Origin of the sequence: Acidovorax sp. BoFeN1, assembly GCF_003345135.1 — a bacterium.
GTDB classification, from domain to species: Bacteria; Pseudomonadota; Gammaproteobacteria; order Burkholderiales; family Burkholderiaceae_C; genus Acidovorax; species Acidovorax defluvii.
Genome location: NZ_QOZT01000009.1, coordinates 1 through 57,393, shown reverse-complemented (window position 1 = coordinate 57,393; position 57,393 = coordinate 1). Strand labels below are relative to the sequence as shown.

Below are 57,393 nucleotides of genomic sequence, written 5' to 3'. Positions count from 1 at the left end.
ATGATGCAGCAGATGGGCGCTGGCATGCGGGGCATGGGTGGCATGCAAGGTAGTGTGGACATGCCCGCCAACATGGCCGAGCGTCAACAGATGATGGAAAAGCGCATGGAAATGATGGAGTCCATGATGCAGATGATGCTGGACCGTCTGCCTGCCTCGATGACCAGGTAACGCATCCACCGAATTGGAAGTCACCATGAACCATCAACACGACGGGCACGAGTCGCCCCCCAGCTTCTGGAGTTCTCGCTATGCCATCGGCCTCGTGGTGATAGGCGGCGTGGCGGCATATTTCCTGTTGACCGAACACCTCGCGCATGTCGTCGGGGCACTGCCTTTTCTCTTGCTCCTAGCCTGCCCGCTGATGCATATCTTCATGCACGGCGGACACGGCGGACACGGCGGACATGGCGGACATGGCCAGAGCAAGCCTGATGCCAAGAAAACTACCGAATCACGCAATGAAGGGGATTCACGATGAACCATACCGAATCCGCTTATGGCCTGTGGTCGCTGGTCATCATCAATTCAGCGATCTTCATCATGTTTGCGTTCAGCTTTTTCAAGCCTGCGACGGCACGTGACTGGAGGACGTTTGGCGCATTTGCAGCCTTCATCGTTGCTTTGTTCGTGGAGATGTATGGCTTCCCGTTGACGATTTATCTGCTGTCGGGCTGGCTGCAAACCAAGTTCCCTAATCTGGATCTGCTCTCTCACACATCGGGTCACCTGTGGTCTACCCTCTTGGGCGAAAAGGGCGACCCGCATTTTGGCGTGCTGCACATCGCCAGCTACGTTTTTCTGGGCTTTGGTTTCTACCTGCTGTCCACCGCGTGGAATGTGCTGTACCACGCTCAGCGTCACCAGTCGCTCGCTACGGCAGGCCCCTATGCACGCATTCGCCATCCGCAGTACGTGGCTTTCGTGATGATTCTGCTGGGCTTCCTGCTGCAGTGGCCCACGTTGCTGACCTTGGTCATGTTCCCTGTCTTGCTCTTGATGTACGGGCGTCTGGCCATCACCGAAGAGAACGAAATGCGCAGGCAATTCGGTGCTGCGTACGACACCTACGCCCAGCGAACACCCCGGTTTATCCCTCGCATTGGCAAGGCCCAGTCGACGACTGACTCGGTGTCAAAAAAATGATCTGGATTTTCCCGCCGGCGGTACACGTTTCATTTTTGGGAGTTTGAAATATGAAAACGATTGATCTGCAAGTTGAGGGCATGAGCTGTGGCTCATGCGTCAAGCACGTCACGCAGGCATTGCAGCCGCTGCCGGGGGTTCGCGGGGTAGAGGTCGATCTCCCGTCTGGCCGTGTCCGGGTGAGTGGGGAGCTGGCGCAGGGCAGCGCTCCTTTGCTGAGGGCCTTAACCGATGCGGGCTACCCCGCAAAGCTGGCCACAGATGCGGCCATTTCTACTGGAACCTCGCAGCCTAAAGCCTCGGGCTGCCACGGCGGCGGCACGGGAGGCTGTGGTTGCCGATAACGGCCACGGCATTTGATTTCGGATTGTCTGGCCGGGCGACTCCGAGCCCCGCACTTTTGTTGGCCACTCTGAAGGAGCAACGCCATGGATCAGCCTGACAACGACTCTCATTCGCCTTCGTTCTGGCGCCGTCCAGCCGGCATGGCGCTGGCTACGGCTGCCTTGATCGCCGGTTTTTACCTGCTGCGAGAGCACTGGGGTCATGTTTTGGGCTATTGGCCCTACCTGTTGCTCCTCGCCTGTCCGCTGATGCACCTGATGCACGGCCACGGCGGCCATGGTGGGCATGGCAACCATGCGCAGACACCCCGGCGCACCAATAACGACAAGGAATAAGCAATGGACATGCATGCACACCATCATCACGGCAGTCACCCTCCAGCCGAGCCAGCCCCGCCATCGGAGCTGAAGGATCCGGTGTGCGGCATGACCGTCACGGAGCAGTCTGAACACAAATTGACGCACGAAGGTCGGCCCTATTATTTCTGTAGCGCCAAGTGCCAAGGAAAGTTCGCGGCAAACCCACTGCAGTACCTTGTACCTACAGCACCCGCGGACACCGCGCCAGAGCCTGCCGGCACCATCTATACGTGCCCCATGCACCCCGAGGTGCGGCAGGATCATCCTGGCACCTGTCCCAAGTGCGGTATGACATTGGAGCCCATCATTCCGCTGGACGAGGAAGACAACCATGAGTTGAAGGATTTTCAGCGCCGCTTCTGGTGGACGCTGCCCTTTACGGTCATCGTCACCGTTCTTGCCATGTTCGGCCACCGCCTCGGGTGGTTTGACATGAAGGTGCAAACCTGGGTTGAGCTGGTGCTGTCCTTACCTGTCGTGTTGTGGACGGGTTGGCCCTTCTTCGTACGCGGTTGGCAGTCCGTTGTCCATCGCAGCCCCAACATGTGGACCTTGATCGCTCTGGGAACGGGCGCGGCCTTTCTCTACAGCCTCGTGGCCACCGTGGCGCCGGGCGTTTTCCCGGATTCGTTCATCTCCCTGGGGCGTGTGGCGGTCTACTACGAGGCGACAGTGGTCATCATCTCGCTGACCATGTTGGGTCAGATCATCGAGTTGAAGGCCCGTTCGCAAACTTCTGCAGCGATCAAGGCGCTGCTCGGTTTGGCACCCAAGACGGCACGTCGCGTCAATGCGGACGGCAGCGAAGAAGACGTACCGCTGAGCAATGTTCACGTCGGTGACCTGTTGCGCATCCGCCCCGGCGAGAAAGTGCCGGTCGATGGCGTTGTGACCGAAGGCAGCAGTGCGGTCGATGAATCCATGCTGACCGGTGAGCCTGTACCGGTGACCAAGCGCCTTGGTGACAAGGTGATTGGGGCCACGATGAACACCAGTGGTGCCTTGGTGATGCGCTCCGAGAAAGTCGGTGCGGCCACCATGCTGTCGCAGATTGTTCAGATGGTGGCCAATGCCCAGCGCTCGAAGGCTCCCATGCAGCGCATGGCGGATGTGGTCGCCGGCAAATTTGTGGTCGTGGTGGTGCTCATCGCCATTGCCACCTTCTTTGTCTGGGGGCTGTTCGGTCCGGAACCCAGCTGGGTGTTTGGCTTGATCAACGCAGTGGCCGTGCTGATCATCGCGTGCCCCTGTGCGCTGGGACTGGCCACGCCGATGTCGGTGATGGTGGCCACAGGGCGTGCCGCGACACAGGGAGTACTGTTCCGCGATGCTGGCGCCATCGAAAAAATGCGCGAGGTGAACACGCTGATTGTGGACAAGACAGGAACGCTGACCGAAGGTAAACCCGCCTTCGACACCGCAGTTGCCGCCCCCGGCTATACCGCGGACGAAGTGTTGCGCCTGGCCGCCAGCCTGGACCAAGGCAGCGAACATCCCCTGGCCGAGGCCATCGTTAGTGCAGCACGTGCCAAGGGCCTGGAACTGATCAAGCCGCTTGATTTCGAGTCCGGCAGCGGCATAGGCGTGCGCGGCATGATCGATGGCAAGCATCTGGTGTTGGGCAACACCGCATTGATGCAGCAGGAGGGCGTGGCCACTGATGCGCTCAAGATCGATGGCGAGCGTCTGCGCAGTGAAGGCGCCAGCGTGATGCATCTGGCCGTGGACAGACAACTGGCTGGAATCTTGGCCGTGACCGATCCCATCAAGGCCACCACGCTTGAAGCTATCAAAACATTGCACGCCAGCGGCTTGCGCATCGTGATGGCGACTGGCGATGGTCTGACCACCGCCAAGGCCGTGGGTGCCAAACTGGGAATCGATGAGGTGCATGGCGAAGTCAAGCCCGCCGACAAACTGGCGCTTGTGGAGCGGCTCCAGAAAGAGGGCCACATTGTCGCGATGGCCGGCGATGGTATCAACGATGCGCCTGCGTTGGCCAAGGCCGATGTCGGCGTGGCCATGGGTACGGGAACCGATGTGGCCATGAACAGCGGCCAGGTCACGCTGGTCAAAGGCGACTTGCGCGGCATCACCGCGGCGCGTGACATCTCTACTGACACTGTCCGAAACATGCGCCAGAACCTCCTGTTCGCCTTCCTCTACAACGGCCTCGGGGTGCCGATCGCGGCAGGCGTGCTGTACCCGTTCACTGGTTGGTTGTTGTCACCGCTGATCGCGGCACTGGCCATGAGCCTGAGCTCGGCCTCGGTGATATTCAATGCGCTGCGTTTGCGGCGCGGAAAAAGATGACCCCGTAGTTCGGAGGAATGATGAAAACCCCCACGTCACCACAAAAACCTCGGACCTCTCAACGCACCACGGCGGGGGGTAAGGAAGCAGCGGTGCAAGGGACGCACCGCCAGGCAGAGGATCTACCACCGACCGTCTTGGATCATTCCGAGGAGTTGTTGAAGCCTGCGCCACAGGATGCGTCCAGTGGCATGAAAAGAGCAGCTAAAGCACCTTCGGCGCAGGACTATTTCGATTACCAGCGTGATTTCTTCGAACGCACCATTCTGTTCTGGGACACGCTTCGCCAGCGCGCGAACAACATGCTGGAGCACGAGCGAGCCGGATTGCCGCCGCTTCTGGACTTCAAGTATGAAACGCTGTTGGACGCGCGCAGCTTCGAACGGTCCGTCAACTATGCACTGCTACGCATCACGGAAATCGACGGGCATTGCTGGGACGACTGCGTCGACTCTGACAAACCGCCGGTCATCATCGTAGATCCACGCGCCGGCCATGGCCCCGGCATTGGCGGCTTCAAGCGCGACTCCGAAGTCGGGATGGCCATGCGCGAAGGCCATCCGGTTTATTTCGTGATTTTCTTTCCAGAGCCGGCTCTGGGGCAAACCCTGGCAGACGTTTTGCATGTGCTGCGGCGTTTCGTCGAAGAGGTTGCAGTACGCCATCCTGGCAATCCTCCTGTGCTTTATGGCAACTGCCAGGCCGGGTGGGCGGTGGCGCTGCTGTCCGCAGACTGCGCCGGTCTGGTCGGACCGGTGGTGCTCAATGGCTCTCCTTTGTCGTATTGGGCGGGCGAGTCCGGTGTCAATCCGATGCGTCTTTCCGGAGGACTCCTTGGCGGCAGCTGGTTGGCGCATCTGACGGCCGACCTGGGCAATGGCCGCTTCGACGGGGCCTGGCTGGCGCAGAATTTTGAGAGCCTCAAGCCCGAAAAGGCGATTTGGGAGAAGTACGCCCAACTCTTCACCAACGTTGACAGTGAGCAGGGGCGCTTTCTGGAGTTCGAACGCTGGTGGACCGGGTTTTATTTCCTGAGCCGAGAAGAGATCCTCGCGATCGTTGAGAACCTGTTCATTGGTAACCAACTTGAGCAGGGCCTTTTCCAGATTTGCCAGGGTTGCACTGCTGACCTGAGGCGGATCAGGAATCCAATCGTCATCTTTGCCTCTTACGGCGACAACATCACGCCACCGCACCAGGCGCTTGGGTGGATCCCCGCTGTCTATAGTGACACCGATGATCTCAAGCGGGCAGGGCAGCGCATCGTTTACCTCACGAACCCGCATGTCGGCCATCTCGGCATTTTTGTCTCTGCTGGGGTGGCTCGTCTGGAGCACCGGGCGATCCTGGAGAGCCTGGCTGAGATTGAGGCGCTGGCACCGGGCCTCTATGAGATGAAGATCGACAACCCGTCCGGGAGCCTGGACTGCCATAAGCCCTCCTACAGCATTCGCTTTGAATCCCGTCAGGTTGAAGACTTGAAAACGGATTACCCGCAAGAAGCCTTTGAGCGGGTGAAACAGGTCTCGACATTCAATGAGGCGCTTTACCGGGCATTTGTCAGTCCCTGGGCACAAGCGTTCTCCACGCCCTGGACAGCCGAAGTGCTTAAGTGGCTCCATCCAATGCGCAGCAGTAGGTATTTGTTTTCAGAAGCATTTAGTCCGTGGATGAAAGGGGTCAGTCTGTTGGCCGAACCCCTCGCCAGGAGCCGACAGCCGCTTGTGCAGCATCACCCATTGATCGAGCGTGAGCGTGAAGCTGCAGAACAAGTAACTCATGCGCTGGGACGACTGCGTGAAGGCCGCGACGCTGCGGTTGAGCAAGCGTTTCGTCTGATTTTTCAACGCCCTGGCTAGTTTTTATGCGTCCTGGACATGATGGAAAAAACGGTGACGGCAATACTGGACACCCAAAGCAGACGTAACCCTGTTCTAGGTGCCATTTCTCAGCAAGGATTGATCATGATGATAAGAAAATGCAACTGGCTTTCGGCAGCGGTCCAGGTCGGTCTGCTGGCCTGGTCTGGAACCACGTTGGCTGCCGAACAGGTATATGTGGCCAATGAAGGCGCTGACACGGTCAGCGTCCTCGATGCGGCATCGTTGAAAACGCTGACGAACGTGCGCGTCGGCAAGATGCCTCACAACGTGCAAGTGTCGCCCGACGGCAAGCTCGCATGGTTGACCAACAACGGCGAGCCTGACCAGGCAGCCGACGTTTCTGCGCACAAGGGCATGGCCCAAGGCGACCACGATGCGATGGGAAAACCGGGCGCGATCTGGGCCATCGACACCGCGACCAACATGGTCGTCGCCAAGGTGCGGGTGGGTATGCACCCCGCCCATGTGGTGGTGTCACCAGACGGCCGCCTTGCCTATGTCACCAATGGCGGCGACAACACGGTCACCGTGATCGACACAGCGGCGCGGAGCCACGTGGCGACGATTCCGGTCGGCCAGTTTCCCCATGGTCTTCGGTTCAGCCCGGATGGCAAGGAGGTCTACGTCGCCAATCTCAAGGGTGGCACGGTATCTGTCATCGACACCGCCAGCCAGAAGGAGGTTGCGCAGGTGCCGGCTGGCAAGGGTCCGGCCCAGACTGGCTTCACGCCAGACGGCCGTTTGGCATTTGCCTCGTTGTCCGGCGAAAACGCTATAGCCGTGATCGACCCAGCAACACGCAAGGTGATTCGCAAGGTTGCGGTAGGAACGGTGCCGATCCAGTTGTACGCCACGCCTGACTCGCGCACGCTCCTGGTGGCCAACCAGGGTACGCGCAAGATGGCGGGCAAGACCGTCAGCATGATTGACCTGGAGACTTTCAAGGTCGTCAAGACAGTCGTAACTGGCGCTGGTGCTCATGGCGTGGTCGTTGATCGTGAAGGGCGGTACGCCTATGTGACGAACATCTACGCCAATTCGGTTTCCATGCTTGACGTGAAAGATCGCAGGGTAACGAAGACCGTTCCTGTCGGTAAGGCACCCAACGGCATCAGCGTGACGCCTTGAGTGGGGCCCGTCGCCTACACCGGTACGTACCGGTACACAAGAATGTAGAACCAGCCTGCGCCAGCCTTTTGTTGTCTTGACTGGTATTTATGCAACACCGCAGCGCCGGCCCATGAAGCCATCAAACGCGCCAACCTTCATCGGCGGCCGGTATGCCATGCCCCCAGGAAGCGCATGACAGAAATGTAATTTTTGAAACATCTTTCCGTCAGCCTTGGGCCCGCAAAATACATAACACGCATTCACACAAGGTAGGCGGATGCCAACGCAAAGTACAATAACCTGAAATTCAGTGACCGAGGGTCTGATGCAACGTGAGGAATTTATGCTGAACGTGGATTGGACCGAAGTGGTGGCGCTGTTCAATGTCGACTCGCGTTATGCCTGCAGTGTGGTCGTTGCGCCTGTCATACGCAAGATCGTGCCTGCGACTACGCAGGCCGCCAACGGAGCGCATCGATGAACGGCTACGAACTCCCCCCGGGCGCACCGGGCTTGGTTGCCGCGCTTGCTGTCGGTCTGGTGATTGGCCTGGAGCGCGGCTGGCACGATCGCGAATTGCCGGAGGGTGGACGTGTTGCAGGCCTGCGTACCTTTGCACTGACCGGACTGCTCGGTGGTGTGCTTGGACATCTGCAGCCAGATTTCGGCGCTTGGCCTTTGCTGGGTGCGCTGCTCGGACTCGCCCTGCTGCTGACGGTGTCCTACGCCCGTAACGCCAAACTGTCGGGTAACCTGAGTGCCACTACCCCGGTGGCGATGCTTCTCACTCTGGTCCTGGGTGCCTTTGCGGCACACGGCAACATCACCTTGGCGTTGTCGGCAGCAGTGGTTGGCGCTGTGTTGCTGGATCTCAAGCCGACCTTGCACGGTTGGTTGCGTTTGATCGATCACCGCGAATTGACTGCATCGCTGCAACTGCTGGTGTTGTCCATGGTCATCCTGCCTTACCTGCCCAATACGGGCCTCGGGCCCTATGCCGCGCTCAATCCGTACCAGCTGTGGTGGGCAGTCATCCTGATTGCGGGCCTGTCGCTGACGGGTCACTTTGCCATGCGGATCACCGGCGCGCAAAGGGGTGTGCTGTGGACCGGGATCCTGGGAGGACTGGCATCTTCCACCGCAACCACGTTGGCTTTGGCTCGCTACGCACGCGAGCAGCCTTCGCTGACAGGCGCGGCGGTAGCCGGCACGTTGGCATCCTGTGGCGTCATGTTTTTTCGCATGGTCGTTCTGCTGGGTGTCATCCAGCCGGCGCTGCTGTCCACCTTCGGCAGCGCCCTGGTGGTCACTGGCGTGGCACTGCTGTGTATTGCGCTATGGGGGTGGCGCAAGTTGGACCGCACTGTAGTGGGGGAGGGCGCTGTCGGCGCGATGGCGCCATTCGACCTTGGCACCGCGCTTGGCTTTGGTGTGCTGCTCGCTGTCATGAGCGTCCTGGTGCCCGCGGCAAAGCAGTGGCTGGACACCAGCGGCCTCTATGTGCTGTCGGCGGTTTCTGGCCTGGCGGACGTGGATGCGATCTTGATCTCGCTCGCTCGGCTGCATGGTGCCGGGGGATTGTCCACGGTCGCCACCGTCACGGCGCTCGGTCTCGCGACGCTGGCAAACATGGTGGCCAAGGTCGGCATCGCCTGGACGACGGGTGGAGCGCAGGTCGGTAAATCGGTTGTTTTCGGCTACCTGGGCGCGATGGCGTCGGGAGTGGTCGTATTGGTATTAAGCTTGACGTTTTCGTGAGCGTCCACCGGCCACGTCTTCAGAATTTTTGTATTTAAACAATAGGGACCACCGCTATGGAAAAGTCATTTCATCGCTTCTCTGAACTATTTGCCCAACTCGGCCTGCGCATGGACGCGGCAGGCATTAGGGAGTTCTTGGAGGAGCACGCTCCACTGCCGCCCGATGTGCTGCCGCCCGATGTGCTGCTGGCCGATGCCCCATTCTGGACGCCAGCTCAGGCGACTCTGTTGCGCGAAGAGCTTCTGGAAGATGCGGACTGGGTCGAAGTAATTGACCGGTTGAATGCCGCCTTGCGTGCACCCAAGGGGCGGTCATGATGCCTATGAGGAATCGTCTGTCGTTGGGGGTAGTCGTGGTGTCTCTGGCGCTGAGCTCGATGGTTCACGCGCAGGAGGCCAAGCTGGGATCGAGTGTCGAAGGGTTGCTGCAAGCGGCCAGGGAGCGAAACCCCGAAATCGCCAGCATGCGTTTTGATGCGGATGCGGCAGCAGAGCGCGTCGCGCCTGCGGGCGCCTTGCCGGACCCCAAACTCCGCACCGAATTGCGTGACATCACGCGCATGGGAGAACAAAACCCCACGCTATTGCCAGGGCGCGTCGGAAGCACCCGCTACGTGCTGATGCAGGATTTTCCCTGGATGGGCAAACGCGGTCTGAAGCGTGAGGTGGCTGAGTCACAAGCACAAGCTGCGAGAAGCCGTGCAGCAGGCGCCTGGGTTGAACTGGCTGGCAAGATCAAGACGACTTATGCCGAGCTCTATTACCTGGACCAGAACGATCGCTTGTCGCGGGAAATTCTCGACCTGATGGCGCAATTGGAAAAAGTCGCGCAGGTCCGCTATGCGGGCGGGCTTGCTGCGCAACAGGATGTGATCCGTGCGCAGGTGGAGCAGACCACAATGCGCAACGAACTGATTGCACTGGACGCTGAGCGTCTCCAACTCCAGTCCAAGTTGAATGCGCTCGTGGGGCGTCCGACCTCGGAGATTTTGGCTGCACCCGAGCAGATCCGCGCCTTGCCGTCGCCGGAGCAAGTCAGCTTCGCAGCGCTGGAAGGGCGCGCCCGGATGAATAATCCGCTGCTGCGCACGGAAGAGTCCCAGATCAGGGCGGCCGAGAAGAACCGCGAGCTGACCTACAAGAATCGCTATCCCGACTTCAACGTCGGTATCTCTCCGATTCAGTACCGAGGCTCGATCAAAGAGTGGGAGCTGATGGTCGAGTTGAATATTCCCCTGCAGCAAGATTCGCGGCGCGCCCAGGAGCGGGAGTCCGAGGCCATGTTGGCCGCTGCACGCTCACGCCAGGAAGACGTCACGAATCAAGTCCTGGCAGACCTTTACGCCAACGTGGCAGGTTTTGAGTCCGCCCGGCGCTCTCTGGCGTTAACGACCGAAAGTCTCTTGCCGCAGTCGGAGTTGACCTTCCGCTCTGCGCTGGCTGGGTACCAGACGGGCAAGGTGGATTTTGCGACCTTGCTGGACGCGCAGCGCCAGATTCGTCAGTCCATACTGAATCAGATCAAAGCCGGCGTGGAAGCGCAGAAGCGGCTTGCCGAAATTGAACGCATCGTGGGAGAAGAACAATGACAACAGGTTTCAAGGCCGGCGTATTCCTGGCTATCGTCGCCGCAGGGTTGGCGGCGGGTGGTGGCTATTGGATGGGACAGCGCCAATCAGAAGCCCGCAGTGGTGACCAGACTGCGTCGCAGGGCGCCTCTGCCGGTCCTACCAAGAAGGAGCGCAAGGTACTTTTTTACCGTAACCCGATGGGGTTGCCCGACACATCTCCCACACCGAAAAAAGATCCAATGGGGATGGACTACATCGCGGTCTACGAGGGAGAGCAGGAAGAAGCAGAAACCAACTCCAATCAAATTCGCATCAGCACCGAAAAGATTCAGAAACTTGGCGTTCGCACCGAGGCGGTGAGTCTTCGCTCTCTGGACAAGGTAGTGCGTGCCGCCGGACGCATTGAACCAGACGAGCGCCAGACCTTCACCATTGCTGCCAAATTTGAGGGCTATGTTGAGCGTCTGCATGCCAACGTTACCGGGCAGACGGTGAACAAGGGGCAGCCACTCTTCGAGGTATATAGCCCCGAACTGGTGTCTGCTCAGCGCGAGTACGCCATCGCGGCACAGGGTGTTGACGCGTTGAAGGATGCCTCTGGTGAGGCACAGCGTGGCATGCGTGAGCTGGCCGACTCCAGCCTGGCGCGGCTTCGCAATTGGGATATCTCGGACGAGCAGGTCAAGACCTTGGCCAAATCCGGCGACGCACGCCGCACGCTGACATTTCGCTCACCAGTGGCAGGGATCATCACCGACAAGAAGGCCATCCAAGGTATGCGATTCATGCCGGGCGAAATGCTCTACCAAGTCGCCAACCTGTCCTCGGTCTGGGTCATCGCCGATGTCTTCGAGCAAGACATCGGCTTGGTCAAGTCGGGGGGCAAGGCCAAGGTGCAAATCAATGCCTACCCAGACAAGGTGTTCCAGGGGACAGTCAGCTATGTGTATCCCACCCTGAAGCCTGAAACCCGAACGGTGCAGGTGCGCGTGGACTTGTCGAACACGGGTGGCTTGCTCAAGCCTGGCATGTTTGCCCAGGTGGAACTTCCGACCGCCAGCAAGGGGGCGGTTTTGACGGTGCCGACTTCGGCCGTGATTGACAGCGGCACGCGCCAGATCGTCCTGGTGCAGCTCAAGGAGGGACGATTCGAACCCCGCGATGTCAAAGTGGGCGCACGCAGCGACGACCGCATTGAAGTCACCGAGGGCGTTCGCGAGGGTGAGCAGGTGGTCATCGCTGCCAATTTCCTGATCGATGCAGAAGCCAACCTCAAGGCGGCCGTGGGCGGCTTTGGGCACTCCTCACATGGAGCTAAGTCGGAAGCACAAGGCACCCCTGATGCGAGCAAGCCCGCTGCCGCCGTCGGGCACCAAGGTGAGGGCAGGGTGGAGGAGTCTGATGCGAAGGCCGGCACGGTGACCATTGCCCATGGTCCCATACCCTCCCTCAAATGGCCCGCAATGTCCATGGAGTTCAAGGTCTCCAACAACGGGCTGATGACGGGCTTGCAACCTGGCACAGCGGTGGTCTTCGAGTTCGTTGAGCGTGGACAGGGTGAATGGGTGGTCACCTCCGTGAAACCCGTGGGCAAAGCGGCGGCCACTCCGCACGCCGGCCATAACTGATCTTCAGGGAACAACATGCTCGCGAAGATCATTGACTGGTCAGGAAGAAACAGCTTCCTGGTGCTGCTTGCCACGCTGTTTGTCATTGTCGCAGGGGTGTTCGCTGTGTTGCGAACGCCTCTGGACGCGCTGCCGGACTTGTCCGACGTGCAGGTCATCGTCTACACCGAATACCCTGGACAAGCGCCCCAGGTGGTTGAGGATCAGGTCACCTATCCCTTGACCACCGCCATGCTGTCGGTACCCAAGTCCAAGGTGGTGCGCGGCTTTTCCTTCTTTGGAGCGTCCTTCGTCTACATCATCTTTGAGGATGACACAGACATCTATTGGGCGCGTTCGCGCGTGCTGGAATACCTCAATTTCGCATCCAGTCGAATGCCCAAGGGGGTCACGCCGCAAATTGGCCCTGATGCCACCGGTGTGGGTTGGGTCTACCAGTACGCTTTGATCGCCAAGGACCGGACGCTGGCCGAGTTGAGAACTTTGCAGGATTGGTACCTGCGCTACCAGCTGACCAAGGCGCATGGCGTCGCTGAGGTGGCATCCATCGGTGGCTTTGTCCAGACCTACCAGATCACCGTCGACCCGGTGAAGCTGCGGGCCTACGGCATTCCTTTGGCCAAGGTGTCACAGGTCGTGCGCGACTCCAATCGTGACGTCGGCGGCCGTGTGGTGGAGATGGCCGAGACAGAGTACATGGTGCGCGGAAAGGGCTATCTGCGCGGCGCGGCGGACATTGAGAACCTGGTCGTCAAGGCCGAAAAAGGAACACCAGTATTGATTCGAGACATCGCTCGCGTTGAACTCGCTCCCGATGAACGGCGCGGCCTGACCGAACTCAACGGGGAGGGGGAGGTGGTCTCGGGCATCGCCATGGCCCGCTATGGCCAAAACGCCCTGGAAGTCATCCATAACCTGAAGGAGAAAATTACCGAAGTTTCGGCAGGGCTGCCGCAGGGCGTCAGCATCCAGGCTGTTTACGACCGATCTGACCTGATTCATCGGGCCATCGATACGCTCAAGCGAACGCTGATTGAGGAGAGCCTGATCGTTGCCTTGGTCTGCATGGTCTTTCTCATGCACGTCCGTTCAGCCCTCGTGGCTATCTTGATGTTACCCGTAGGGGTGCTGATCTCATTCATCGCGATGCGCTTGCTGGGCATGAATTCCAACCTGATGAGTCTGGGTGGTATCGCCATTGCGATCGGTGCCATGGTGGATGCGGCCATCGTCATGATCGAGAACGCCCATAAACACCTGGAGCGGCTCCCACCCGAGCACAACAGCAAGCAGCGGGTCGAGGCCATGATCGCCGCGTGCAAGGAGGTTGGCCCGGCACTGTTCTTCTCGCTACTGATCATCACCGTGTCGTTTCTGCCCGTGTTCACGCTCGAATCACAGGAGGGGCGCATGTTCTCACCGCTGGCGTTCACCAAGACGTTTTCTATGGCAGGAGCGGCGCTGTTGTCGGTGACGCTGGTGCCGGTGCTCATGATGATTTTCATTCGCGGACGCATCATGCCGGAGTCCCGTAACCCGGTGAACCGGTTCCTGATCTGGGTCTACCGACCCATCATCGCTGGAGTGATGCGCTGGAAGAAGGTGACCATTGCCATTGCCCTGGTCGTGCTTGGGGTGTCGTTCTATCCGGCCAGCAAGCTGGGGTCCGAGTTCATGCCGACGCTCAATGAAGGCACTTTGCTCTACATGCCTGCTTCGCTGCCGGGCATGTCGATCACCAAGGCCGCCGAGTTGCTTCAGACGCAAAACAAGATCATCAAGAGTTTTCCAGAGGTTGAATCGGTCTACGGTAAGGCAGGACGGGCCAACACGGCCACCGACCCAGCACCGACCGAGATGTTCGAGACGGTCATCAACCTCAAGCCGGAGTCAGCGTGGCGATCTGGCATGACCATCGACAAATTGATCGCCGAGATGGACAAGGCGCTGCAGTTTCCTGGCGTCTCCAATGCCTGGACCATGCCCATCAAGGCGCGCATCGACATGCTGTCCACCGGTATCCGCACACCCATTGGTATCAAAGTCTTCGGCAAGGACTTGAACGAAATGGAACGCCTGGCGCGGGAGATCGAGACCGTAGTGAAATCTGTGCCCGGCACCACCTCGGCATTCGCGGAGCGGATCACAGGCGGCTTCTACCTGAACATCGAGCCCGACCGCGCCCAACTGGCACGCTACGGTCTGGCGGTGGGTGATCTCCAGGAGGTCATTGGTACGGCGCTCGGCGGTGACATGGTGACCACCACGGTGGAAGGGCGAGAGCGTTTTGGCGTTACGGTTCGCTACCCACGCGAATTGCGGTCTGACCCGCAGCAGATCGCCCGCGAAGTGCTGGTGCCGACCATGGATGGAGCCATGATTCCGCTGGGCCAGGTTGCCCGCGTGGAGGTGGCCAAGGGCGCCCCTGGCATCCGTACCGAAAATGCGTTGCTATCTGCCTACATTTTTGTGGACATCCGTGAGCGTGACATCGGTGGCTACGTCGCCGAGGCGCGCAAAGCAGTGAATGACCAGGTCAAGTTCCCGCCCGGCTACTACGCCACATGGAGCGGTCAGTTTGAGTCTATGGAGCGTGCCATCGAGAAAATGAAATTCGTTGTGCCAGTAACGCTGTTGCTCATTTTCCTGCTGCTGTACCTGAACTTCAGGCGACTGACGGAGACTTTGATCGTCATGCTGTCGGTGCCGTTCGCGTTGGTTGGCGGCGTCTGGCTGATGTGGTGGCTTGGCTACAACCTCTCTGTCGCAGTTGCTGTGGGCTTCATTGCCCTGGCTGGTGTGGCCGCTGAAACCGGGGTCGTCATGCTGATCTACCTGGACCACGCCTGGGAAGAGATCAAGGAAAAACGCCGCTCTGAAGGGAAAGAGCCAGGAGTTGGTGACCTTTACGAGGCAGTCATGGAGGGCGCCGTAGAGCGTGTTCGTCCCAAAATGATGACGGTCGTTGCCATCATGGCGGGCCTGCTGCCCATCATGTGGGGGACCGGCACCGGCTCGGAAGTGATGAGTCGCATTGCCGCGCCGATGGTCGGTGGCATGATTTCTTCGACCGTGCTCACGCTGGCTGTGATTCCGGCGCTTTACGCACTGGTCAAACAGTTTGAACTTCGAAGACAGCGCGCTTCGGGAACGGATTCACAACCCATCCGACCCACTCTGGGGCTTGATGCATGAGCCATGAGCGCTTCCTTGATGTGCACCAGAAATACGTGCAATGGGCAGAGAAAATCACGCTGCCCCCTGGCGCCGACGCGGGGCGTGGGACAGGCTCTAAAAGGAGGCGCTCTACTTGTTTCACCAACTGCTCTGACTCCTCTCTCAATGCACAACACACCAAACTGCGAGTTGACCTCCTTTGAGAAGCTCAACCGCGACTGCTTCTGTCTGAGCCTGGATCCTGCGGCGCTGGCGGCTGCGCTCGATGCCGAGTTGGGCTCTCCGAGCTTGTCGCAGCTAGTGCGCGACCGATGCCCCTACCTTTTTGCTGCGCAGCCTGTCTTCGTGGCGCGGCCTCCTCTCGAACGAATGGCCCGCGTCGTGCAAGCCATCGAGGCAGTGGTGGCACTCCCGGCCTACCGGGAGCAGGTCTTGGCGGATGCCCCCGCCATTGCGCGGGCCGGCACCGGTGGCTCCCAGGGCGTGTTCTTCGGCTATGACTTCCATCTGGACCAAGACCGTCTCGGTTTGATCGAAATCAACACAAACGCTGGTGGTGCGATGCTGAATGCGGTGCTGGCCCGTGCTCAGCGCAGCTGCTGTCAGGCTGTGCAGGCAATGGTGCCAAGCCGCGGCGCCGTCGCAACGTTCGAGCAGCGGCTGGTGGACATGTTCCGCCGTGAGTGGCGGCTGGCCGGTCACTCACGGCCGTTGGTCTCGATCGCTATCGTGGACGAAGCGCCGCAGCAGCAATACCTGTATCCAGAGTTCCTGCTGTTCCGGCAGCTGTTTGAGCGCCATGGACTGCAGGCCATCATTGTCGATCCCTCCGAGCTGGCGTGCCGTCACGGCAGGCTCTGGCACGGCGAACTCGCCATCGACGTGGTTTACAACCGTGTCACAGATTTCTATCTGGATCTGCCTGCCAACGCCGTGCTGCGGCAGGCTTGGCTGGAACAGGCAGTGGTTCTCACGCCTCATCCGAGGGCGCACGCGCTATACGCCGACAAGCGGCGACTGGCCTTGTTCAGTAACGATGGTGCGCTGCGGGCGCTGGGCGTTGCTGACGACGACAGGCAGGTGCTGCTGGCGAACGTGCCGCGCACCGAAGTGGTCGATGAGGCACATGGTGACCGGCTGTGGGCGACTCGTCGTAGCCTGTTCTTCAAACCCGCAGCGGGCTTCGGCAGCCGCGCCGCGTACCGGGGTGACAAGCTCACGCGCCGGGTCTGGCAGGAGATCATGACAGGAGCCTATGTGGCACAGGCTTTCGTGCCTCCGGGCGAGCGCGTCATTGCGAATGAGGAGGGACAACAGCCCATGAAATTCGATTTGCGCGCCTACGCTTATGCGGGCGACGTTCAGTGGGTTGCTGCACGCGTGTATCAGGGACAAACCACGAACTTCCGCCAGCCGGGCAGTGGCTTTGCCCCCGTCTACACCACCGTGGATGGCTCCGGCCGCGGAATGTGCGACTCGGATGGTGAACACGCGTCCTATGTGTTCCTGCTCGACGAGGCGGGTGAAGTGCACGCCTTGCCGCATGTGCTGTATGTGGCGCTTGCCAGGGGGCAGGCCTTGGCACCGATGTTGGCGGATCAAATTCTGCGCCTGGCGGACTGGTATGTACGGCTTCGGGCCGATGGGGTGCCGGGTGCTGTGGTCAACGAGACCTATGGGTTTGTCCGCTTCGACCGAGAGGGGCGGTTCAAATTGGAGGCTGCGCCAGGAGATGCCGCATGGCCTACTCCTGAGGAGCGCCGACGGATGCAGGAGCTGCTGTTCTCCATAGACCTGGAGCCCAACGGCGCCTGATCATAGGAGCCGGGAGGAGGGTGGGCCGCCCAACGAAGTGAATCATTTGGGTTGCTGCAAGAATGGTCAGACGATGATGCGTGGCTTCTGGCCTGGCACCATGCAGATGGTCACGTCGCATGGGCGAGGACCAACTCCCACCAGATGCACGCAGCGACCAATCCCATCTCAAAAGTTACGGGGCACAGGTTTCTTTGGCGGCTTTTGCGCCATCTTTGCAGGCCTTGACTTCGGCCTCATAACGCGCCTTGCGCAATTGGTTCAGGTATGGCGTCGTCTGTGCGCGCGGGCCATGGTCGAGCTGCAATACGAGTTTCTTGGGAGGGCAGACCTTTTCTTGGTCTGGAGCGGCACTGGCCGAGAGACTGAAGCCAAGGGTCGTGGCGCCAACGAGAGCGATGAGCAAGTATTTCATGATGAACTCCTTGGATAGGAAAACCGAACGTATGAATCAGCGAGGCACAGGGCTGCCGGCTGACTGCGCCAACAGCGGTACGCGAAGCGCAAGGGCACGCTTTTTTCTGTTTTTGACAGATCCCGGGGTTTCTGTGCCAACGTCGAAGGTTTTTTCCGCAGTTGCCACGCCGCCTGTTTAGATTCCTCGGCCTCCCCGGAAACCCGCTGCAACCCCAACTGGCAATCAACCCCGGTAGTAGAGACGCAGACGCGCGTCGCGTTCTTCAGGGGACTCGCTCCGCAATTCGTTGATTACTTGCTCACGCGTCTTGCCTGGACCTGCCGCATCAGGTGTGCGAAGCGGGAAGTTGCTTTGGCCGTAAGAAAGTCGTCCTTGCTGCATAGCAGCCTTAGTTTCGGCGATGACTTGCTCTCGCGTCTTCTCGCTCTTGAAGTGTTCCGGGTGAACGATGAAGCCCTTTTCGTTGTTGGCGGGATGCTCGTACGCTGCCGAAGCCATCCCTGGAAGGCCCAAGGTAACCACTGCGGCCGCGGCGGCAATCATGGAAGAAAGGGAAAGACGTTGTTTGATCATGGTTGAAGCTCCTAGCGATGGTGAATAAAACTTGCATCTCTCATGCCTTGCTTGGTCGTTGAGGAGATGTGTTGATCGTAGAGAGCGCACCCCAACAGAATCTAGACAGCCCGATGACATTTTTATCAGGGAGCGGCGCGAACTGGAGCGCAAGTTGGTGGATCTGCGGGGGGCAAACGCGGAGGACGGAGGATCTACCCCACGGCTACGCGCCTATCACGACAGCAGTCCGGGTGCCATTGGGCAGCCCCTGGCTTTCGCGCACCCATCCAGCGATGTCGCTCCAGCGAGCTATCGCAATCGATTGATAGGTGGTTGTGGGTCCGCAGGCGGGCCAACAAGTGCAGCGATGATGGGGCAGGGAGACGCCTGCCCTGTCTCCTCGCACCGCGCGAGCATGTCACGCAGTGCACCTCGCATGCGCTCCAGATCCCCGACCTTCTCATCAATCTGCTCAAGGCGTCGCTGCGTCACCGTCTGGATGGCCCGGCGATTCCGTCCGTCCTCAAGGTCCAGCAGCGATCCCACCTCGTCCAACGAGAAGCCCAAGCTCTGCGCCCGCTTGATGAAGCCGATCCGCTGAACCATTGAAGCGTGGTAACGCCGGAAACTGCCTGCGGCCTTCGGGACCGGCAAAAGCCCGCGACCCTGGTAGTAGCGAATCGTCTCTACGCCGACGCCAGCGACTTTGGCCAGTCTGCCGACCGTCATCCAATCGCCCGGGCCTTCGTTCATCGAGGGATCTACCGTTTTCTTCATAGCCATGGCAGGATAACGCTGTACCGCGTAGTTGACCCCTGCCTCCATTTGATTAAGATCAAGATCTCGCAGCTTGCCTAAGCATAGGATTGGTGTCATTGGGTATATAGGCCGCACATGCGCACACATCTCAACCCTCGTAGGATTCGTGCCATCGCGTGGATGGTGCTGGGGGTATGGTTTCTTGCGCTTGCGGCCGGGATGGCGAATGCCTGCCTGTTGGAGTCCCCGGAGCCGCACCACTATGCGTCAGGGTATGAACACGGCAATGGCCACTCCCATGGGGGTCATGAGGGCGCCCACGAAAAGCATGAAGAGGGGAGCCAGGACCCGTCGAAGGCACCTTGCCTGAAACTTTGCGGAGAGGTCAACCAGTCGGCAATTCAGAAGACGCCGACCTTTGCGTTCGACCTTATTGGGCTTCCGCCCCCTTCCTATACTGCCTGGGAACCGGCCCCGGCGCTGGCTCTGCGAGCCATCCTATTGAGGAGCCCCCAGCGGGCTCACCCACAGCCGCCTGCTTGGCTGCTGTTTGCACGTCTCGCGTTATAGCCCCTCCTGTGAGCGCTGTGCCGGCTATGTCCCGCACGCGTCTCGTACGCCTTGACTCTGTACCCGGCTACGGAGTTCTCATATGGGATTTGTCTTCTGGAAGCGCCACTTGGCTCGACCAGACGACAAAAGCCAGCGGCTAAAGGAGAAAGAAATGACATTCGTGCGCTCCATCGCGGTCGTCTTCGGCGCCGCCCTCGTCAGTTTGTTTTCATTCGCGCAAGACGACCATCAGGCCCATCATCCTGCGGGTTCGAGCGCCCCTGGGACTTCGGCTCTAGTGGCGCCGAGCTTCGAGGGCATGCCGGAGCACTCGCGGATCAATGCTGCCTGGAACGAGCAGGCGTAACGGAGAACCCCATGGCAAAGAACAAGAAGGCCGCGACAGGCGCGACGAAAAAGGCTCATGCGGACGTGACCGATGTCGCGCACAACCCGTCGCGCGACGAGGCAACGGAACGCTCGATCGGCCGCGAGGACTATGAGGCGCAGTTGCACATGCTGCAGATAGAACTCGTGAAGCTGCAGCGCCATTTCATCAAGTGCAGCGACCGGATCCTCATCCTCTTGGAGGGACGGGACAGTGCGGGCAAGGATGGCAGCATCAAGCGGCTCGTCGAACACCTGAGTCCGCGGGAAACCCGGGTCGTCGCGCTCAGCAAACCCTCCGATCGGGACCGCACCAGTTGGTACTTCCAGCGCTACGTGCCGCACCTACCGGTCGGCGAAGAACTCGTTGTGTTCAACCGCAGCTGGTACAACCGCGCCGGCGTGGAGCCGGTGATGGGTTTCTGCACGGCTGAGCAGCACGAGGAGTTCATGAACTCCGTGCCGAAGTTCGAGGAGATGCTGGTCAACTCCGGCATCAAGCTGCTGAAGTATTACCTCGACATCGGGAAGAAAGAGCAGACCCGCCGGCTCAGTGAACGCCGCCGTGACCCGCTCAAGCAATGGAAATCAAGTCCGGTCGACGCCGTGGCGCTGAAGCACTGGGACGGCTACACGCGTGCGCGCGACGAGATGTTCATACGCACGCACACCGCTGCCGCTCCCTGGTCCGTCGTGCTCGCCGACAACAAGCGAGTCGCCAGGCTCAACCTGATCAGGGACGTCCTCTCGCGGCTCCACTACGCGGGCAAGAAGCACAAGCTCATCGCACCCGACCGGGAGATCGTCTTCGAGTTCTCGCAGGACTGCCTGGATTCCGGCCGACTCGCACGTTGATACATCGAACAGAACCAACAGGATGAACCATCTATGAAGTCAATCAACGTTGAAGTCGGAGGGCTCATATCGAGCCTGAGCGCGGAGGGAGTACGTCGCAAGTTGCTGCAGCTTCCCGGCGTCCATCACGCGGATGTCAACTACGTTGCGGGAAGCGCAACGGTCCATCTCGACGAACGGCAGCTCAGTGTCGAGGATCTGCGCCGCCGGATCGTGGAGTGCGGCTATCACTGCAGTGGCGAGCAGACGCCTAAGCATGTGTGCGATCCCGCCACGGGCAGTACGGCGGGCCAGCGCCATGACGGACACGCCGATCACGCCGTGTCTGCGAAGCAGGAGGATCACGCGGTGCATTCGGGGCATGCCCATGCAGTCGGAGCGACTGCGACGATGGCCGCCTCGCCGGCCTCCCATGCCGGGCACCAGGGCCACGCAGGCGAGCCCGTCATGGACGACATGATGCACGACATGGGGCACGGGTCTGGGTCGATGCAGGACATGGCCCGGGACATGCGCAATCGGTTCTTCGTGTCCCTGATCTTTTCGATTCCGGTGTTTCTCTATTCGCCGATGGGGAAGATGTTCGGCGACTTCCAGACACCGTTCGGGCTGGACAACAAGCTCTTTCTTTTCATCTTCGCGAGCGCGGCGATCCTCTATCCCGGCTGGCCTTTCTGCATCGCTGCGTGGCGCGCTTTGCGCAACGGTGTCGCCAACATGGCCACGCTGGTCGTGCTGTCGGTGGGCGTGGGATACCTGTTCAGCGTCGGAGCGACCTTCTTCTACGAGGGTGAGGTGTTCTATGAAGCGGCGTCAGTGCTGCTGGTTTTCATCCTGCTGGGCCACTGGTTAGAGATGCGCGCCCGCGCGGGTGCGTCCGACGCGATTCGCGCGCTGATGGATCTCGCGCCACCGATGGCCACCGTCGTGCGCAACGGTGTCGAGACCAAGGTGCCAACCGCCGAGGTCGTGGCCGGTGAACTGGTGGTGATCAAGCCCGGCGACAAGATCCCGGTGGATGGCGAGATCGTCGAAGGAGCCTCGCAGGTCGACGAGTCGATGCTGACCGGCGAGTCGATGCCGGTCAAGAAGGTGGTAGGCAGCACCGTCGTTGGCGCCAGCATCAACAAGAGCGGGAGCTTCCGCTACAAGGCCACGAAGGTCGGTGCGGACACGGCATTGGCCCAGATCGTCAAGCTGGTCCAGGAGGCCCAGAACTCGAAGGCACCCGGCCAGCTGCTGGCCGACCAGGCGTCGCAGTGGCTGGTGCTGGCGGCGATCGTGATTGGCTTGTTGACCTTCAGCGTCTGGTACTGGGTGATGGGCCAGACGCTGCTATTCGCACTCACCTTGACCATCACGGTATTCGTGATCGCATGCCCTGATGCGCTGGGCCTGGCCACGCCGATGGCCATCATGGTCGGGACCGGCCTGGGTGCGATGAACGGCATCCTCTTCAAGAACGCGGCCGCGCTGGAGAACGCTACCAAGCTGACAGTGGTGGTGTTCGACAAAACCGGCACCTTGACACTCGGGCAGCCCGATGTCGTCGAGATCGTGGCCGCGCCCGGTGTCGAAGAGGCGCGGCTTCTGGCGACGGCCGCCGCGGTGGAGAAGTTCTCCGAGCACCCCCTTGCACTCGCAGTGCTCAAGCGTGCGGGGGACATGCCGACGGAGGTCACCGAGAACTTCACCAACATCGATGGGCAAGGTGCACGGGCCACCATCGGGGGCGAGAGGGTGCTGCTCGGGAACCGGCTGCTGATGCAGTCGGAGCAGGTAGACCTGACCGTCCTCGCCAGCGAGGCAACGCGGCTGCAAGGCGGCGGGCGCACGGTGGTCTATGTCGCGCGCGGCGGCCGGCTGATCGGCCTCATCGCAATCGCGGACGCCGTCCGGCCGACCTCGCGCGAGACGATCTCCAAGCTGCAGGCGCGGGGCGTGAAGGTCGCGATGCTGACCGGCGACAACCAGGCGACCGCCGAGCGCATCGGCAAGGAACTGGGCATCGACATCGTCCTTGCGGACGTGCTGCCCGGCCAGAAGGCATCCAAGATCAAGGAGTTGCAGCAGCAGGGCCACAAGGTGGGCATGGTCGGCGACGGCATCAACGACGCTCCAGCGCTGACCCAGGCCGACGTCGGTTTTGCGATCGGCGCCGGGACGGATGTCGCCATGGAAAGCGCCCAGGTGGTGTTGATGAAAAGCGACCCGTACGACGTCGTCGGGGCCATCGAGCTCTCTCGCGCAACGCTGCGCAAGATGCACCAGAACCTATGGTGGGCCGTGGGCTACAACGTGGTCGCCTTCCCGCTTGCGGCTGGGGTGTTGTACCCCTTCACGCTGTCGCCGGAGGTTGCCGCGTTGTCGATGTCCGGCAGTTCTGCGATAGTGGCCATCAATGCACTAATGCTCAAACGCACGCGCTTACCGGGCATCAAGCGCGTCACGTCGCGCACCTCCGCTCAAGCGGTCGCGTGAGCCCGTGCTGCGAGCCACCATGGTCGAGAGCCGCCCGATGAGATCGCCGCCGTCCAAAGCCAGGCTGGCCCGTCAGGACGATCTGGGCGTCGTTCAGCTGGGCTGGCTAGCGGCGGCCGTGTTCGTTGTCTCGGCCGGGTACGGCGCGTTGATGCCCTTGATTCCCGACTGGCTGCGCCCTCTGATGGGTGACGCCGACCCAGCGGTGCTCGCGCGCCATGTCGGCTACCTCAGCGGCATCTACACGGCCGGGATACTTGTGGGGGCGCCACTGTGGGGCGTGCTGGCGGACAGGCTGGGACGCGCCCGCGTGCTGTTGGTCGGGCTGGTCGGCTATGTGGCGAGCCTGCTTCCGCTGCTGCGCCCCGAATCTGTGGGCGTGGTCGGCATCTATGCGCTGCGCGGCGCTGCGGGCTTCTTTGTCGCCGCAGTCGTGCCCGTGGTGCCGGCGCTCGTCGCGCAGTACACGCCGCAGGCGATACGCGCCAAGCGCTTCGCATGGTTGGGCGCGATGTCGCTGCTCGGGTTCCTGTTCGGACCCGGCCTCAACGCCGTCGCGGATCGCCTTGCCGGCTTGGGCGTCTTCGCCGCCCTCGTGCAGGGGTCATCGACCAAGCTCGTGATCGGACTCTCGGCCGCGCTGGGTGCGTTGATGATGCTGGGCCTGGCCGCCACGCTTCCCGCGCCGTCCAGCACTCTGGATGCGGGCCCGAGCGATGACGACGGCCCGCCCGAGAGCCGGTCCTTCACGCTCTGGCTGCTCAATGGCGTGGTCATGTTCGTGCTCGCCGGCTTTGAACTCGGCATCGTGCTGCAGGGCCAGCGTCATCCCGAACTCACGTCGCGCGAGGTGTCGTGGATGTTCGCCGCATGCAGCCTGGTGATGTTGGGCGTCAACGCGGTCCTGTTTTTCACCGGCTTGCTTGAGCGCGCTGATCCCCGTCGCATGTTGGCTGCCGGCATGGTCCTGGGTATCGCGGGACTCGCGGTGCTGGCTCGCCATGGCAGCGAGACCTGGATGTACGTTGGCGTCAGTTTCACAGCGGCGGGCACCGGTATCGTGCTGCCGACCGTTGCCTACCTCGCCGCAGGCTCCGCACGTCGGCGGCTCGGAACCGCGATGGGCGGCCTAGCGGCAGCAGCCGGCTTCGGGCAGACGCTTGGATCGGCAGTCGCCGGCTGGCTGTTCGGCACCGTCATGCAGAGCAGCTTCGCATGGCTCTCCATCCCGCTCGTGGCCACCCTCGCATTCTTGCTGATTCCCCGGCAGTGGTGGCCAGCGAACCCGGCCCTGCTGACAGCTTCACCTTCCTCCACTTCACCCACCTCCACGGAGACCGAACCATGAGACTTATCCTGACGACCCTGCTCGCAGCGCTTGCCCTGTCGCTGAGCGGATGCGGCTACAACGACTTCCAGCGGTTGGACGAACAGACCAAGTCTGCCTGGTCCGAGGTGCTGAACCAGTACCAGCGACGCGCAGATCTGATACCGAACATCGTCGCGACGGTGAAAGGAGAGACCAACTTCGAACAAGAGACGCTGACCCGGGTCGTCGAAGCGCGCGCCAAGGCCACCTCGATTCAGGCTACTCCGGAACTCGTCAACAACCCCGAGGCGTTCCAGAAGTTCCAGGCGGTGCAGGGCGAGCTGTCCGGCGCGCTGAGCAGGCTGCTGGTCGTGAGCGAGAACTACCCGCAGCTCAAAGCCAACCAGGCCTTCCAGGAACTGCGCGCGCAGCTTGAAGGCACCGAGAACCGCATCACCGTGGCCCGCGGGCGCTATGTGAAGGTGGTGCAGGACTACAACGTCCTCACGCGCAGCTTCCCGACCAACATCACGGCCAAGGTGTTCAGCTACGACGTCAAGCCGAACTTCTCCGTCGCCGACGAGAAGGCGATGGCCACGCCGCCCCAGGTCGACTTCGGCGCCTCGGCACCGGCGGCGCGCCCCTGACATGAGCACGCTGAGAACAGCGGTGCCGTACCCGGCCGCCCACCTGCGCCTGGCCCGCATGTTGGCCTGGCTGTTGCTGAGCCTGTTCCTGGTGGTCGCGTCCGCGCAGGAACTGGTAGCTATTCCGCCGCTGCAGGCGCGTGTCACCGACCTCACGGGGACGCTCGCCGCCGATCGGATCGCCTCGCTGGATGCGCAGCTTCGTGCCTTCGAGGAACGCAAGGGCGTGCAGATCGCGGTGCTGATGGTCGGCTCTACGCGGCCAGAACCGGTCGAGCAGTACGCCATGCGGGTGGTCGAACAGTGGAAGCTCGGCCGCCGCAAGGTGGACGATGGCGCACTGCTGCTGGTTGCCAAGGAAGATCGTGCCGTGCGCATCGAGGTTGGCTACGGCATCGAGGGCGCGCTGAGCGACTTGGTGGTGCGGCGCATCATCGACGAAGTAATCACGCCGCGCTTTCGCCAGGGCGATTTCGACGGTGGCATCGCGGCAGGCGCCGAACAGATCATGCGCGTCGTCGACGGCGAAGCCCTGCCTGCGGCGGATCCACGGCGGCAAGGCCGGACCAACGACATCGGCCAGGCCTGGCCCTTCCTGTTCATCGTGGCTTTGATGCTGGGCGGATTGCTGCGCAACGCGCTCGGCCGGGTCCCTGGCGCCGTGGTCACAGCCGGGGTATTGGGTGCTGCGGCGTGGCTGGTGGTGGGCACGCTCGCGGTAGCCGCGATGGCCGGATTGGCGGGGTTCTTCGTCACGCTGCTAGGCATCGGCATGGGCGGCCACGGCGGCATGCATGGGCACCATCGGGGTGGTGGGTGGCCTGGTGGCGGATTCGGCGGCGGCGGAGGAGGATTCCGCGGCGGTGGCGGTGGCTTTGGTGGCGGTGGCGCCTCAGGACGGTGGTGAGATGAACATTCAACGACTTCTTCGCCACCTTGCCACCACCGGCCGCGCGGTACGCCGCGCCTTCCCGCCGCGCACTCTGGACGCCATCGAGCAAGCCATCCGTGCGGGAGAGTCCCAGCATGGCGGCCAGTTGCGCTTCGTGGTCGAGGGCGCGCTGGATGGATCGCCGCTGTGGCGAGACCAGTCGCCGCGCGAGCGAGCGCTGGACCTGTTCGCCCGTATGGGCGTATGGGACACGGCGCATAACAGCGGCGTGCTCATCTACGTGCTGCTGGCCGATCGGGCGGTGGAGATCGTGGCCGATCGCGGCATCCACGCCTGTTGCGGTGCCGACATGTGGTCAGGTGTGTGCCAGCGCATGGAAGCCCAGTTCGCGCAGGGGCGCTTCGAGGCCGGTTCCATGGAAGGCATCACCGCCGTCAGCCATCTGTTGATGCAGCACTTTCCGCGCGACGCGGGCGACGGAAACGAGTTGCCCGATCGGCCAGTTCTTTTTTGAACGACAACGTCCTTGGAGACTTTCCATGCAACTTCAGTTTCTGGGTGCCACGGGCACCGTGACCGGTTCGAAATACCTCCTGCGCCATGGCGACTCGACAATCCTGGTGGACAGCGGCCTGTTCCAGGGCTTTAAGCAGCTGCGGCTGCGCAATTGGGAGCCGCTGCCGGTCGCGCCCAAGACGATCGATGCTGTCGTGCTCACCCACGCCCACATCGATCACAGCGGCTACCTGCCGCTGCTGGCGCGGCAGGGTTTTCGCGGGCGGGTCTATTGCACGTCCGCGACGCATGAGCTATGCAAGATACTGCTCACCGACAGTGGTCATTTGCAGGAAGAAGAGGCGAAGTTCGCCAACCGCTACGGCTTCTCCAAGCACAAGCCCGCGCTGCCGCTGTACACGCGGGAGGATGCCGAGCGCTGCCTGAAGCTTTTCTCACCGCGTCCGTTCGCCGAGGCCTTCGAAGCTCTGCCCGGACTCACAGCCCGGCTGGAGCCCTCGGGGCACATGCTCGGCTCCGCCTTCGTGCACCTCAGCGATGGGCAGCGGTCGGTGCTCTTCTCCGGCGACATCGGCCGCCCGAACGACCCGGTGCTGCGCCCGCCGGTGCAGGTTCCGGGCGCAGACTACCTGCTGGTGGAGTCTACCTACGGCAACCGCAAGCATGAAGAGACTGACGCGCTGGAAAAACTGGAGACCGTGATCAATCAGACCGCCGCCCGCGGCGGTGTCGTGGTCATCCCCGCGTTCGCGGTCGGCCGCGCCCAAAGCCTGATGTATGGCATCTACCAGCTCAAGAAGCAGGGCCGCATCCACCACCTGCCGGTGTACCTCGACAGCCCGATGGCCATCGATGCGACGCAGCTGTATCACGCCCACCGTGACGAGCATCGGCTCTCGCCCGAGGAGTGCGAGGGCATGTGCCACGCCGCGAAGATCGTCAACAAGGTCGAGGAGTCCAAGGCGCTCAGTGCCAGCCGCGGCCCGATGGTGATCATCTCCGCCAGCGGCATGGCCACGGGTGGCCGGGTGGTTCACCACCTGAAGTCCTTCGCACCCGATCGGCGCAACACGATCCTGTTCGCCGGCTACCAGGCGGGTGGAACCCGCGGCGCGGCGATCCTGCATGGTGCGTCCACCGTTCGCATCCATGGCGAAGACGTGCCGATTCGCGCCGAGGTGGCCTCGCTCGACAACCTCTCCGCCCATGCCGATGCCGACGAGATCATCGCGTGGCTGCGCGGCTTCACGCAAACGCCGCGCCGCACGTTCGTGACGCACGGCGAGCCCGAAGCGGCCGATGCGCTGCGCTCGCGGATCGACCATGAACTCGGCTGGGCGGTCTCGGTGCCCGACTACCTGCAGACCGTGGAGCTTGCATGACAGCGCAAATGCATGAAGCCGGCCGCACCAAGGAGGCCGGGAACAGGCTGCAGGCGTGGCGCACGGGCATCGACACCTATCAGGAGCCGGTGGTCTACATGCGGCGCGATTGCCCGGTCTGTCGATCGGAGGGTTTCACGACCCAGGCGCGCGTGCAATTGACGGCCGGCGGCCGAAGCATCGTGGCGACGCTCAGTGTCGTCGACGGTGATTGGCTGGCCGAGAACGTCGCCGGTCTGTCCGAGTCCGCGTGGGCATCGCTGGGTGCGCAGCCGGGTGAGCCGGTCGCGGTCACCCATGCGCCACCGCTGGATTCGCTCAGCCATGTCCGGGCCAAGGTCTACGGCAACTCCGTTGGCGACGCCCAGTTCGGCGCGATCATCTCCGACGTCGCGGCGGGCCGTTACTCGGACCTGCACCTCGCCACCTTCATCACTGCCTGCGCGGGCGATCGCCTCGACCTGGCGGAGACGGTCTCGCTCACGAAAGCCATGATCGCCGTCGGCGAGCGCATCGATTGGGGCCGTCCGCTGGTAGTGGACAAGCACTGCGTCGGCGGCCTGCCTGGGAATCGCACGACCCTGCTCGTGGTGCCCATCGTGGCCGCCTGCGGCCTCACGATGCCCAAGACCTCCTCGCGCGCCATCACCTCACCGGCCGGGACGGCCGACACGATGGAGGTGCTGGCACCGGTCAATCTGGATGTGCCGAGCATGCGACGCGTGGTCGAGCGCACGGGCGGCTGCATCGTGTGGGGCGGCTCGGTCCGGCTCAGCCCCGCCGACGACATCCTTATCCGTGTCGAGCGGCCACTCGATCTCGACAGCGAAGGGCAGCTCGTGGCCTCGGTCCTGTCCAAGAAGGCCGCTGCGGGTTCGACCCATGTGCTGATCGATCTGCCCGTGGGCGCCACCGCGAAAGTGCGCAGCGCACACGCCGCGGCGTCGCTCGGCCGGCGCCTGCAGGAGGTGGGTGGCGCCATAGGCCTGCAGGTGTTCTTGCGCGTCACCGACGGCGAACAGCCGGTCGGCCGCGGGATCGGCCCCGCACTGGAAGCACGCGACGTGCTGGCCGTCCTGCAGGGTAAACCCGAGGCCCCGGCCGACCTGCGGGAGCGGGCGCTGCGGCTGGCGGCGGACATTCTCGAAATGGGCGGCGCGGCGCCGGCCGGCGGCGGCCTGAAGCTCGCCACCGAGGTGCTGGCCGATGGCCGGGCCTGGGCCAAGTTCCAGGCAATCTGCTCTGAGCAGGGCGGCCTTCGAAGCCTCCCGATGGCGGCGCATCTGCACACCGTCGAATCGCCGGCCACGGGCCGTGTCACCCGCATCGACAACCGCCTGCTCGCGCGGGCGGCCAAGCTCGCCGGTGCGCCGACCGCCCCGGCCGCCGGCATCGATGTGCACGCGCGCCTTGGCGATCGCGTCGAAGCCGGACAGCCGCTGTTCACGCTGCATGCCCAGGCACCAGGCGAACTGGCCTATGCCCTGGAGTTCGTCCGCGCGCGCCCACCGATCTTCCAGATTTCAGAGAACGCATGAAACCACTCATTTTTCACCTGCCAGGCGACGAGGCCTTCGCCGAAGGCCTCGCCCGCGCGTTGCGTGCGGAGCGGGCCACCCTGCAATTGCACCGGTTTCCGGACGGCGAGTCGCTGGTGCGGCTGGACGCCGACGTGACGGGCCGCACCGTCGTGCTCATGGCCAGCCTGGCACAGCCCGACGCCAAGGCGCTGCCCCTGCTGTTCGCGGCAGACGCTGCACGCGACCTCGGTGCCACACGCGTACTGCTGGCAGCGCCCTACCTGGCGTACCTGCGCCAGGACCGGCGCTTCAACACGGGCGAAGCGATCACGTCCCGAACGTTCGCTGCGCTGGTATCGACGGTGTTCGATGGCGTCGTCACCGTCGACCCCCATCTGCACCGCTACCACTCGCTCGGCGAGATTTACCGTGTGCCCACGCGCGCCGTGCAGTCCGCGCCCGTCATCGCGGCCTGGGTCGCGGCGAACGTGGAGCGCCCAGTGCTGATCGGCCCCGACGCCGAAAGCGAGCAATGGGTCCAGGAAGTCGCGCGGGGGGCCGATGCACCGTTTACCGTGCTGCAGAAGATTCGCCGGGGCGACAAGGACGTGGAGGTCAGCCTGCCCGACACCTCGGCCTTGGCAGGCCGCCAGCCCGTGCTCATCGACGACATCGTGTCCAGCGCGCGCACGATGATCCAGGCCATCGCGAGCGTGCGCCGCGTCGGATTGCCGCCGCCGGTGTGCATCGGTGTGCATGCGCTCTTTGCCGCCGATGCCTATGACGCGCTCCTCGCGGCGGGCCCCCAGCGGGTGCTGACCTGCGACACCGTGCCGCATGCCTCCAATGGCATCAGCGTGGTGGAACCGCTGGCGGCCGCGGTTCAGGACCTGATCGAGGCCAGCGCCACATGAGCGACGACCTTGTACGCCGCCCCTCCGCGCTGCGGCGGCTCTGGCTCCTGCTGGCCCAGGCAATCGCGATTGGCGCGGGTGTCATCATTGCTTGGCGGGCCTTCGGGCCGGCGCCTGTCCCTGTGACGCCCGACGTCGTGGCGGTACAGGAGGCGCCGCATGCGGGCGCCACTACCGGCTCGGCGCCTGCCACACCGAGCGCGATCACAGCCCGCCTGGAGGCGGGGTTTCGCGCCGCCGCCGCCAAGGCGTCCGCTTCGGTTGTGAACATCTACACCCGCAAGACACCTCCGCGCAGGATGCAGAACTGGTTGCGGCCCGATGGCGGCGATGAGGACGCCGCCCAAGGCGCGTCGAGTCTTGGGTCAGGCGTCATCGTCGCGGCCCAGGGCTATATCCTCACGAACAACCATGTCGTGGAGGGCGCCGACGAGATCGCCGTGATGCTGCCAGGCGAGAAGGTTGCCACGGCGCGCGTCGTCGGTATCGATCCGGAGTCGGACCTTGCCGTGCTGCGCGTCGAGGCCACGGGGCTGCAGCCCATCACTTTCGCTGATCCAGCATCGGTGCAGGTCGGCGACATCGTGTTGGCCGTCGGCGATCCGTTCGGGGTCGGCCAGACCGTCACGCAAGGCATTGTGAGTGCCACGGGGCGCAACCGCCTGGGCATCAACACCTTCGAGAACTTCATCCAGACCGACGCCGCGATCAACCCCGGCAATTCGGGCGGCGCGCTCGTCGATGGAAACGGCCATCTCGTCGGCATCAACACCGCCATCTACTCGCGCAGCGGCGGCTCCCAGGGGATCGGCTTCGCGATCCCGGTCAGCTTGGCACGGCAGGTGATGGAGCAGATCATTGCCACCGGCCGCGTGCGCCGGGGCTGGCTGGGGGTGAGCGCCCGCGACGTGATCCACGAGGCCACCGGTGCCACCGGGGGCGCCGCACTGGTGGCGGTGCAGCGCGGCGGGCCTGCCGATCGCGCCGGGCTGAGGCCCGGTGACACGGTGCTTGCGATCAACGGCAAGGAGATCCCGGACACCGCCGGCCTGATCGGCGAAACAGCCGCGGTCGCACCGGGCAGCAACGCCCAATTCAAGATCCTGCGCGGCCGCGAGACGGTGACCGTACAAGTCGAACTCGGGCAGCGGCCCGCGGTCCGCAAGCCCTGAGCGCCGATGACGATGCTGCACGAAACCGTCGAGACCGGCCTGCTGCGCGCGCTGACCCGCGGGGCGGAGACGCGTGCCTTTCCCCTCATCGTGGCGGCCGTGGCCATGGCCACCACGCTGTCGATGACGATTCCGTTCGGAACGTTGCCCGTCGCTGCCGTGCTACTCGCCCCGCGGCGCTGGCGGAGCATCGCCGCGACCTCCAGCATCGGCGCGGCCATTGGCGCACTGGTCCTCTATCTCGTGTTTCATCACTTGGGCTGGAACCGTTTCTTCGTCGCCTACCCCGACGTGGTGCGATCGACGGCCTGGCGTGACGCCACGTCCTGGCTCGGCGGGTACGGCGTGCCCGCGCTGCTGGTCATTGCAGCGCTCCCGGTACCGCTGACGCCTGCCCTCATGTTCGCGGCAATCTCCCGGCTGCCGGTGGCCGAGGTTCTTCTGGCGCTCTGGTTGGGCAAGCTGGTGAAGTACACGCTCTATGCGTGGCTTGCATCTGCTTTCCCATCGCCCTGGATCCGCAGGGTCCAGGACCGGACGGCGACCCTGCACGCCGCGCTGAGCCGCGCCCAGGCGCTCGATCCGGGTTCGCAGCATCGAGCCGCACCGGGAACATCTCCGCCAGGACCGACAGATCGGCCACAGCCATGAACGCCATGACACCCACATTCAAGAGGAAATGACAGCGATGTGTTTTTCTGCACCAGCCAGTTTCACGGCAGCCGCGGTACTTCTGGGGACGGGGATCGTCACCGTGCGCCGGGTCCGCGCGTGGCGCGAAGTGCCTTACGCGGCCATCCCGTTGCTCTTTGGGATTCAGCAGCTACTCGAAGGCATGTTGTGGCTGACATTCCCCGACCGCGCGCCCTTGCTGAAGGTGGTGCTGACGCATCTTTATTCGTTCTTCTCGCACGTCCTGTGGCCGATCTACGTGCCGCTGGCCGCCCTGGCGCTGGAGACCGTTCCGTGGCGCCGTCGGGTTCTCGCGGGCATCGCGCTCGCAGGCGCGCTCGTCGGGGTGTACCTTTTGGTGATGCTGGTGCGACTGCCCATCACCGCGCGCGTGGTCGGCCAGCACATCTTCTACGACTCCCCGCACTTCTACGTCCTGACCACGATGGCCTTGTACCTGATCGGCACCTGCGCAGGTCTGATGGTCTCCAGCCACCGGCGCGTAGCGGCTTTCGGAAATGCGGCCTTCGTGTCCGCGGTCGCCGCCTATTTTTTTTATGCGACCTGGTTCATCTCGGTGTGGTGCTTCTTCGCCGGCGTCCTCAGCATCATCGTGCTGTGGCAGTTCCGTGAACCCCGAGCGAGGCTCGCCGTGCAATGACGGATCGTCCGGCCGGCTTCAGGCCCGCACTTGCCCACCACGTGCTCACGCCCCTGTACGACCGGGTGGTGGTGCTGACCACGCGCGAGCAAGCGTTCAAGCCGGCCCTCGTGGCGCAGGCGTCGATCCAGCATGGCCACGACGTATCGGACGCCGGATGCGGAACGGGGACGTTCGCCCTCCTTGCGGCCACCGCGTGCCCGCAGGCCCGTGTCACCGGGGTGGATGCCGACCCCGCCATCCTGTCGCTGGCCCGCCGGAAGGCGGCGAGCGTGGCGGCGCCGATCCGATTCGACGAAGGCCTGTCGACATACCTGCCTTACGGCGATGGCTCGTTCGATCGGGTCGTATCGAGCGTCTTCTTCCGTCACCTGGCGCACGCGGACAAACTGAAAGCGGCCCGCCAGATGCATCGCGTTCTGCGCGTTGGCGTTCAACTGCACTTCGCGGACCGGGAGCGCTCGCGCCGACCGATCAGCCGTACGGCGTTCTTCGCCGTTCAACTGCTCGATGGCTTCGAGACCACGCGCGACGCGGTCGCCGGTCACTTGCCGTCGGTGCTCGCGCAAGCAGGGTTTGCGCAGGTTGCCGAGACACGGCAATTCGTTGCCATCTTCCACATCCTGTCCCTGTACAGCGCCATCAAGGTTGCGCCATGACCGAGGACCATCGTCTTAGTGTTCTGTTCACCGACTTCGCACCAACGGACCAAGCGGCGATGCAGCAATGGCTTCCGGCCCACTGGCACGCGCACTTCGTCCAGCGCGAGCACCTGGTGGCGTCCGACACCGAAGATGGGGCGATCGAGGTCCTTTGCGTGTTCGTGCGCACGCGGGTGGACGAATCGGTGCTTCGCATGCTGCCGCGCTTGCGGCTCGTCGCCACCCGCTCCGCGGGCTTCGACCACATTGACCTGGAGGCGTGTCGAAAACGCGGCATTGCCGTCTGCCATGTGCCGGACTACGGGTCGGCCAGCGTCGCAGAGCATGCCTTTGCACTGTTGCTGGGCGTGACACGCCATCTGACGCAGGCCCACGAGCGGGCGCGCCAGGGCTCGTTCGCCTACCGCGGACTCACCGGCTTCGAGCTGGAAGGCAGGACGCTGGGCATCGTCGGCCTGGGCCGCATCGGACGCCACGTGGCGCGTATCGCCGTGGGGTTCGGCATGGACGTTCTCGCCTACGACCCCGCCTTCGCTGCTTCGGCTGCGCGCCCAGCTGGCGTGTCCCTCGTGACATGGGAGCAGGTCCTGCAAGGCAGCGACATCCTGAGCCTGCATGTTCCGGCCACCGAGGCCACGCGCCACCTCATCGACGCCCGGGCCTTCGCGCGCATGAAGCCTGGCGTGGTAGTGATCAATACGGCACGTGGAGCGCTGATCGACGAGGCCGCCTTGCTGCGCGCGCTGGACGACGGCAGTGTCGCAGCCGCCGGCCTGGACGTGCTGGAGCAAGAAGGCGCGCTGTCTCCCGAGGTGCCCACGGGCTGCGGGGGGCTCGGTTGCGATACCGGCTGGATGGCGTCCAGCCCGCTGCTGACCCATCCGCGCGTGCTCGTGACTCCCCACGTCGGTTTCAACACGACAGAGGCGATCGCGCGCATCTTCGACGAGACCATCTCGAACATCGCAGCCTGGCATGCGGGCCGGCTGCGCAACAGGGTGGATGAGCCGTGATGCGCCCTGACCGCTCCGTTTCTGCCGCGCGCCTTCCGGACCGTCCACCGCAACGCTCGGCGCTGCGCCGGGCGACGCAGATCGCAATGGCGCTGACCGGGGTCCTGCTCTGGGTGGCCTGGCACCGGGGACTCATGCGCTGCGACACGCACCGGGCGGCCGAGCGCTTTGCCCAAGTGCTGCAGCGATTGGGAACGACCTTCGTGAAGCTGGGCCAGCACCTCAGCCTGCGCGCGGACGTCCTGCCTCCCGATGCGCAACGGGCCCTGGCCAGCCTTCAGGCGCATGTGGCGCCGTTTTCTTCGGAACAGGCTGTCCAGGAGGTCGAGGCGGCCCTGGGCCGCCCTTGGCAAGAGGTCTTCGCACGCTTCGACATGCAGGCGCTGGCCGCGGCCTCGATCGCGCAGATCCATCGTGCGGCGCTGCCCGACGGGACGGAGGTCGTGGTGAAGATCCGCCGCCCTGGTGCGGCCGAGCAAGCCGAGACCGACATGCGCATCCTGCGCCGGCTGGTCCTGGCCATTCAGTGGTTCGTCCCCTCGCTGCGCCGCTGGGGTCTGGCGGCCATCGTGGACGAGGTTGCGGCGAACTTCCGCTACGAAATGGACCTGTCCCGGGAGGCGAGTTCCGTGCGACGTTTCGCCGACGCCTGGCGAGACTCTCCGGACATCGTGCTGCCCGACGTGGTGGACGAGCTGTGCACATCGACGGTGATGGTCCAGCAGTTCAGCCGCGGGGCCCACCTGCACGGTCTGCCGCCTGCCATGGGCGCGGCCGCTGCGGGCAAGCTCGTGGACAGCTACATCGTGCAGATCTTCCGCGATGGCTTCTTCCATGGCGATCCACACCCCGGCAACGTCTTCGTGATGGACGATGGCCGCATTTGCCTGCACGATTTCGGCATCGTGGGACGGGTCGACCGCAGCATGCGGCGCGCTTTGGTGGCGTTCGCGCTGGCCTTCGTCGAGCAGGATGCCGACTGGGTGGTCGACGCCTGGCTGGACCTGGGACTGGTCGGCGAGGGCACGGATCGGGCCGTCTTCGTGCCCGTGGTGCGCGCGCTGGTCGCGGACTGCGCAGAGCACCCGCTGAAAGACTGGTCGCTTTCCGATGCGCTCGCGCAGCTCGTGGCGGCCGGCCGGACCCAGGATGTCCGGCTTCCTAGAGACCTGCTGGTACTCACCCGCACACTGCTGCTGCTCGAAGGGACGGTACGCCTGCTCGCGCCGGACTTCTCCATCATCGAGGCCATCTCGCGCCACACGGCAACCGGCATATTCGATGAGCGCAAATCCGCGGCGTCGCAACGTCTGCCCTACGAGCTGGGAAACGCAGCCAACGCGCTGCCCACGCTGCTGGCGCGGCGCCTGCACAGCGTACTGCGGCAGCGTGAGTTGCTGCAACTGTCGATCAAGCCCGACGCCCGGATGCTGAGCGGTATCGACCGCCTCGGCCGCCGCATCGCCCTCGCGCTCGTGACGCTGGGCCTGTACATCGCGTCAAGCTTGCTGATGCAGCACGCCGTAGGCCCTCGCTGGGGCGACATGCCGGTGCTCGCGCTGCTGGGCTATGCGCTGGCGATCCGGTTCACGTTTTTCATTGCGCGCAGCCGTGGCTGACGCGTCTCATCAAGTCAGGAGCAAGGAATGAACAAGGTCAGAGTGGCGGTGAACGGGTACGGTGTGATCGGCAAGCGGGTGGCAGACGCGGTCGCGCTCCAGGAGGACATGGCACTTGCCGGCGTCGCAGACGTGGTGCACGACTATCGACTACAGGTCGCCGCGCAGCGCGGCTTCGCCATCCACGCGGCAACCTTTGAAGCTGAAGGAGCGATGCGCGCCGCAGGTCTTGCTTTGGCGGGCAATCTGGCAGAACTGCTCGCGAAGGCCGATGTCGTGGTCGACTGCACGCCCAAGAAAGTCGCTGCGGTCAACAAAGAGGTGTACGCCGCGGCCGGCGTGAAGTCGATCTTCCACGGTGGTGAGTCTCATGCGCTGACGGGGCACTCATTCGTCGCGCAAGCGAACTATGCGTCGGCCATCGGCCGCGAGTCCACTCGCGTGGTCTCCTGCAACACCACGTCCATCGTGCGAACGCTGGGGGCGCTGCGGACGGCCGGCCTGCTCAAGCGTGCACGCGGCACGCTCATCCGCCGCGCATCCGACCCCTGGGAAGCGCATGCTGAGGGCATCATTAACACCCTCGTGCCGGAGAAGGCGGTCCCCAGCCACCAGGGACCGGACGCGAGGACCGTGATCCCGGACCTGGATGTGGTAACGATCGCGGTCAAGGCGTCCCACAACAGCAGTCACCTGCACACCTGGTGGGTCGAACTGACGAGGCCGGCAACGCGCGACGAGGTGCTGGCGGCCTTCCGTGCGGCACCACGGATCGCGTTCGTGCGTTCCTCGGATGGCCTCGTGGCACTCAACAGTACGGTGGAGCTGATGTCCGATCTTGGCCGCCCGCGCGGCGACATGTGGGAGGTCGCCCTGTGGGAGGACGTCCTCGCGGTAGATGGCGACCAAGCGTACTACACCTACCAGGTCTTCAACCAGGCGATCGTGATTCCCGAAACCATCGATGCGATCCGCGCGCTGAGCGGCATCGAGTCCGATCCGTCAGCGTCAATCGCTCGGACGGATGCCGCACTCGGCTTGCGGCACGACTTCATCCACGACCGCGACTAGGCGTCGATTCACGCTTGGGCGGTACATTCTGCCGCTGGTGCCGCTGGTGCCTCGACGACCGTGCATCACAGCAGGTGCGATATCTCGTTCAACGGCTTTAGGCCTGAGCCGAATCTGCCGATCGCATCGCGATGCGCGCCAAGCTCGCTGTAGGGGAGGTAGCGAATTCCCAGCTCCGCCACCCGCGTGAATGCCGGCCGACGCAACTGGCTGCGGACATCCTCGCGGCGAGCGTCCGGCGCCACCAGGAACATCGATACGCCCGCTCCCAGTTCCGTTCCCAAGGCCAGGTCGAGCATGCGCACGATGCCGGAATAGATCGAGGTCGAGTGCTCGACCTCGAAGGCAGCGGCGACCTTCGAGCCGTCGGCCTCCACCCAAATGACGTCGATCAGGCGAACAGAGTCCAGACCGGCCCGGGCCTGCGCGGGGAGCTGCGTCAGACAGCCGTCTCCAAGGCGACCTCCCTGATAACTGCGCCCCTGATCGTTGGACGCAATCCAGACACCGTAGCCGAGCGACTTGCCCAGGTCGCGCAGCCATCCCTGAATTTCGGTGTGGGTCGCGTCGCTCTCGCGCTCCGCGGCCCAGCGTTTGTGGGCCGCGGCCGATTCCTCGCGCACCTTTTCGAGATCGGCCTCCCAGCCCTGGAGGGCGGCCGCATCGTCATCGCGCGGTGGCGCCGCGTACCGGCCCGAGCCGATGTCGAACAGCAGCCCAGCCAGTGCCCCCATGTCGTTCGACAACGCGTTGCGGTGCTGGGCATTGAGGCGAAGGCCGCCTTCGCGCATCGAGAGGTAGTGCTCCCACTTGCCGAGCTTGACGCTGCTGCCCGTGACCGCGTTGTAGCCCTTCACGATCGCGGTGTTGAACGGCATCACGATCGTGGGGTGAACGAAGTACAGGAGATTCGCCACGGCGGGGCCCAGACCCTTGATCTGACGAGCGTCGATCCGCCGTATTGCTTCGATCACTTCCTCTGCGCTGTTGCAGCAGTCGCAGGTGTGCAACAACCGGGCAAAGGCCTGTTGGTTGATTGCGTTCTCGTAGATGTCGGGAATGCGCAGCTTGGGCTTCCACAGGAATGCATGGTCTGCCCCCTTGAAGATTTGGCGCTGCTCGGCCACCGAGCCGACCACCGTTTCGAGCGAGGAACCGCGGAATGCGCTACCGAAGGTGCCCGCATCGATGTCCTTGACCACCTGCGCCAGGCCGCGGCGAATCGAGCGGAAGTTCTTCAGCCGTTCTTCCCAAAGGAACCAGGTGTTGTAGGTGCTCAGCGGATCGGCTTTCCAGTGACCGATGAGAGTTTCAAGCGCGTGGGACATGGTCTCGATAAATGGGCGGGCACAGGGTTCCAATTGGACCACGGCCTCGTACCGATCGGCGCCGGAAACGACGTTATTCTTGTCCCTATGGGGAGAACAGGGGAATCATGCCGAGACCATCACCGCCCGCGGGTCGCCGTGGCCTCCCACCGCGGCCAACTCCTCGGCGGTCAATATGCTCGCGGGATCGACGCCGAGCGCCTGCGCTGCCTCGGTCGCGACGTGCGCCCACGTGCAGCGGTTCGCGAACAGCATGCCGGCAACGTCGAGCGTCCCACCGCGCGCCTGGTAGCCCAGTGCACGGGTCTGCCGAGGCCCGGTATCGATGCGACGCAACAGGCCCAGCGTCGGCTCCGGCCGCATGTGCGAGACGATGACGCGCACCGCAGCGGTGTCCGGGAACAGCGAGCGCAATGCCGCGTCGCCCGCCACGAAAGCCCGCTCGCGCTCGTCGCGTGGCAGCCGGAAGCGGCCCGGCTCGAAGACGCAGGTGACTGCCGTCCGATGCCCGGCGTCGTCCAGCCGCCGCGCCGCGAGCAGCGCCTGCTGTAGCTGGTACGCACCGATGGCGACCAGCAAGACATCGGGTGCGTCGCAGGGCTTCACCACGCAGGCACCCTCATCGGCCAGACGCTGGGCCTGCTCGCCGCTCAGTTGGCTGGCGACGGCCCGCTTTGGAACGACCAGTGTCCAGAACTGGCCATGCGAGGCGTAGGCGGCTCGCAGCGCCGCGACGGCACTGTTGGCATCCACCGGGAACAACACACGTGCGGTGTCGGACATCTCGCCCAGCAGCGCCTCGGCCAGTGTCGGATCCTGATGGGACTGCTCGTTTTTGCCGTTCTCCCAGGTGTGGGATGTCGCCACCGTCACTACCGACAGCCAGCCCGGAGGCATGCCGGCCTCCGCCTGGTGGCGCGCGAACAGGATTTCCTGCCGCAGTGCACCCAGCATCTTCACGGCAAAGGCCTCGTAAGAAACAACGAGGTTGATGCCGCCCTTGTTGCCCAGCGCCGCACTGACCACCGCCTCTTCGTTGAGGGCCGTGATCACGGCGCCATCCACGGCTTCAGCCAAGCCCGGTTCGGGCGTGAAGACGCGGTGTTTGAGCAGGTCCAAGGTCTGGCCCATGCGGTTGCTGCGCAGCTCGTCGGGATTGCCGACGCGCGGGCGTAGTTGGGGATTGGCCTGGATGATGGCCGCGAAGGCTCCGTCGAGCGCACCCATCGGCGAGACATTGCCGAGGTCCGCGGCGTGCCACTGCGGCTCCGGGAACCTCGGTGCTGCGACATGGCGATGCGCCAGGGGATGGTCCCGCTCAAGGGGACGGCGCTGCACCTCATGCCGGCAGAGCAGGGCCAACGCTTCGTCGAGTTCGCCCGGTGGCACGAACAAGACGCGCGCGCCGTCATTGAACTGCTGCCGGGCAGTGAGATCGACACGGGGATTGCCCGCCAACGGCAGGTTGTGCGCGGCGTTGGTTCCGGCACCGGGAAAACCGAATCCTTTGGGCGCTTCGGCGATGGTGTAGTGAAGTGGCACCGGGTACTGAACGGTTCCACGCGAAACCCCCGTCGCGCAGGCCGCCAGCCGTTCCTCCATCGCGTGGATGGCCCAGGCGAATGCGGCGGGGTCGGTGCCGTCGATCTCCATAGGGTCGAAGCTGTTCAGCCGCAGATGCTGCTGGAACCATTCACGGCCGCCCTGCTGCTGCATGGTGCTGCGCTGCTCGATGCGACGGCCGTTGAGGATCATGAACGGAGCCACGAATCCACTGTCCTCGGCGCGCCACCAGCGCGGCGCCCAGTCGCTGCCGCGCTGCTCCTCGAATGCACCGTCGCTGAGGAACACCACCAGCCGTTCGCCGGGCAGGGGCATGTGCACGTACTGCAGTTCAGCGAAGCCGAGATAGCCCCCCTCGGACAGGCCGCCTGCCGTGTTCGGGCCGACGTGGCTGCCCAGCGGCGAGGCCGGGCGCCCCTGCGCGTCGATCGCGTAGCTGTAGAAGTCCCGAGCGAAGCGCGTAAGGCCGTTCTCGCTGCGGTCGTACCGCTCGGCGTGGCGCGGCGTCATGTTGCCCGCCAGCAGGTTGCAGGCGTCGATGCCCGCCACGCAATAGCCTTGACCCATCAGCCAGCCGCGTGTCAGGCCGCTGAGCGCGTTCGCGGCAAGGTAGCCGACATAGGCCGGCACGATGTTCAGTGATCCGCCGGTGTGGCCTTCAGGCGTCTCCTTGAAGTCCTTGGCCGCCATTTCCCGGCCGTCGGTATAGACCCGATCGGCATAGGTCATGTGAACCGTTAGCCACATCCCGGCCACGGCCAATCGGTCTGCGGCCCACAGCGTGCGGTAGATCGCGGATGTGTCGCTCGTCTTGCCTTCGGCGACCAGCACCTGTGCGAGTTCGTGGATTCGCAGCTGCGTGAGGTCGTTGTGGGCGATGGGGCCATGCCCGCGCGCCCAGCGCGCGAAATCGGGATCGGATTCGCGGAACAGTCGCGCGCGCTCGGCGACCCAGGGGAGGTTGTGATTCATTTTGAAGGTCCTTGGAACCGACCCGCAATGACGAGCGTCGGCGGGGTTGGGAACGCCGGCGTCTCGGATCGCCGGCGCAGAAACGAATGGCATGGCGCTCGGCACGTCAGACCTGCCTCGCATATAGCACCACGGCCACGGCCCACAGCAAGGCAGGCAGCAATAGCACCCAGCGGAAGTCCGAGTGGAGGACGAAGTCCATCGCACTCATCAGCCCGACCGTCACAAGCCCGGAGAACGCGACGGCCCAGCCGGTACCGCCTTGCCGCTCGCGCATGGCCATGCGCGCCAGGTGGACGATCAGTACGCACGCGCCCGTCATGAAGCCGCCCATCACCGTGAACACGATTCGCCGCCATGCCTCCAGACCGGGTGCCAATCCACGAAGCCGATCCAGCGGCACACTGATGAAGCGCGGATCCTCGGGCAGCAGCGCCGGCCGCAGGAACACGAAGTAGGCGCCCAGCCCGACGAGCCAGACGCCGCAGGCCATGAACAGCCACATGGAGGTGCGCGGTGCCTGCGTGCGCAGAGGCGCCACGACGCTGGGTCGGCAGGCGTCTCGGCGTGCTTGTCGGCGGCTCACGGCGTACCGCCCTGCGGCGACCGCGTCACTGCGGCCACGCGAAGCCGAACTGCGGATGGGGCGAACGCGGGTCTGCTGACCGTCCACCTCCACGCCCTCACATTGACCTGCATCGGGCAGAAGAATACAACTCGCGCAACCCGGTCAGCGGGCCTGCTCATCTTTCGCTCACCGTCATTGGCGTTCATGGGGTAGTACCCGAGTAAAGATCGCGGCGCGTCAAAGGAACGGGCCATCTTCCGTCGTCTCGTTTGGACGCTACGATCTGGTAGATCCCTGTGCCGCCCGCCTCGAATTCCAGCGCGCATGCCGCCATGTACAGGCGCCAGACGCGGAAGGTCACCTCATCGTCTTCCTGCAAGGCCTCCTCTCGGCGCACTTCGAGTCGCTGAACCCAATGACGCAACGTCAGCGCGTAGTGGGGTCGAAGACCTTCGACATCATGGATTTCGAAGCCGGACCGTTCCATCCCGAGCTGGATGTTGCTGACGCAGTCCAATTCGCCGTCAGGAAAGACATAGCGGTTGATGAACTCGGTCGCGACAGTTCGGTTCCAGCCCTCTTCGTCATGGGTGATCCCATGGTTGAGGAAGAGCCCGCCCGGCCGCAAAACACGCTGCACCACGGCGTAGTAGGCACTCAATACCTGCATTCTTACTGCTTCGCCTTCCGAGCATCAGACCTGCATGTTCATCACATCGGTGTAAGCCTGAACAATTCGGTTTCGGCTCTGCAGCGTGGCCTGAAATGCAATGTTCGACTTGACTCCTGCAAGCATCGTTTCTTCAAGACTGACAGTGGGGTTGTCGAAGGTGACCTCGCGGATCAGGCGCCCAGATTCACTTTGCAATTGGCTCGTGGTCGTTAATGCCTGCTTCATCGCGTCCAAAAATCCACCGTCCTGAACTATGGGTGCTTTGGACACCAACTTGCCCACCGGAATGACTGGCAGTAGTGCGCCAAGCGGGTTTGTGATGACGTTCATGGTGTGTCCATTGTCGAACTGACGGAGGTTATGAGGGGCCCTTTTTTGCGGGAGAAATAGACCAGCGATCGATACGAAATAGTAAGTTTCGCCAGCCGATCAAGAAGCCCTGCAACTGGTGCGTAAGCCGTTCAATTGCACGGCTATGGATAACAGAAACGTCATCTTGCCGACATTGCCGTGAGTTGCCGGTACGCGCAGTGGTGTGCACCGCAAAGCATGAAGGTTGGCAGGAACCACGCAAAGGGAGCGTGATCTACGGCAGTTGCGAAATCTCGAACACCAGTTTGGTGCTGGAGCCATAGCGGCTCATGGACGCGTGGTTCTGCTCCAGTTGGCTGTCGGGCAGATAACGGATCGGCAGCTCTGACAACCGGGAGCGCAGTGGAAGCGGCCACGGACGCGAGAAGCGCAGATGCGACGCTACGGGCTTGATGCCCTGCGCGCATGGCGCTCCAGCGTCAACTGGCGCGGCCCCTGGTGGAACCTCGGGGCCAGGCACATGGTCGCCGCACTGCCGCCCAAATACTTCACAGGCGTGGGGCTTGTATCGGTAGTTGACCATCCACCAACACCTCCAGCGTTTCACTTGAACCGCCGTAGGCGGAACCGCACGTACGGTGGTGTAAGAGGGGTGAGGGGTTACCCCTCACCCCGCTCGATCATGACAAAGATGTAATGAAGCCGTTATGCCTTTGACAGTTATTGGTTTGCACAATGACATAAGTCAAAAATGCATCACAAATCCATGAACAATCTCTGGCTTTCACGACCTACCTCAAGCCTCTGGCTGGGCGCCGCACTAATGGTGCCATCCCTGGCATTTGCACAGATGCCAGAGGTCGAAACCGCGAAGGTGGGCTACCTGCTCTCGTACCGATCAGCCCTCTCGGGTTACGAGGCCTACAAGGAGCAGTCCGTCCAGCCCTGGAAGGCGGCGAACGACAAGGTGGGTGAAATCGGCGGCTGGCGCGCCTATGCGAAAGAAATCAAGTCCGGCCAGCCCGGGTCCGCCAAGGACGCTGCTCCCGTCACCGACCCGCATTCTGGCCATCACGGGGGAGAAAAACCATGATGCGTTTGCGTGCCACTCACGCCAAACTCGCTCTATCTGCACTCGGACTGGCGGTGCTGACCGGCTGTGCCAGCGTCAGCCTGGAGCAGAACATCGGCCGCGTTAACGACGAGGCTGGTAACTTCACCGATGGGAAACTCGCCCTGGCTCGTACCCAGGAGGAGCGCGACCAGCGAGCGCAGGCCGCTCAAACCTTGCTGGCGGAGACCCTAAATCAGAAAGATGCCGTCCAGTTGGCCTTGGTGAACAGCCCATCCCTGCAGACCCTGCTGGCGCAGGGTTGGGGGGAGTCAGCGGACGCCGCGCAGGTAGGCCGGATTGCCAATCCCATCTTCAGTTTTGAGCGCATGACGGCCGGCGCCGAGCTGGACTTGGGGCGTGCGCTCTCCTTTGGCCTGTTGGATCTGCTGACCTTGCCGTCCCGCTATGGCGTCGCCACCAGGAGAATCGAGCAGTCTCAGCTGCGTTTGACCAGCGACGTGGTGGACCAGGTCACGCGCGTGCGCCAGGCCTGGGTGCGCGCCGTAGCGGCGCAGCAATCGCTCAAGTATGCCAAGCAGGTCTATGAAAGTGCAGAGGCCGGAGCCGAACTGGCCAAACGCATGCAGAGCGTGGGTAACTTCAACCGCATCACCCGCGCACGCGAGCAGGCTTTTTATGCCGATGCCGCCACCCGCCTGAGCACGGCCCAGCACCAGGTCACGGCCAGCCGGGAAGAACTGGTACGTTTGCTGGGGCTGGATGAAAGCCAGGCGCAGGCGCTCAAGCTTCCGGAACGTCTACCTGATCTCCCCATGCAAGCACTGGATCCGCAGGCGGTTGGCTCGCTCGCTACCAAGGCACGCCTGGACATCCGCCTGGCGCAGACCGCGCTGGATGGCGCGGCCAAGGCCCAAGGCCTGAACATGGTGACCAGCTTCACCGATATCGAACTCACCGGGCGTCGCAACACGACCTTTGACAACGCTGAGGGCACTCGTTCTACTGCGCGCGGCTGGGAAATCGCCGTACGCCTTCCGATCTTCGATTGGGGCGGGATACAGCGTGATGCGATGAACGCACGGACCTTGGCCGCAGCCAACCAGCTCGAAGCCACCGTGCGCGCAGCAGGCTCCAGCCTGCGGGAAAGCTACTCGGCCTACCGCACGGCCTACGACGTGGCCCGTCACCACCGCGATGAAGTCGTGCCGCTGCGCAAGGTGATCTCGGAGGAAAACCAGCTTCGCTACAACGGCATGCTGATCAGCGTTTTCGAGCTGCTGGCCGATGCGCGCGATCAGGTCAGCGCCGTCTCCGCTGCCATCGACGCACAGCAGCAGTTCTGGCTGGCCGACGCCGCCATGCAGGCGTCCGTGATCGGACGCCCCACGAGCACCAGTCTGTCCGTCGCATCCAGTGCACCCGGCGGCGGCGACGCCGGCCATTGAAGCAAAGAACATCATCATGACATCCAGACGAGATTTTTTTAAGTTTGCCGGCATCGCAGGTGGCGCTGTTGCGGCGAGCTCGGTCAGCCGTGTGGCCATGGCGGCATTGCCCGAGCCGGTGATCCAGACCAGCCCGAACACCATGGCGCCGCTGGTGCCCAACTCGGGGCGGCCCTACAACCCGGTGGTCACACTTAACGGCTGGACACTGCCGTGGCGGATGAATCAGGGCGTCAAAGAGTTCCACCTGGTCGCCGAGCCTGTGGTGCGCGAGATGGCGCCCGGCATGAAGGCCCATCTGTGGGGCTACAACGGTCAGAGCCCCGGCCCCACGATCGAAGTGGTCGAAGGCGACCGCGTGCGCATATTCGTCACCAACAAATTGCCCGAGCACACCAGCATCCACTGGCATGGACAGCGTTTGCCCAATGGCATGGACGGTGTGGCGGGATTGAACCAGCCCGCAATCCAGTCGGGCAAGACCTTCGTCTACGAGTTCGTCGCACGCCGGCCAGGCACGTTCATGTACCACCCGCATGCGGACGAGATGGTGCAGATGGCCATGGGCATGATGGGCTTCTGGGTCACGCACCCGAAGGACAAGCATCCCTTGATCGACGTGGTGCAGAGAGACTTCTGCTTCCTGCTGAGCGCCTACGACATCGAGCCTGGCGCTGCGACCCCCAGGGTTGCAGAGATGACGAACTTCAATCTGTGGACATGGAACAGCCGTGTCTTTCCTGGTATCGACTCTCTGAACGTGCGTCTCAACGACAAGGTGCGCATCCGCATGGGCAACCTCACCATGACCAATCACCCGATGCACGTGCATGGCCACGAATTCGTGGTCACTGGCACCGATGGCGGCCCGACGCCCAAAAGCACGCGCTGGCATGAAGTAACCACCGACGTGGCCGTGGGGCAAATGCGCCAGATCGAATTCGTCGCCGACGAGGAGGGCGACTGGGCCTTCCACTGCCACAAGAGCCACCACACCATGAACGCAATGGGGCACGACATTCCCACCATGATTGGCGTGGATCACAGCGGCCTTGCCAAGAAAGTCAACAAGCTGATCCCGGACTACATGGTCATGGGCGAGCGCGGCATGGCCGACATGACGGAGATGGAAATGCCGATTCCCGACAACACCATCCCGATGATGACCGGCCAGGGGCCGTTCGGCTCGGTGGAGATGGGTGGCATGTTCAGCGTGCTCAAGGTGCGCCGCGACCAGAAGCCGGGCGACTACAAGGATCCGGGCTGGTACAAGCATCCCGCAGGCACGGTGGCGCATGAGTACACCGGCCCCATGGCCGAGCCCGCACGCTTCAGCGCCGAGGGCGGCCAGTCCATGCCGCGTGTGCGCAAGCCAGCAACGCCGACCGAAGTCAAGGTGCGCAAGCCCACTTCGCATGGCGAGCATTGAGGTTTCCCTTCAGTTATCAACGAGAGTCCATCCATGAAATTCACGCGATCCACTATTTCTCAATTCTTCGCTATGGCTGCACTGGCCACGTCCGGGGTAGCCTTCGCCAGCGGCACTCATGCAGGTGGCCACGGTGACGGGGGTGAAACAGCCATTGGCAAACCCGGCGTTGCCGCCAAGGCCGGTCGCATCATTACCATCGAAATGAGCGACAACATGCGTTACACGCCGTCGAACATTCAGGTCAAACAGGGCGAAACCGTGCGCTTCGTTGTCAAGAACGTCGGCCAGGTCAAGCACGAACTCAGCCTGGGCACCGAGAAGGAACTGCTGGAGCATTTGGAGCAGATGAAGAAGTTCCCGGACATGGAGCACGACGAACCCGGCAAGGTCACGCTCGCACCGGGCAAGCAGGGTGAAATCGTCTGGCAGTTCACCAAGGCGGGCGCCGTGAACTTCGCCTGCCTGATGCCTGGCCACTATGAGGCCGGCATGAAGGGCGCTATCCAGGTGGGCCGCAAGTGATGGTCTGAAGCGCCCACCACAGCTGGCCCAGCCATGGCCGGGCCAGACCATAGATACATCCATTTACCCAGAGGTCACCATGAACACCATCCAACGTCTGCTCACCATCTCCGCCCTCGCCATGAGCGCTGCCCTGCCGCTGGCGGGCCATGCCCAGGTCAGTCCCAATTCAGGCCAGACTTCGGCCCCCGCACCCGCATCCATGACCGATGGCGAGGTCAAGAAGGTCGATTTGGACAATGGCAAGATCACCCTCAAGCACGGGGACATCAAGAACCTGGACATGCCCGGAATGACCATGGTCTTTACCGTCCGCGACAAGGGCCAACTCGCCAACCTCAAGCCCGGCGTCAAGGTGCAATTCATGGTCGTCCAGGAAGGCGGGAAGATGATCGTCACCGACATCCAGCTCGTGCGCTGAGAAAATTCACAATCGCGCCATCTCGTCGGGCGCGGCAGCCCTAGTCAGCCCCTCCACCACAAGGAGGAGGCATCATGTTTCACATTCGCCATACCCTGATCGGCCTCTGTGTCGCCGCCGCCTCCGTGGGCGTGCTGGCGCACGGCTCCGACGAGCACAAGGACCAGGCTTGCTGAAACCGAAAGGGATCACCACGCGGAGAGCTCTTGGAGGCCAATGCTGCCCAGACCCGGTTGGCGGCGGAACTGGACGGTGCATGGGCCGCTATGGCCGAAAGCGCCAGGGTCAACCAGGCGCAAGGTGCTGAGCTGCAGCAAGTCCTTCAGGCGGTGGCGCAGCACAAGGCTGAAGCGGAAACTCTGCGCACGTTGGTCGCACAGTTCAGGCCACCGCAGAAGTCCGCTCGCCGAAAGCGGGCCAACGAGGCGCCAGAAGGTCAATGAATAGCGCCCAGCCATTGACGGTTGATGACGCTACACAGGTCTTGGCGATTAGCGTCATTTTGAAATATAAAACTTATTCTTAATAAGAAAAAGCTTATAAATTAAAACTGGTCGTATCCTGGCTTGCCCGCTGGAGGGGAAACTCTTCATTGCCAAGTGATCTCGTGCGAAGTTTGACTACGCCTTATAGAAAAACCCTGTGACGGACTTCACAGATTGCTCGCACGCCTGCGAGAGAACAGTAGCGGCATCCCAAGGCATGCAAGCATTTCTTGCTTCGCGAGGTAAGCTTCACCTCCTGACCCATAGCAATCAATGCCAGTCGTAGTTTCACTACCTTCTCGGAGAGCAGCCCATCATGAGCACTCAAACCCATTGGGAATTGGTCTACGGAACCAAATCACCGGAAACGGTGAGTTGGTATGCACCGCATCTCCTGCAGTCCCTGCAGTATGTCCGCACGGCTGCTGGTTCTAAGCAGGCGTCCATCATCGACGTGGGCGGGGGCGAGTCCACGCTGGTCGATGACCTCCTGACCGATGGCTACGGGAACATCACGGTTCTGGATCTGTCCCACACGGCGCTGGAGGTCACGCAACAACGCCTGGGGCCCAAGGCCGCCGATGTAGCTTGGCTGGCGGCGGACATTCTGGAGGTGGAGTTGCCTGCGGCTTCGGTGGATGTGTGGCACGACCGCGCGGTGTTCCACTTTCTGACCACTGACGAGCAGCGTGAGCGCTACGTGGCGCAGGTGGTGCATGCCCTGAGGCCCGGTGGGTTTGCCATTGTTGGCACCTTCGGGCCACAGGGGCCTGAGAAGTGCAGCGGCCTGGCCGTTTCACGCTATGCGCCCCAGGAACTGCACGGCAAGTTCGGAGTACCCTTCGAGCTGATCGAAAGCCATACCGAGATCCACACCACCCCTTGGGGCGCACCGCAGCAGTTTGTCTACTGCTTCTGCCGCCACCACGCGCAGTAGGCGCCATCAGGCCCTGAGATCGCCACGCATCGCGCGTACCGTTTGATCGTCCTTATGTCACTCGATATTGCCCCGGATACCAGCCTTTCCGTACAGGCAGCGACTCGTGGCAGATGCCTGGAAGTCTTTCGGGCCTTCCGGAAACTGGGGTTGACCTCCTTCGGCTGGCCAGTAGCACACCTTGGCTATTTCCGCGCCGAGTTCGTCGAGCGCAGGCAATGGCTTGATGAGAAGAGCTATTCCGACCTAGTGGCTCAGTGCCAGTTCCTGCCAGGGCCCGCGAGCAGCCAGATCGGGATCGCGCACTGGGCCTGGGGCACGCTGGCAGGCTGGGTGGCGTTGGTGGCATGGATAGACTCCACCTTGCCGCCGGCCATCGTGCTCATCCTGCTTGCTTTTGGGATGGCCTGATGGTCCGAGTTCGCTAATTCGGGCGCAGTCCATGGCCTGAAGGTGGCCGCAGTTGCTGTCGTCGCGCAGGCAGTGTGGGGTATGGGCAAATCCCTGTGTCCAGATCGTTTGCGCGCCGGGATGGCAGCTGCTGCAGCCCTGATCATGTTGGCGATTCACTCTACCGTGGGTCAGGCCGCCGCAATGGCTCCCGGCGCTTTACGGTTGGCCTTTTCGCGACGGCGATGCGCCATGCCATAGAGCATGGGAAGTACCAGCAGCGTCAATGCGGTGGAGGACAAAATGCCCCCGATCACCACCGTAGCCAGCGGCCGCTGCACTTCTGCACCCGTTCCGACAGCAATGGCCATGGGTACGAAACCCAGGGACGCCACCAGCGCGGTCATGAGTACAGGTCGCAGTCGCGTCAACGACCCCTCGCGGATGGCCGAATCCAGTGTCATTCCGTCCTCTCGCAGGCTTCGGATGTAGGAAATCATCACAAGTCCGTTAAGCACGGCGACACCGGACAAGGCGATGAAGCCCACCCCTGCAGAGATTGACAGAGGGATGTCACGCAACCACAGCGCTACAACGCCACCGGTAAGGGCGAACGGTATGCCGGTGAACACCAGCAAGCCATCCTTGGCATTGCCGAACATCACAAACAGCAAGGTGAACACCAGCAGCAATGCGACAGGTACGACAATCTGCAGCCGCTTGGAGGCAGACTGGAGTTGCTCGAACGTGCCGCCCCATTGCGTCCAGTAGCCGCTCGGTATTTCCACCTGCTGTGCCAGCTTGGTCTGGGCCTCGGCCACGAAGCTGCCGATGTCCCGTCCGCGCACGTTTGCAGTCACCACTACACGCCGTTTGCCATCTTCGCGGCTGATCTGGTTGGGACCAGGCGCAGAGATGATGGCAGCCACGTCCGACAGGCGGACAAAGCCGCGTGTACTGGAGCCTTCAGCGACCGGCAGGCGGACCGGGAGACGCTCAATGGCTTCGATGTCGCTGCGAAGAATGTCAGGCAGGCGCACCAGAATGTCGAATTGGCGATCGCCTTCAAAGACGCGCCCAGCCTCCTGCCCACCCAGAGCGGCGGACACGCTGTCCTGTACATCGGCCACGTTCAGGCCGAGGCGAGCGGTACCTTCCCGGTCGATCTTGATGGTCAGCATCGGCAGCCCGGTGGTCTGCTCCACCTTGACGTCCGCAGCACCTGCGATGCCTTCAAGCACCTGGGAGATCCGTTCGGCGCTTTCGTTCATCTGGTCCATATCATCGCCAAACACCTTGACCGCCACATCGCTGCGCACGCCGGAGATGAGTTCATTGAAGCGCATCTGGATCGGCTGTGTGAACTCGTAGTTGTTGCCCGGCACTTTGGCGACCGCTGCCTGCATTGCTGCGACGAGGTCTGCCTTGGTCCGCTTCGGATCCGGCCACTGGTCGCGCGGCTTGAGCATGACGAAGTTGTCGGCCACGTTGGGCGGCATGGGGTCCGTTGCAATCTCGGCGGTTCCGAGCTTCGCAAACACCGCATCCACCTCGGGAAACTCCTTGATCGTCTTTTCCAGCTGAATCTGCATGCCAATGGCCTGCGTCAGGCTGGTCCCCGGGATGCGAAGTGCGTGCAACGCAACATCACCTTCATCCAGATTGGGGACGAACTCGCTGCCCATGCGTGTCACCAGCAGCCCGGACAGTAGGACGCAGGCCGCTGCTGCCGTGAGCACCAGTGGCTTTCTGTCCATCACCCAGTCGAAGGTGGGTGCATATCCGCGCTTGGCCCAGAGCATCAACCGACTTTCGGTTTCGCTCACCTTGGAGCCGATGAAAAGCGCGACCGCAGCAGGAATGAACGTGACCGACAGGATCATGGCGCCCAGCAGTGCAATGACCACCGTGAAGGCCATGGGGTGGAACATCTTGCCTTCCACCCCGGTGAGCGCAAAGATGGGGAGGTAGACCACCATGATGATGAGCTGACCGAACATCAACGCCCGCCGAGATTCCTTGGCAGCGGAAAACACTTCGTGGAATCGCTCGTTGCGTGTCAGAGGCCTGCCTGCGGCGGCCTGCGCGTGCGAGAGCCGCCGTATGCAGTTCTCGACGATTACCACTGCACCGTCGATGATGATGCCAAAATCCAGCGCCCCTAAACTCATCAGGTTGGCGCTGACCTTGTTGCTCACCATCCCGGTGAACGTGAACAACATCGCCAGGGGGATCACCAGCGCGGTGATGATGGCTGCTCGGATGTTCCCCAAGAAAAGGAACAGGATCGCGATCACCAGCAACGCACCTTCCAGCAGGTTCTTCTTGACGGTCGCAATGGCTTTGTCCACCAACACGGTACGGTCGTACACCGTCTTGGCAATGACCCCCTTGGGCAGGCTCTTGTTGATCGCCTTGAGACGCTGGTCCACCGCTGTGGACACGTCGCGGCTGTTTTCACCGATCAGCATGAAGACGGTACCGAGAACAACCTCCTGGCCGTTCTCGGTGGCCGCTCCAGTGCGCAGCTCCTTGCCCAGGATGACATCCGCGACATCACGGATACGGACAGGCACACCCTTGGTGGTTGCGATCACCACGTTCTGGATGTCTCCTATTGAACTCACCTGGCCCGGCGCACGTATCAGGTATTGCTCGCCACTGCGCTCGATATAGCCTGCGCCCACGTTGGCGTTGTTGCGCTCCAATGCAGTGACCAGGTCTGCGATCGTCAGTCCGTGAGCCACCAGCTTGTCTGGCCACGGTGCCACCTGGAACTCCTTGGCATACCCGCCGATGGTGTTGATTTCGGTGACACCCGGAACGGTGCGCAGTTGCGGTTTGATGATCCAGTCCTGGATCTCCCTCAGATCCATGGGGGTGTATTCGCCGCCATTGGGCTTGCGCGCACCCGGCTCGGCTTCAACCGTCCACATGTAGATTTCGCCCAGGCCGGTGGAAATGGGTCCCAGCGAAGGCGTCAGCCCTGCAGGGAGTCGGCCACGCGCTTCCTGAATGCGCTCGCTCACCAACTGGCGCGCGAAATACAGATCGGTCCCCTCCTTGAAGACGACGGTCACCTGCGACAAGCCGTAACGTGAGATGGAGCGTGTCTGCTCCAGCTTGGGCAGGCCCGCCATGGCGGTCTCGATGGGAAAGGTGACGCGCTGCTCCGATTCCAGCGGTGAATAGCCGGGGGCCTCGGTATTAATCTGTACCTGCACATTGGTAATGTCTGGTACAGCGTCGATGGGGAGCTTCTGGTAGCTGAAAACGCCGAGCGCGGCCATTCCCAGAACCGCCAGGAGCACAAGCCATCGCTGATCGATGGCAAAGCGGATGATGCGTTCAAACATCGTGGTGTCCCTTAGAGCGCGGCATCGGCGCGTTCACCCGTGCGAGTGCGCACGACATCGATGAGTTCGACCACGCCAATCACGCCGTCGCCGCTCTGGCCCGTACGTGCCGCATTGGCAATGGCGTCCACAATTCCTGGGGCGTCTGCGTCCTTGCAAAAGACGATTAGCACCAGCTCTTGGTGGCTATCGGGATTCCACTCATCGTTGTCGAAACGGTGGTTTTGACCGTGGCCTCGCGCATGACCCTGCGCCGAAAATACTGTGAACCCCGGGAGATGGGGTAGCGCGTGCAGTGCCGCTTCCACGGCGTCAAGGCGGTGCGGCCGGATGATGGCGGTGATCTGTTTCATGTGCATCTCCTTCATCAGTGGTCGTGGCTGGCGCCGGCTTTGCCCAGCTCAGCTTTGACAACGAAACTATTGGTGGCTGCGTAGCGGTCTCCGGCCTTGAGGCCACCTTTCACTTCCACCATGCGACCGTCGCTGCGTCCCAGCTCCAGGGGCCGCGCCTCCAGGCTCTCGCCATAGCGGCCGAACACCACCTTCCAGTCGCGCAGGTCCTGCACCGCCTGCACGGAAACCGCAACCGGCACTTCCTTCTCTTCCAGCAGCACTTCCACCGTGACGGGCAGGCCGGGCCTCCACAGCCCCTTGGGATTGGGCAGCGTGGTGCGTACCATCGCGCTGCGCGTTTGCTCGCCGACGAGGGCGCTGATGTAGTTCACCCTGCTCGTAGCCGTGGCTTCGAATGCATTGGCCCGCACGTGTGTTGGCTGGCCCACGGCCACCCCTCCGAGGTCCTGGACAGACACCGGAGCCTCCACCCAGACAGAAGCCAAGTCCGATACCGTGAAGACAGCACTGTCCTCCTTGACGGCTTCGCCCAGCGAGATGCGCTTCTCTGTCACGACGCCGTCAATGGGTGAGCGCAACTCGTACCGCGCGAGACTACCGCTTGCCGCTGCGCCGCCCAGGGACGCTGACTTGCTCTGTGCGCTCTGCACGGCAATTGCCGCTTCCTGCATCGCGGACCGGGCGCTGAGCATGTCCTGCTCAGCGGTGATTTTTTCTTCCCAGAGCTTCTTCTCGCGTTCGTAGGTAATCCGTGCGAGGGACAGGCGCTGCTGTGCGGCCAGCAACTCGGCGCGCTGGTCTGCCAGCACCTGGCTGCTGAGAACGGCCATCACCTGGCCTTTGAGCACCGTATCTCCCGCACTGACCAGTACCTGCTCAACGAGCCCGGCCAGGCGCGGGACGATCTGCACGGTCCGGTCGCTGTTGTATTTGACCTCGCCCAGGAGGCGCAGGGTGGTACCGATCTTGGCTGGGCCTGCCACTCCCAGTTCCACGCCTGCTGATTTGAGCTGATCGTCCGACATAGCAATCCGAGCCTCCACCTGCCCGTAGCCCAGCTCGTGGGTTTTTCCTGCATAGGTGGCAGCAACCTTGATCTCGAACGAGTGGGGTTCTTCCACCACTGCGTCTCCAAGCAGGTAGTCCTTCTCTTTGCGGAACGTGAAGGCCTGCGGGGACTGCCCAAGCCGCAGCAAGTTCAGCTGGATCTGGCTTTGGGCGGGATCGATGGGTTTGCCGCCCAGGTAGGTGTACAGCCGAAACTGAGGCTCGACCCCAGTCTCGAAGATGGTGACTTCTACGGCGTAGGCACCGGATTTCAGGAGCTTTCCTCCGTGGGGGCCCTTCGCGGGCTTTTCGGCTTCGGCGTGCTTGTCGTCATCCTTGTGTGCCTCGCCAGTTTCTGCTTCCTGGTGGCCGTGCTCGTCACCACCACTGGAACTCTTCTTTCCGCTGACGATGAAGACCCCGAGAACGAGGGTAACGATCAGGACGGCCGCGATGGCCAGCCATTGCTTCTTGGGTTTGGTGTTCATGAATGTGCTCCAGAGTTCAACGCGCACGGGTCAGCGCGTCAGTTCCCAAAATTCGGTTGAGTTCAGCGTTTGCGCGATGGGCCTCGGCAAGGGCTTTCAAGTACTGACTGCGCGCCTGGAGCAATGTGCGCTGGGCGTCCAGGGCTTCCAAGAAACTGAACTTGCCCAGCTCGAACCCCTTGGTGGCCGCGTCATAGGCAGACTGGGCGCCTGGAACAACATCCGCCGCGAGCGACTGTGCTTCCGCGCGGGCACTGGACAGGCGTTCTCGCGCCTGGATCGCCTCACTTTCCAGCTGCACGCGCGTGGATGCGAGTTCCAAGCGCGCTTTGTCTTCGCGCTTGAGGGCTTCCAGGATGTTGCCTTCGTTGCGATCGAACAAGGGCAGGGGGATCGACAGCCCGATGACCGCCTGGGTACGGCCTTGCTCCTGATCGCGTTTGGCGCCCAGGCTGACCGTGATGTCCGAGATGCGCCGCGCGTTCTCCACGGCGGTAAGTGCCTTGCGGCGTCGAACCTCCATTTCTGCGCGCTGCAGCGCGGGGGATCGATCAAGCTGTGCCTGAAACCCCTCATAGTTCTGGATCGGAGGCAAATCGTCGAGCCGCCCCTCCAGCACAAGGGGCCCCAGGGGACTGCCCATCGCGCTGGCAAGACGCGCACGGGCGGCACTGGATTCCGAGCGTACTTGCGCCAGCTCGATGCGCACATTGGCCTCGGAAACGTTGGCCTTGGTTTCTTCGACGGGAGACAATTTGCCCGCCTTCACGCGCTGCGATGTCGCCAGGCTTGACCTCTGGGACAGCTCCAGCGCCGTCTCGGACAGACGCAAGCGCTCCTGGATGATGAGCACGTCAAAGAATGCCGTCACCACCGCTGCGGCAATGGCATGGCGGCGCGCAGACAGGTCTGCCCGGGCTAGCTCGGCGGCACTCTCGACCGCCGTCATGCGCGCCTGCCGCTTCCCGCCCAGTTCAATCGGCTGATTGATCTGCACCGTGGTCGTACGCGATGGGCTTTTGGTGCCCTCCTGCGTGAACGCCAGTTCGGGATTGGGGCGCGCACGGGCCTGCAGGCTCGCACCGCCAAGCGCATCCACTTCTGCATTGGCAACGGCCAGTTCGGGATGGTGCGCCAGCGCCTGCTCTACAGCCTTCCGCAAAGAGAGTTGCCCTACGCCCAAGCTCGACCGCTCAGGTGCTTGGGCTGCTGGAGGTGCAGATAAAGGGGGTGTGCCCTGGGCAAATGCCACGGGCACAAGAAAGGCCGCGCCCATGAACGGCAACAAAAGGTATCGCATCGAATTCTCCGCTGATCACTGAAACAGGAGGAATTCGGCGAGATGGCGGGCGGCGCTCGCCCCCTTGCTAGGTCAAGAAGCGTTTAAACGTGCCCAAGTCCTTCCCGCCGAAGAAATTCGGCGAGAACCTTAGGGGGGCGTTCGAGTCCTAGCGCGGTTGCTGTGGCGAAATCTACGCTCAACTCAGGTGGGGATGCGGATGCCGTGCCTACGATGAACGGCTGCAAGAAGAGTGAGGGGAATGGGTAGACGCCCGGCAGATGGTGGTGATCCACGTTCACTGTGCCACTGCGGTTTTCTGCATCAAGGGAGGCGTGATTGGTCTCTGGCTCGGCGGGTGCCACTTCCACGTGTTCCGCCTCGTGGTGGCCCCAATGAGACGAGCCTTCCAAAGGTTCATGCATGCAGGTAGCTGCCACCGCGCTCCAGGAAAACTGGAAGGGCAGCAGCACCATCAGGCAAATGAGGAAGGCGCGGCGCATCAGGGCAAGTGTACCTGTCGGCGATCACTGCATTTCAATGTTCAGCCGCCTGCGCCGTACATTTCCTGCAAGCGCTGCCTTTCGGCAGCGGACATGCTCAAGTACTCTTGCTGGACTTGGTTACGGGTTTTGGCTGGGCCAGTTGCCTCGACGGGCAGAGCACCGCCTCGCTGGAGGATTGCCAGCGTGCCATCCTTGCGGGCGACGGCTGCTGACTGAAACACATCGTCCCGAGACATCGAACTCTGGAAATGGTCGGTATAGGTGGTAAATCTCACTTCGCCATTTGCGGGATGGTAGAAGGAAGATGCGGATGCGAGGCCCGGAGCCGCGATGGCAAAGGCGATCAGGGAAACGCGAGAGGTTTGCGGATGATCATGGTATTGGCCCTTGATTGAGGTGAGCCATCGGCGACTTGCGTAGGCGATGCCTTACGACATGCGGCGAACTTTAAAAGTTTCATCGCGACAAGGCGCCAACAGCCAAATGACAAATTCGTAATCTACGAGTTCCCCTCATTCTTCGAAAATGGATCCATGAAAATTCTTCTCATTGAAGACGAGGTCAACCTCGCCGAGTACCTTCGCAAGGGCCTCGGCGAGGTTGGCTACGTGGTGGACGTAGCCCACAACGGCGTGGATGGTTTGCACATGGCGCTCGAAGGCGCGCACGACCTGCTGGTGCTGGACGCGATGCTCCCGGGGATCGATGGCTTCAGCCTCCTCTCCGCTTTTCGGAAATCCAGACAGACACCCGTCTTGATGCTGACGGCCCGGATCAGCGTTGAGGACCGGGTGCTGGGACTACAAACAGGTGCGGACGATTACCTGGTAAAACCCTTCGCGTTTTCGGAACTGAACGCACGTATTCAGGTGCTGCTCAGGCGTACCCATGGAGCGCACGATGCGGTAGAGCCTACACAACTGCGCCTTTCCGATCTCGAACTCGACCTAGTACATCGTTTCCGCAAAAGCTTTACGTTTCAGCCATTTGGAAGTCGAAGCTCTTCCATTGGAAGCGAACGGGTTGGGCATTCATCTCGTCGATGCCTTTGAGGATGCGCAGCTTGAGTTCGTC

Annotated in this window: 51 protein-coding genes and 3 pseudogenes (1 of these 54 only partly in view); 40 read left to right on the top strand and 14 right to left on the bottom strand. The window is 62.7% G+C overall.

The window, feature by feature from the left end; translation table 11 throughout:
• From DTW89_RS03840 to DTW89_RS03775, 15 genes are all read left to right on the top strand, one after another.
• Positions 1–171, top strand: partial view of a hypothetical protein gene (locus DTW89_RS03840; RefSeq protein ID WP_114654978.1) — the 3' portion only. It extends 303 nt beyond the left edge of the window; only the last 171 of its 474 coding nucleotides appear in the window; its start codon lies beyond the left edge, outside the window; its stop codon occupies positions 169–171.
• 25 nt (positions 172–196) lie between these two features.
• Positions 197–481, top strand: coding sequence for a DUF2933 domain-containing protein (locus DTW89_RS03835; RefSeq protein WP_011804758.1), 285 nt, complete (start codon positions 197–199; stop codon positions 479–481).
• The gene (locus DTW89_RS03830; RefSeq protein ID WP_013722309.1) at positions 478–1,146 is read left to right on the top strand and encodes a methyltransferase family protein; all 669 of its coding nucleotides are present in this window, start codon (positions 478–480) and stop codon (positions 1,144–1,146) included. Before DTW89_RS03835 ends, DTW89_RS03830 begins: the two co-directional genes overlap by 4 nt.
• Before the next feature lie 50 nt (positions 1,147–1,196).
• Complete coding sequence (locus DTW89_RS03825; RefSeq protein WP_013722308.1) at positions 1,197–1,490, top strand: heavy-metal-associated domain-containing protein; 294 nt, start codon at positions 1,197–1,199, stop codon at positions 1,488–1,490.
• Positions 1,491–1,574: 84 nt separating this feature from the next.
• Positions 1,575–1,826 carry a DUF2933 domain-containing protein gene (locus DTW89_RS03820; protein ID WP_114654959.1) on the top strand — a complete coding sequence of 84 codons (252 nt, stop codon included), beginning with the start codon at positions 1,575–1,577 and terminating at the stop codon, positions 1,824–1,826.
• Between the two features lie 3 nt (positions 1,827–1,829).
• Entirely contained in the window at positions 1,830–4,163 is a 2,334-nt protein-coding gene (locus DTW89_RS03815; RefSeq protein WP_114654958.1) for a heavy metal translocating P-type ATPase, read from the top strand.
• Between the two features lie 20 nt (positions 4,164–4,183).
• Complete coding sequence (locus tag DTW89_RS03810; RefSeq protein WP_114654977.1) at positions 4,184–6,022, top strand: DUF3141 domain-containing protein; 1,839 nt, start codon at positions 4,184–4,186, stop codon at positions 6,020–6,022.
• 105 nt (positions 6,023–6,127) lie between these two features.
• Positions 6,128–7,174 (top strand): YVTN family beta-propeller repeat protein, encoded by a 1,047-nt coding sequence (locus DTW89_RS03805; RefSeq protein ID WP_114654957.1) that lies wholly within the window; start codon positions 6,128–6,130, stop codon positions 7,172–7,174.
• Positions 7,175–7,499: 325 nt separating this feature from the next.
• On the top strand, positions 7,500–7,637 hold the full coding sequence (locus DTW89_RS19480; protein ID WP_162150971.1) for a hypothetical protein: 138 nt from the start codon (positions 7,500–7,502) through the stop codon (positions 7,635–7,637).
• Entirely contained in the window at positions 7,634–8,914 is a 1,281-nt protein-coding gene (locus DTW89_RS03800; protein ID WP_114654956.1) for an MgtC/SapB family protein, read from the top strand. The genes DTW89_RS19480 and DTW89_RS03800 overlap by 4 nt, the downstream gene beginning before the upstream one ends.
• Positions 8,915–8,970: 56 nt before the next feature.
• Complete coding sequence (locus DTW89_RS03795; RefSeq protein ID WP_114654955.1) at positions 8,971–9,234, top strand: DUF2789 family protein; 264 nt, start codon at positions 8,971–8,973, stop codon at positions 9,232–9,234.
• Complete coding sequence (locus DTW89_RS03790) at positions 9,231–10,505, top strand: TolC family protein (protein ID WP_114654954.1); 1,275 nt, start codon at positions 9,231–9,233, stop codon at positions 10,503–10,505. Before DTW89_RS03795 ends, DTW89_RS03790 begins: the two co-directional genes overlap by 4 nt.
• Positions 10,502–12,115, top strand: a complete 1,614-nt coding sequence (locus DTW89_RS03785; protein ID WP_024815540.1) for an efflux RND transporter periplasmic adaptor subunit — start codon at positions 10,502–10,504, stop codon at positions 12,113–12,115. Before DTW89_RS03790 ends, DTW89_RS03785 begins: the two co-directional genes overlap by 4 nt.
• A 15-nt stretch (positions 12,116–12,130) precedes the next feature.
• Complete coding sequence (locus DTW89_RS03780; RefSeq protein WP_114654953.1) at positions 12,131–15,310, top strand: efflux RND transporter permease subunit; 3,180 nt, start codon at positions 12,131–12,133, stop codon at positions 15,308–15,310.
• A gap of 171 nt (positions 15,311–15,481) precedes the next feature.
• Positions 15,482–17,107 (top strand): hypothetical protein, encoded by a 1,626-nt coding sequence (locus DTW89_RS03775; protein WP_236637020.1) that lies wholly within the window; start codon positions 15,482–15,484, stop codon positions 17,105–17,107.
• 175 nt (positions 17,108–17,282) lie between these two features.
• Here the strand turns inward: DTW89_RS03775 and DTW89_RS03770 are convergent, their stop codons facing one another.
• The 3 genes from DTW89_RS03770 to DTW89_RS03760 all read right to left on the bottom strand — a co-directional run bounded on the left by DTW89_RS03770 (position 17,283) and on the right by DTW89_RS03760 (position 18,863).
• On the bottom strand, positions 17,283–17,522 hold the full coding sequence (locus tag DTW89_RS03770; RefSeq protein WP_005795304.1) for a hypothetical protein: 240 nt from the start codon (positions 17,520–17,522) through the stop codon (positions 17,283–17,285).
• A 225-nt stretch (positions 17,523–17,747) separates the two neighbouring features.
• Entirely contained in the window at positions 17,748–18,098 is a 351-nt protein-coding gene (locus tag DTW89_RS03765) for a DUF4148 domain-containing protein (protein ID WP_114654952.1), read from the bottom strand.
• Positions 18,099–18,389: 291 nt separating this feature from the next.
• Positions 18,390–18,863, bottom strand: a complete 474-nt coding sequence (locus DTW89_RS03760) for a MerR family transcriptional regulator (protein WP_232476752.1) — start codon at positions 18,861–18,863, stop codon at positions 18,390–18,392.
• Between the two features lie 700 nt (positions 18,864–19,563).
• On the opposite strand from DTW89_RS03760, the gene DTW89_RS03750 reads away from it, so the two are divergent.
• The 17 genes from DTW89_RS03750 (at position 19,564) to DTW89_RS03670 (ending at position 37,164) form a co-directional block, all read left to right on the top strand.
• Positions 19,564–19,758, top strand: a complete 195-nt coding sequence (locus tag DTW89_RS03750) for a hypothetical protein (RefSeq protein WP_005795311.1) — start codon at positions 19,564–19,566, stop codon at positions 19,756–19,758.
• Positions 19,759–19,769: 11 nt separating this feature from the next.
• Positions 19,770–20,633, top strand: a complete 864-nt coding sequence (gene ppk2, locus DTW89_RS03745; protein WP_087748513.1) for a polyphosphate kinase 2 — start codon at positions 19,770–19,772, stop codon at positions 20,631–20,633.
• A gap of 33 nt (positions 20,634–20,666) precedes the next feature.
• Positions 20,667–23,114, top strand: a complete 2,448-nt coding sequence (locus tag DTW89_RS03740) for a heavy metal translocating P-type ATPase (protein WP_087748514.1) — start codon at positions 20,667–20,669, stop codon at positions 23,112–23,114.
• Between the two features lie 19 nt (positions 23,115–23,133).
• Positions 23,134–24,462, top strand: coding sequence for an MFS transporter (locus DTW89_RS03735; protein WP_035241126.1), 1,329 nt, complete (start codon positions 23,134–23,136; stop codon positions 24,460–24,462).
• Positions 24,459–25,070: a LemA family protein gene (locus DTW89_RS03730; protein WP_005795319.1), complete on the top strand. Its 612-nt coding sequence runs from the start codon at positions 24,459–24,461 to the stop codon at positions 25,068–25,070. The genes DTW89_RS03735 and DTW89_RS03730 overlap by 4 nt, the downstream gene beginning before the upstream one ends.
• Position 25,071: 1 nt before the next feature.
• Positions 25,072–25,977, top strand: coding sequence for a TPM domain-containing protein (locus DTW89_RS03725; RefSeq protein ID WP_114654951.1), 906 nt, complete (start codon positions 25,072–25,074; stop codon positions 25,975–25,977).
• 1 nt (position 25,978) lies between these two features.
• Positions 25,979–26,476: a TPM domain-containing protein gene (locus DTW89_RS03720; RefSeq protein ID WP_024815532.1), complete on the top strand. Its 498-nt coding sequence runs from the start codon at positions 25,979–25,981 to the stop codon at positions 26,474–26,476.
• Between the two features lie 25 nt (positions 26,477–26,501).
• The gene (locus tag DTW89_RS03715; protein WP_005795326.1) at positions 26,502–27,860 is read left to right on the top strand and encodes an MBL fold metallo-hydrolase; all 1,359 of its coding nucleotides are present in this window, start codon (positions 26,502–26,504) and stop codon (positions 27,858–27,860) included.
• Entirely contained in the window at positions 27,857–29,398 is a 1,542-nt protein-coding gene (locus DTW89_RS03710; protein ID WP_024815531.1) for a thymidine phosphorylase family protein, read from the top strand. Before DTW89_RS03715 ends, DTW89_RS03710 begins: the two co-directional genes overlap by 4 nt.
• On the top strand, positions 29,395–30,294 hold the full coding sequence (locus tag DTW89_RS03705) for a ribose-phosphate pyrophosphokinase (protein ID WP_024815530.1): 900 nt from the start codon (positions 29,395–29,397) through the stop codon (positions 30,292–30,294). The genes DTW89_RS03710 and DTW89_RS03705 overlap by 4 nt, the downstream gene beginning before the upstream one ends.
• Positions 30,291–31,466 (top strand): S1C family serine protease, encoded by a 1,176-nt coding sequence (locus DTW89_RS03700; protein WP_011805857.1) that lies wholly within the window; start codon positions 30,291–30,293, stop codon positions 31,464–31,466. The genes DTW89_RS03705 and DTW89_RS03700 overlap by 4 nt, the downstream gene beginning before the upstream one ends.
• Before the next feature lie 6 nt (positions 31,467–31,472).
• Positions 31,473–32,117, top strand: coding sequence for a VTT domain-containing protein (locus DTW89_RS03695; RefSeq protein WP_114654950.1), 645 nt, complete (start codon positions 31,473–31,475; stop codon positions 32,115–32,117).
• Between the two features lie 37 nt (positions 32,118–32,154).
• On the top strand, positions 32,155–32,799 hold the full coding sequence (locus DTW89_RS03690) for a DUF6629 family protein (protein WP_005794588.1): 645 nt from the start codon (positions 32,155–32,157) through the stop codon (positions 32,797–32,799).
• Positions 32,796–33,458, top strand: a complete 663-nt coding sequence (locus DTW89_RS03685) for a class I SAM-dependent methyltransferase (RefSeq protein WP_087748520.1) — start codon at positions 32,796–32,798, stop codon at positions 33,456–33,458. Before DTW89_RS03690 ends, DTW89_RS03685 begins: the two co-directional genes overlap by 4 nt.
• Positions 33,455–34,474, top strand: coding sequence for a hydroxyacid dehydrogenase (locus DTW89_RS03680; protein WP_024815528.1), 1,020 nt, complete (start codon positions 33,455–33,457; stop codon positions 34,472–34,474). Before DTW89_RS03685 ends, DTW89_RS03680 begins: the two co-directional genes overlap by 4 nt.
• A gap of 86 nt (positions 34,475–34,560) precedes the next feature.
• Complete coding sequence (locus tag DTW89_RS03675; RefSeq protein ID WP_198314819.1) at positions 34,561–36,093, top strand: AarF/UbiB family protein; 1,533 nt, start codon at positions 34,561–34,563, stop codon at positions 36,091–36,093.
• Positions 36,094–36,120: 27 nt separating this feature from the next.
• Positions 36,121–37,164, top strand: coding sequence for a type II glyceraldehyde-3-phosphate dehydrogenase (locus DTW89_RS03670; RefSeq protein WP_087748522.1), 1,044 nt, complete (start codon positions 36,121–36,123; stop codon positions 37,162–37,164).
• 65 nt (positions 37,165–37,229) lie between these two features.
• On the opposite strand, the gene DTW89_RS03665 is transcribed toward DTW89_RS03670, so the two are convergent.
• The 6 genes and pseudogenes from DTW89_RS03665 to DTW89_RS03640 form a co-directional block, all read right to left on the bottom strand.
• The gene (locus DTW89_RS03665) at positions 37,230–38,492 is read right to left on the bottom strand and encodes a type II restriction endonuclease (protein WP_114654949.1); all 1,263 of its coding nucleotides are present in this window, start codon (positions 38,490–38,492) and stop codon (positions 37,230–37,232) included.
• A 105-nt stretch (positions 38,493–38,597) separates the two neighbouring features.
• Positions 38,598–41,027 carry a xylulose 5-phosphate 3-epimerase gene (locus DTW89_RS03660; RefSeq protein ID WP_114654948.1) on the bottom strand — a complete coding sequence of 810 codons (2,430 nt, stop codon included), beginning with the start codon at positions 41,025–41,027 and terminating at the stop codon, positions 38,598–38,600.
• Between the two features lie 106 nt (positions 41,028–41,133).
• On the bottom strand, positions 41,134–41,532 hold the full coding sequence (locus tag DTW89_RS03655; RefSeq protein WP_114654947.1) for a hypothetical protein: 399 nt from the start codon (positions 41,530–41,532) through the stop codon (positions 41,134–41,136).
• A 265-nt stretch (positions 41,533–41,797) separates the two neighbouring features.
• Positions 41,798–42,256: pseudogene (locus DTW89_RS03650) on the bottom strand (class I SAM-dependent methyltransferase); the annotation flags it as partial.
• 33 nt (positions 42,257–42,289) lie between these two features.
• Entirely contained in the window at positions 42,290–42,598 is a 309-nt protein-coding gene (locus DTW89_RS03645) for a flagellar hook-basal body complex protein FliE (protein ID WP_114654946.1), read from the bottom strand.
• A 256-nt stretch (positions 42,599–42,854) separates the two neighbouring features.
• On the bottom strand, positions 42,855–43,163 hold the full coding sequence (locus tag DTW89_RS03640; protein ID WP_005794613.1) for a hypothetical protein: 309 nt from the start codon (positions 43,161–43,163) through the stop codon (positions 42,855–42,857).
• A 183-nt stretch (positions 43,164–43,346) separates the two neighbouring features.
• On the opposite strand from DTW89_RS03640, the gene DTW89_RS03635 reads away from it, so the two are divergent.
• The 7 genes and pseudogenes from DTW89_RS03635 to DTW89_RS03600 form a co-directional block, all read left to right on the top strand.
• Positions 43,347–43,673 (top strand): hypothetical protein, encoded by a 327-nt coding sequence (locus DTW89_RS03635; protein ID WP_024815523.1) that lies wholly within the window; start codon positions 43,347–43,349, stop codon positions 43,671–43,673.
• On the top strand, positions 43,670–45,100 hold the full coding sequence (locus DTW89_RS03630; RefSeq protein ID WP_114654945.1) for a TolC family protein: 1,431 nt from the start codon (positions 43,670–43,672) through the stop codon (positions 45,098–45,100). Before DTW89_RS03635 ends, DTW89_RS03630 begins: the two co-directional genes overlap by 4 nt.
• 16 nt (positions 45,101–45,116) lie before the next feature.
• A complete protein-coding gene (locus DTW89_RS03625; protein WP_114654976.1) occupies positions 45,117–46,529 on the top strand; it encodes a multicopper oxidase family protein in 1,413 nt (470 codons plus the stop codon).
• A 33-nt stretch (positions 46,530–46,562) separates the two neighbouring features.
• The gene (locus DTW89_RS03620; RefSeq protein ID WP_011805845.1) at positions 46,563–47,054 is read left to right on the top strand and encodes a cupredoxin domain-containing protein; all 492 of its coding nucleotides are present in this window, start codon (positions 46,563–46,565) and stop codon (positions 47,052–47,054) included.
• 79 nt (positions 47,055–47,133) lie between these two features.
• A complete protein-coding gene (locus DTW89_RS03615; protein WP_024815521.1) occupies positions 47,134–47,475 on the top strand; it encodes a copper-binding protein in 342 nt (113 codons plus the stop codon).
• 801 nt (positions 47,476–48,276) lie between these two features.
• Positions 48,277–48,897: a class I SAM-dependent methyltransferase gene (locus tag DTW89_RS03605; protein WP_024815519.1), complete on the top strand. Its 621-nt coding sequence runs from the start codon at positions 48,277–48,279 to the stop codon at positions 48,895–48,897.
• 54 nt (positions 48,898–48,951) lie between these two features.
• Positions 48,952–49,509: pseudogene (locus DTW89_RS03600) on the top strand (chromate transporter); the annotation flags it as partial.
• Here the strand turns inward: DTW89_RS03600 and DTW89_RS03595 are convergent.
• The 5 genes from DTW89_RS03595 to DTW89_RS03575 form a co-directional block, all read right to left on the bottom strand.
• Positions 49,479–52,643 (bottom strand): efflux RND transporter permease subunit, encoded by a 3,165-nt coding sequence (locus DTW89_RS03595; protein WP_024815517.1) that lies wholly within the window; start codon positions 52,641–52,643, stop codon positions 49,479–49,481. The pseudogene DTW89_RS03600 and the gene DTW89_RS03595 sit on opposite strands and share 31 nt — an antisense overlap.
• Positions 52,644–52,654: 11 nt before the next feature.
• On the bottom strand, positions 52,655–52,996 hold the full coding sequence (locus DTW89_RS03590) for a P-II family nitrogen regulator (protein ID WP_024815516.1): 342 nt from the start codon (positions 52,994–52,996) through the stop codon (positions 52,655–52,657).
• 14 nt (positions 52,997–53,010) lie between these two features.
• Complete coding sequence (locus DTW89_RS03585; RefSeq protein WP_024815515.1) at positions 53,011–54,534, bottom strand: efflux RND transporter periplasmic adaptor subunit; 1,524 nt, start codon at positions 54,532–54,534, stop codon at positions 53,011–53,013.
• Positions 54,535–54,550: 16 nt separating this feature from the next.
• Positions 54,551–55,834: a TolC family protein gene (locus DTW89_RS03580; protein ID WP_024815514.1), complete on the bottom strand. Its 1,284-nt coding sequence runs from the start codon at positions 55,832–55,834 to the stop codon at positions 54,551–54,553.
• A gap of 83 nt (positions 55,835–55,917) precedes the next feature.
• Positions 55,918–56,316: a hypothetical protein gene (locus DTW89_RS03575; protein WP_024815513.1), complete on the bottom strand. Its 399-nt coding sequence runs from the start codon at positions 56,314–56,316 to the stop codon at positions 55,918–55,920.
• A gap of 536 nt (positions 56,317–56,852) precedes the next feature.
• Here DTW89_RS03575 and DTW89_RS03565 point away from each other — a divergent pair.
• Positions 56,853–57,278 (top strand): annotated as a pseudogene (locus DTW89_RS03565) (response regulator); the annotation flags it as partial.
• Between the last annotated feature and the right edge of the window lie 115 nt (positions 57,279–57,393).

Excerpts from the sequence above, each read along its gene's own strand:
- DTW89_RS03670 (WP_087748522.1), top strand. The coding sequence starts at position 36,121 with ATGAACAAGGTCAGAGTGGCGGTGAACGGGTACGGTGTGATCGGCAAG.
- ppk2 (WP_087748513.1), top strand. The coding sequence starts at position 19,770 with ATGGCAAAGAACAAGAAGGCCGCGACAGGCGCGACGAAAAAGGCTCAT.
- DTW89_RS03625 (WP_114654976.1), top strand. The coding sequence starts at position 45,117 with ATGACATCCAGACGAGATTTTTTTAAGTTTGCCGGCATCGCAGGTGGC.
- DTW89_RS03695 (WP_114654950.1), top strand. The coding sequence starts at position 31,473 with ATGACGATGCTGCACGAAACCGTCGAGACCGGCCTGCTGCGCGCGCTG.
- DTW89_RS03835 (WP_011804758.1), top strand. The coding sequence starts at position 197 with ATGAACCATCAACACGACGGGCACGAGTCGCCCCCCAGCTTCTGGAGT.
- DTW89_RS03575 (WP_024815513.1), bottom strand. The coding sequence starts at position 56,316 with ATGCGCCGCGCCTTCCTCATTTGCCTGATGGTGCTGCTGCCCTTCCAG.
- DTW89_RS03735 (WP_035241126.1), top strand. The coding sequence starts at position 23,134 with ATGGTCGAGAGCCGCCCGATGAGATCGCCGCCGTCCAAAGCCAGGCTG.
- DTW89_RS19480 (WP_162150971.1), top strand. The coding sequence starts at position 7,500 with ATGCTGAACGTGGATTGGACCGAAGTGGTGGCGCTGTTCAATGTCGAC.
- DTW89_RS03830 (WP_013722309.1), top strand. The coding sequence starts at position 478 with ATGAACCATACCGAATCCGCTTATGGCCTGTGGTCGCTGGTCATCATC.
- DTW89_RS03765 (WP_114654952.1), bottom strand. The coding sequence starts at position 18,098 with ATGATCAAACAACGTCTTTCCCTTTCTTCCATGATTGCCGCCGCGGCC.
- DTW89_RS03785 (WP_024815540.1), top strand. The coding sequence starts at position 10,502 with ATGACAACAGGTTTCAAGGCCGGCGTATTCCTGGCTATCGTCGCCGCA.
- DTW89_RS03790 (WP_114654954.1), top strand. The coding sequence starts at position 9,231 with ATGATGCCTATGAGGAATCGTCTGTCGTTGGGGGTAGTCGTGGTGTCT.
- DTW89_RS03630 (WP_114654945.1), top strand. The coding sequence starts at position 43,670 with ATGATGCGTTTGCGTGCCACTCACGCCAAACTCGCTCTATCTGCACTC.
- DTW89_RS03615 (WP_024815521.1), top strand. The coding sequence starts at position 47,134 with ATGAACACCATCCAACGTCTGCTCACCATCTCCGCCCTCGCCATGAGC.
- DTW89_RS03680 (WP_024815528.1), top strand. The coding sequence starts at position 33,455 with ATGACCGAGGACCATCGTCTTAGTGTTCTGTTCACCGACTTCGCACCA.
- DTW89_RS03740 (WP_087748514.1), top strand. The coding sequence starts at position 20,667 with ATGAAGTCAATCAACGTTGAAGTCGGAGGGCTCATATCGAGCCTGAGC.
- DTW89_RS03580 (WP_024815514.1), bottom strand. The coding sequence starts at position 55,834 with ATGCGATACCTTTTGTTGCCGTTCATGGGCGCGGCCTTTCTTGTGCCC.
- DTW89_RS03825 (WP_013722308.1), top strand. The coding sequence starts at position 1,197 with ATGAAAACGATTGATCTGCAAGTTGAGGGCATGAGCTGTGGCTCATGC.
- DTW89_RS03795 (WP_114654955.1), top strand. The coding sequence starts at position 8,971 with ATGGAAAAGTCATTTCATCGCTTCTCTGAACTATTTGCCCAACTCGGC.
- DTW89_RS03665 (WP_114654949.1), bottom strand. The coding sequence starts at position 38,492 with ATGTCCCACGCGCTTGAAACTCTCATCGGTCACTGGAAAGCCGATCCG.
- DTW89_RS03645 (WP_114654946.1), bottom strand. The coding sequence starts at position 42,598 with ATGAACGTCATCACAAACCCGCTTGGCGCACTACTGCCAGTCATTCCG.
- DTW89_RS03770 (WP_005795304.1), bottom strand. The coding sequence starts at position 17,522 with ATGAAATACTTGCTCATCGCTCTCGTTGGCGCCACGACCCTTGGCTTC.
- DTW89_RS03685 (WP_087748520.1), top strand. The coding sequence starts at position 32,796 with ATGACGGATCGTCCGGCCGGCTTCAGGCCCGCACTTGCCCACCACGTG.
- DTW89_RS03730 (WP_005795319.1), top strand. The coding sequence starts at position 24,459 with ATGAGACTTATCCTGACGACCCTGCTCGCAGCGCTTGCCCTGTCGCTG.
- DTW89_RS03715 (WP_005795326.1), top strand. The coding sequence starts at position 26,502 with ATGCAACTTCAGTTTCTGGGTGCCACGGGCACCGTGACCGGTTCGAAA.
- DTW89_RS03710 (WP_024815531.1), top strand. The coding sequence starts at position 27,857 with ATGACAGCGCAAATGCATGAAGCCGGCCGCACCAAGGAGGCCGGGAAC.
- DTW89_RS03820 (WP_114654959.1), top strand. The coding sequence starts at position 1,575 with ATGGATCAGCCTGACAACGACTCTCATTCGCCTTCGTTCTGGCGCCGT.
- DTW89_RS03660 (WP_114654948.1), bottom strand. The coding sequence starts at position 41,027 with ATGAATCACAACCTCCCCTGGGTCGCCGAGCGCGCGCGACTGTTCCGC.
- DTW89_RS03810 (WP_114654977.1), top strand. The coding sequence starts at position 4,184 with ATGAAAACCCCCACGTCACCACAAAAACCTCGGACCTCTCAACGCACC.
- DTW89_RS03720 (WP_024815532.1), top strand. The coding sequence starts at position 25,979 with ATGAACATTCAACGACTTCTTCGCCACCTTGCCACCACCGGCCGCGCG.
- DTW89_RS03595 (WP_024815517.1), bottom strand. The coding sequence starts at position 52,643 with ATGTTTGAACGCATCATCCGCTTTGCCATCGATCAGCGATGGCTTGTG.
- DTW89_RS03780 (WP_114654953.1), top strand. The coding sequence starts at position 12,131 with ATGCTCGCGAAGATCATTGACTGGTCAGGAAGAAACAGCTTCCTGGTG.
- DTW89_RS03750 (WP_005795311.1), top strand. The coding sequence starts at position 19,564 with ATGACATTCGTGCGCTCCATCGCGGTCGTCTTCGGCGCCGCCCTCGTC.
- DTW89_RS03620 (WP_011805845.1), top strand. The coding sequence starts at position 46,563 with ATGAAATTCACGCGATCCACTATTTCTCAATTCTTCGCTATGGCTGCA.
- DTW89_RS03805 (WP_114654957.1), top strand. The coding sequence starts at position 6,128 with ATGATGATAAGAAAATGCAACTGGCTTTCGGCAGCGGTCCAGGTCGGT.
- DTW89_RS03640 (WP_005794613.1), bottom strand. The coding sequence starts at position 43,163 with ATGGTCAACTACCGATACAAGCCCCACGCCTGTGAAGTATTTGGGCGG.
- DTW89_RS03725 (WP_114654951.1), top strand. The coding sequence starts at position 25,072 with ATGAGCACGCTGAGAACAGCGGTGCCGTACCCGGCCGCCCACCTGCGC.
- DTW89_RS03690 (WP_005794588.1), top strand. The coding sequence starts at position 32,155 with ATGTGTTTTTCTGCACCAGCCAGTTTCACGGCAGCCGCGGTACTTCTG.
- DTW89_RS03585 (WP_024815515.1), bottom strand. The coding sequence starts at position 54,534 with ATGAACACCAAACCCAAGAAGCAATGGCTGGCCATCGCGGCCGTCCTG.
- DTW89_RS03760 (WP_232476752.1), bottom strand. The coding sequence starts at position 18,863 with ATGGCTATGAAGAAAACGGTAGATCCCTCGATGAACGAAGGCCCGGGC.
- DTW89_RS03590 (WP_024815516.1), bottom strand. The coding sequence starts at position 52,996 with ATGAAACAGATCACCGCCATCATCCGGCCGCACCGCCTTGACGCCGTG.
- DTW89_RS03815 (WP_114654958.1), top strand. The coding sequence starts at position 1,830 with ATGGACATGCATGCACACCATCATCACGGCAGTCACCCTCCAGCCGAG.
- DTW89_RS03605 (WP_024815519.1), top strand. The coding sequence starts at position 48,277 with ATGAGCACTCAAACCCATTGGGAATTGGTCTACGGAACCAAATCACCG.
- DTW89_RS03635 (WP_024815523.1), top strand. The coding sequence starts at position 43,347 with ATGAACAATCTCTGGCTTTCACGACCTACCTCAAGCCTCTGGCTGGGC.
- DTW89_RS03675 (WP_198314819.1), top strand. The coding sequence starts at position 34,561 with ATGGCGCTGACCGGGGTCCTGCTCTGGGTGGCCTGGCACCGGGGACTC.
- DTW89_RS03655 (WP_114654947.1), bottom strand. The coding sequence starts at position 41,532 with ATGTGGCTGTTCATGGCCTGCGGCGTCTGGCTCGTCGGGCTGGGCGCC.
- DTW89_RS03705 (WP_024815530.1), top strand. The coding sequence starts at position 29,395 with ATGAAACCACTCATTTTTCACCTGCCAGGCGACGAGGCCTTCGCCGAA.
- DTW89_RS03800 (WP_114654956.1), top strand. The coding sequence starts at position 7,634 with ATGAACGGCTACGAACTCCCCCCGGGCGCACCGGGCTTGGTTGCCGCG.
- DTW89_RS03700 (WP_011805857.1), top strand. The coding sequence starts at position 30,291 with ATGAGCGACGACCTTGTACGCCGCCCCTCCGCGCTGCGGCGGCTCTGG.